The sequence below is a fragment of the Paenibacillus sp. J22P165 genome, from assembly GCF_059692015.1.
In genome coordinates this window covers 519,043-576,713 of record NZ_JCAUAP010000003.1, presented here as the reverse complement: position 1 = coordinate 576,713, position 57,671 = coordinate 519,043, and the positions used below count along the sequence as shown (strand labels likewise).

The 57,671-nt window shown below is 45.1% G+C and carries 33 protein-coding genes (1 of these 33 running past the window's edge); 24 read left to right on the top strand and 9 right to left on the bottom strand.

Features of this window, described 5'->3' with window-relative positions:
• Nucleotides 1-62 precede the first annotated feature (62 nt).
• Nucleotides 63-191 carry a hypothetical protein gene (locus tag AC58QM_RS10150; protein WP_497283536.1) on the top strand — a complete coding sequence of 43 codons (129 nt, stop codon included), beginning with the start codon at nucleotides 63-65 and terminating at the stop codon, nucleotides 189-191.
• A gap of 87 nt (nucleotides 192-278) precedes the next feature.
• On the opposite strand, the gene AC58QM_RS10145 is transcribed toward AC58QM_RS10150, so the two are convergent.
• Nucleotides 279-1,181, bottom strand: coding sequence for a helix-turn-helix domain-containing protein (locus tag AC58QM_RS10145; RefSeq protein ID WP_497283534.1), 903 nt, complete (start codon nucleotides 1,179-1,181; stop codon nucleotides 279-281).
• A gap of 168 nt (nucleotides 1,182-1,349) precedes the next feature.
• On the opposite strand from AC58QM_RS10145, the gene AC58QM_RS10140 reads away from it, so the two are divergent.
• Together AC58QM_RS10140 and AC58QM_RS10135 are read left to right on the top strand one after the other, a co-directional pair.
• On the top strand, nucleotides 1,350-4,052 hold the full coding sequence (locus AC58QM_RS10140) for a UxaA family hydrolase (protein ID WP_497283532.1): 2,703 nt from the start codon (nucleotides 1,350-1,352) through the stop codon (nucleotides 4,050-4,052).
• A 32-nt stretch (nucleotides 4,053-4,084) separates the two neighbouring features.
• On the top strand, nucleotides 4,085-5,041 hold the full coding sequence (locus tag AC58QM_RS10135; RefSeq protein WP_497283531.1) for an aldo/keto reductase: 957 nt from the start codon (nucleotides 4,085-4,087) through the stop codon (nucleotides 5,039-5,041).
• A gap of 220 nt (nucleotides 5,042-5,261) precedes the next feature.
• On the opposite strand, the gene AC58QM_RS10130 is transcribed toward AC58QM_RS10135, so the two are convergent.
• The gene (locus tag AC58QM_RS10130; protein ID WP_497283529.1) at nucleotides 5,262-6,152 is read right to left on the bottom strand and encodes a helix-turn-helix domain-containing protein; all 891 of its coding nucleotides are present in this window, start codon (nucleotides 6,150-6,152) and stop codon (nucleotides 5,262-5,264) included.
• A 113-nt stretch (nucleotides 6,153-6,265) separates the two neighbouring features.
• Here AC58QM_RS10130 and AC58QM_RS10125 point away from each other — a divergent pair, with 113 nt between their 5' ends.
• Nucleotides 6,266-9,601: a DUF5107 domain-containing protein gene (locus AC58QM_RS10125; RefSeq protein ID WP_497283638.1), complete on the top strand. Its 3,336-nt coding sequence runs from the start codon at nucleotides 6,266-6,268 to the stop codon at nucleotides 9,599-9,601.
• Nucleotides 9,601-10,533, top strand: coding sequence for a DUF5107 domain-containing protein (locus AC58QM_RS10120; protein WP_497283527.1), 933 nt, complete (start codon nucleotides 9,601-9,603; stop codon nucleotides 10,531-10,533). Before AC58QM_RS10125 ends, AC58QM_RS10120 begins: the two co-directional genes overlap by 1 nt.
• A gap of 83 nt (nucleotides 10,534-10,616) precedes the next feature.
• On the opposite strand, the gene AC58QM_RS10115 is transcribed toward AC58QM_RS10120, so the two are convergent.
• The 3 genes from AC58QM_RS10115 to AC58QM_RS10105 form a co-directional block, all read right to left on the bottom strand.
• On the bottom strand, nucleotides 10,617-11,066 hold the full coding sequence (locus AC58QM_RS10115; protein WP_497283526.1) for a tellurite resistance TerB family protein: 450 nt from the start codon (nucleotides 11,064-11,066) through the stop codon (nucleotides 10,617-10,619).
• A gap of 119 nt (nucleotides 11,067-11,185) precedes the next feature.
• Nucleotides 11,186-11,821 (bottom strand): peptide-methionine (S)-S-oxide reductase MsrA, encoded by a 636-nt coding sequence (gene msrA / locus AC58QM_RS10110; protein ID WP_497283525.1) that lies wholly within the window; start codon nucleotides 11,819-11,821, stop codon nucleotides 11,186-11,188.
• Between the two features lie 154 nt (nucleotides 11,822-11,975).
• Nucleotides 11,976-12,275 carry a MazG nucleotide pyrophosphohydrolase domain-containing protein gene (locus AC58QM_RS10105; protein ID WP_497283524.1) on the bottom strand — a complete coding sequence of 100 codons (300 nt, stop codon included), beginning with the start codon at nucleotides 12,273-12,275 and terminating at the stop codon, nucleotides 11,976-11,978.
• Nucleotides 12,276-12,443: 168 nt separating this feature from the next.
• Here AC58QM_RS10105 and AC58QM_RS10100 point away from each other — a divergent pair, with 168 nt between their 5' ends.
• Nucleotides 12,444-12,935, top strand: a complete 492-nt coding sequence (locus AC58QM_RS10100; RefSeq protein ID WP_497283522.1) for a hypothetical protein — start codon at nucleotides 12,444-12,446, stop codon at nucleotides 12,933-12,935.
• 603 nt (nucleotides 12,936-13,538) lie between these two features.
• Complete coding sequence (locus AC58QM_RS10095) at nucleotides 13,539-17,669, top strand: carbohydrate-binding protein (protein WP_497283520.1); 4,131 nt, start codon at nucleotides 13,539-13,541, stop codon at nucleotides 17,667-17,669.
• Between the two features lie 65 nt (nucleotides 17,670-17,734).
• On the opposite strand, the gene AC58QM_RS10090 is transcribed toward AC58QM_RS10095, so the two are convergent.
• Together AC58QM_RS10090 and AC58QM_RS10085 are read right to left on the bottom strand one after the other, a co-directional pair.
• Nucleotides 17,735-19,510, bottom strand: a complete 1,776-nt coding sequence (locus AC58QM_RS10090; protein WP_497283518.1) for a cache domain-containing sensor histidine kinase — start codon at nucleotides 19,508-19,510, stop codon at nucleotides 17,735-17,737.
• Nucleotides 19,507-21,045, bottom strand: a complete 1,539-nt coding sequence (locus AC58QM_RS10085; RefSeq protein ID WP_497283517.1) for a response regulator transcription factor — start codon at nucleotides 21,043-21,045, stop codon at nucleotides 19,507-19,509. The genes AC58QM_RS10090 and AC58QM_RS10085 overlap by 4 nt, the downstream gene beginning before the upstream one ends.
• A gap of 229 nt (nucleotides 21,046-21,274) precedes the next feature.
• On the opposite strand from AC58QM_RS10085, the gene AC58QM_RS10080 reads away from it, so the two are divergent.
• The 12 genes from AC58QM_RS10080 (at nucleotide 21,275) to lacZ (ending at nucleotide 43,135) form a co-directional block, all read left to right on the top strand.
• Complete coding sequence (locus AC58QM_RS10080) at nucleotides 21,275-22,198, top strand: ABC transporter permease (protein WP_497283515.1); 924 nt, start codon at nucleotides 21,275-21,277, stop codon at nucleotides 22,196-22,198.
• A gap of 30 nt (nucleotides 22,199-22,228) precedes the next feature.
• Entirely contained in the window at nucleotides 22,229-23,119 is an 891-nt protein-coding gene (locus tag AC58QM_RS10075) for a carbohydrate ABC transporter permease (protein WP_497283513.1), read from the top strand.
• A 123-nt stretch (nucleotides 23,120-23,242) separates the two neighbouring features.
• Nucleotides 23,243-24,859, top strand: coding sequence for an extracellular solute-binding protein (locus AC58QM_RS10070; RefSeq protein WP_497283511.1), 1,617 nt, complete (start codon nucleotides 23,243-23,245; stop codon nucleotides 24,857-24,859).
• 74 nt (nucleotides 24,860-24,933) lie between these two features.
• Entirely contained in the window at nucleotides 24,934-26,961 is a 2,028-nt protein-coding gene (locus AC58QM_RS10065; protein ID WP_497283510.1) for an alpha-galactosidase, read from the top strand.
• Nucleotides 26,962-28,354: 1,393 nt separating this feature from the next.
• Nucleotides 28,355-30,463: an RICIN domain-containing protein gene (locus tag AC58QM_RS10060; RefSeq protein WP_497283509.1), complete on the top strand. Its 2,109-nt coding sequence runs from the start codon at nucleotides 28,355-28,357 to the stop codon at nucleotides 30,461-30,463.
• 173 nt (nucleotides 30,464-30,636) lie between these two features.
• The gene (locus AC58QM_RS10055) at nucleotides 30,637-32,403 is read left to right on the top strand and encodes a sensor histidine kinase (protein WP_497283507.1); all 1,767 of its coding nucleotides are present in this window, start codon (nucleotides 30,637-30,639) and stop codon (nucleotides 32,401-32,403) included.
• Nucleotides 32,400-33,971: a response regulator gene (locus tag AC58QM_RS10050; protein ID WP_497283506.1), complete on the top strand. Its 1,572-nt coding sequence runs from the start codon at nucleotides 32,400-32,402 to the stop codon at nucleotides 33,969-33,971. Before AC58QM_RS10055 ends, AC58QM_RS10050 begins: the two co-directional genes overlap by 4 nt.
• Before the next feature lie 108 nt (nucleotides 33,972-34,079).
• Nucleotides 34,080-36,200 carry a hypothetical protein gene (locus AC58QM_RS10045; protein ID WP_497283504.1) on the top strand — a complete coding sequence of 707 codons (2,121 nt, stop codon included), beginning with the start codon at nucleotides 34,080-34,082 and terminating at the stop codon, nucleotides 36,198-36,200.
• A 187-nt stretch (nucleotides 36,201-36,387) separates the two neighbouring features.
• Nucleotides 36,388-37,314 (top strand): ABC transporter permease, encoded by a 927-nt coding sequence (locus AC58QM_RS10040; protein WP_497283502.1) that lies wholly within the window; start codon nucleotides 36,388-36,390, stop codon nucleotides 37,312-37,314.
• Between the two features lie 20 nt (nucleotides 37,315-37,334).
• Nucleotides 37,335-38,240 carry a carbohydrate ABC transporter permease gene (locus tag AC58QM_RS10035; RefSeq protein WP_497283501.1) on the top strand — a complete coding sequence of 302 codons (906 nt, stop codon included), beginning with the start codon at nucleotides 37,335-37,337 and terminating at the stop codon, nucleotides 38,238-38,240.
• Between the two features lie 64 nt (nucleotides 38,241-38,304).
• On the top strand, nucleotides 38,305-39,858 hold the full coding sequence (locus AC58QM_RS10030; RefSeq protein ID WP_497283499.1) for an extracellular solute-binding protein: 1,554 nt from the start codon (nucleotides 38,305-38,307) through the stop codon (nucleotides 39,856-39,858).
• 154 nt (nucleotides 39,859-40,012) lie between these two features.
• The gene (gene lacZ / locus AC58QM_RS10025) at nucleotides 40,013-43,135 is read left to right on the top strand and encodes a beta-galactosidase, LacZ type (protein WP_497283637.1); all 3,123 of its coding nucleotides are present in this window, start codon (nucleotides 40,013-40,015) and stop codon (nucleotides 43,133-43,135) included.
• Nucleotides 43,136-43,260: 125 nt separating this feature from the next.
• Here lacZ and AC58QM_RS10020 read toward each other — a convergent pair whose 3' ends face one another.
• The gene (locus tag AC58QM_RS10020) at nucleotides 43,261-45,081 is read right to left on the bottom strand and encodes a PAS domain S-box protein (RefSeq protein WP_497283497.1); all 1,821 of its coding nucleotides are present in this window, start codon (nucleotides 45,079-45,081) and stop codon (nucleotides 43,261-43,263) included.
• A 127-nt stretch (nucleotides 45,082-45,208) separates the two neighbouring features.
• Nucleotides 45,209-46,108: an AraC family transcriptional regulator gene (locus tag AC58QM_RS10015; protein WP_497283496.1), complete on the bottom strand. Its 900-nt coding sequence runs from the start codon at nucleotides 46,106-46,108 to the stop codon at nucleotides 45,209-45,211.
• 99 nt (nucleotides 46,109-46,207) lie between these two features.
• On the opposite strand from AC58QM_RS10015, the gene AC58QM_RS10010 reads away from it, so the two are divergent.
• The 5 genes from AC58QM_RS10010 to AC58QM_RS09990 form a co-directional block, all read left to right on the top strand.
• Complete coding sequence (locus AC58QM_RS10010; protein ID WP_497283494.1) at nucleotides 46,208-48,409, top strand: glycoside hydrolase family 88/105 protein; 2,202 nt, start codon at nucleotides 46,208-46,210, stop codon at nucleotides 48,407-48,409.
• An 8-nt stretch (nucleotides 48,410-48,417) separates the two neighbouring features.
• A complete protein-coding gene (locus AC58QM_RS10005) occupies nucleotides 48,418-49,245 on the top strand; it encodes a creatininase family protein (RefSeq protein WP_497283492.1) in 828 nt (275 codons plus the stop codon).
• Nucleotides 49,246-49,258: 13 nt separating this feature from the next.
• Entirely contained in the window at nucleotides 49,259-50,608 is a 1,350-nt protein-coding gene (locus tag AC58QM_RS10000; protein WP_497283490.1) for a hypothetical protein, read from the top strand.
• 190 nt (nucleotides 50,609-50,798) lie between these two features.
• Nucleotides 50,799-56,474 (top strand): InlB B-repeat-containing protein, encoded by a 5,676-nt coding sequence (locus AC58QM_RS09995; protein ID WP_497283488.1) that lies wholly within the window; start codon nucleotides 50,799-50,801, stop codon nucleotides 56,472-56,474.
• A gap of 226 nt (nucleotides 56,475-56,700) precedes the next feature.
• On the top strand, nucleotides 56,701-57,671 hold the 5' portion of the coding sequence (locus AC58QM_RS09990) for an ABC transporter substrate-binding protein (protein ID WP_497283486.1). The gene runs 361 nt beyond the window's last position; the window shows 971 of its 1,332 coding nt (coding positions 1-971); its start codon is at nucleotides 56,701-56,703; its stop codon lies beyond the right edge, outside the window.

Genomic DNA, 57,671 nt, shown 5'->3' with positions numbered 1-57,671 from the left:
GCACTTTTCTTTTGTTTGTATTCCAGTTTATGTTGGATGTGTGTAGGAAAGGGGAGAAGGAATTGCAACGATTAAATCAGTTTCAATTTAATCAGTTTTCTTTGCGGATCGCGGGACTGGCTTCAACCATCGATGATGATGCCAAATTCGCCAACATGCTTATGGGGCAAAGTAGTTTAGATGGCATTTAAATTCTAAAGCCTAGAACCGTCCAGTAGCTTACATCGGCAGCCTTGAACACAGATCAGCTAAATAATTTATGAAATTACGGAATATTGTTAATTCATCTTCTCTATTTGAAGGCTAATTTCTTTCATTACTTTTCTACGATATTGGCCTGGGGTAACGCCAGTAAACTTCTTAAATAACTTATGAAAGTAAGGTAAGCTCTCATATCCGCAATTGTAGGCGATGGTATCAATGCCTAAGTCTGTAGTTAACAGCTGCTCCTTGGCAGTTGAAATTCGCTTGGCATTCACATAGTCGGTGATGTTCATCCCGGTTAATTGTTTAAACACCCTAGATAAATGAGGGGCTGAGACGGAAGTCTGCTTAGCCAAATACGAAAGTCCAACGATATGGTCAGTGTGGAACTGATCTAAGTGTTGAAGGATGTTTAGTAACCAGGAGGGTCCGACATCGGATTCGGCCAATTGATGATGGGATTCTTTTAATATCAAACGATTAATGCTGATCAGAAAGCTATTTAAAAGTAGTTGAACTGCGTATCTAAAACCAGCTTCATGTCGTTCCATTTCCTCATGCATTTGTTGGAGCTTTTCTTCTAGATGAGGGCGCATGGCTACTGGGACAACAAGCTTATAACTCTTATATTTTCGTGCTCGCTCAAAAACTTGCCTATTCGTAAACGAATCACCTGTTGAATAATGTCCAATTAGTTGCGGATCAAAAAAGACAGCAGTGGCAGTAACAGGAGATTCAGAATCTGGCAATGCCTGATGAATGGTATTGCCAGGAATGATGAAAAGGTCTCCTTCATTCATTTCGTAGAGCATTTGATTTAAGAAAAACGTACCTTTCCCACTATAAACATAAACCAATTCGTAGCGATCATGAAGATGTTCTGGAAGTTCTCGAATTGGTGTCTTTTGGTCCTTAAAAACAATGTCAAATGGCAGGAGATCATCGTTTGTAAAGTTTTTTACAAGCGGTTTTTGCATTTTGTGAGCCTCCACCTGATCAATTTACTTTATTATTTGTCTTTGTTTTAGAATATCAAAATAGAGTATGTTTCTGCAAAGGTAAAGAATTAACAAATGCCATAATCTTGGTACAATATTAGTAAACTTGAAATGTTCAGAATATCTCATCAAAGGAGCTAGTCATCGATGGACGTCGTTTACCAATTTGAAGAAGTAGCGAGACTTCCCTTACCTGGGGATAACTGCGCCGTTGCGATCCGCCAATTGAACTCTGGTACCGCCATTCAGTATGAAGACCAGATCCTCACCTTAGATTACACGGTTATGGAAGGCCATCGATTTGCGGTGAAAGCGATTTCTCCTGGCGAAGATCTGCTTTCGTGGCATTTGCCTTTCGGCGTGGCGCGTAAGCCGATTCAGCCCGGCCACTATGTGATTAACGAAACAGTGCGGGAAGCGCTCAGTGTGCGTCAATTGACATTCGCGGTGCCGACGGAATCAAATTTCGCGGATCAAATTTCTCCTTATATCTTTGACGAGGAGAACTTCCTGCCGGCTCAGGCATCGCCAGCTTTTACAGATACGCGCACTTTCATGGGATATCGACGCCATAAAGATCGCGGGGTAGGCACCCGGAACTACATCGTACTGCTCGGAACTACCTCGCACACGGGGAGCTACGTGAATGAGCTTGCCACCCGTCTGCAAGGTATATGGAAGAATGACTCGAATATAGACGGAATTGTTCCCGTCGCTCACACAGAGGGCGGCACAGAGAAGCCGAATAATGTGGACTTGCTGCTGCGAACGCTCGCAGGTTTCATGGTCAACCCGAACGTTGGAGCGGTTTTGGTTGTCGATTATGGCAACGAATCGGTCACGAACAAGATGGTGGAGGCTTATGCACGTGAGCATAGCTATCCAATCGATGAGGTTCTGCATAAGTTCGTGTCGCTCACAGGCAGCTTTGAAGAGGAGCTGGTTAAAGGTGAAGCTTTAGTAACCGGATGGCTATCAACGGTGAATACGATGCAGCGAACGCCTGAATCCGTCAGCCACTTGCGAATCGGCTTGCAATGCGGCGGTTCGGACGCATTTTCTGGCGTATCCGCGAATCCACTGCTGGGTTGGGTTTCGGAACATCTGGTGCGTTACGGTGGTGCGGCTAGTCTAGCTGAAACGGATGAGTTGATTGGCGCGGAGCCCTATGTCCTCTCGAAAGTACGCAACGTAGAAACCGCGCGCAAATTTCTGGAACTTGTGAACCGATTTAAAGAGCGTACGTCCTGGCACGGCACCAGTGCGGAAGGTAACCCGTCAGGTGGCAACATGTATCGCGGTTTGTACAACATTTATCTTAAATCTATAGGCGCTGCTATGAAGAAAGACCCGATAACACGAATCGATTATGCAACTGAGTATGGGGAGCTCATGAAGGATGGCGGTTACTATTTCATGGATAGCCCTGGCAATGACCTGGAGAGTATCGCCGGACAGGTAGCCGCAGGCTGCAACATGATCTTCTTTACAACAGGAAATGGTTCGATTACCAATTTTCCATATGTGCCTACGGTTAAGGTGGTCACGACAACTCGCCGCTTCCAATTGCTTTCGAACGATATGGATGTGAACGCGGGGCAGTATCTGGAAGGCAAGTCGATGGATGAGTTAGGCAAAGAGGTATTCGAGTTGGCGATCCAAATTGCCACTGGTCAGCGAAGTGTCGGCGAGAAGGCGGGCCATGCACAAGTTCAAATTTGGCGCAACTGGCAGCAGAACGATGCGAGTCAGCTAGAGACGCTGTTTCACGCTCCTGTACCGACAGGAGATCCGATAGCCATTGAAGATAATACTACAACCTTGGTTAACCCGATCCAATTTTCCTTTACTCGGCATCGCAATCGGCAGTCTAGTGACCATATCGGCTTGATCGTGCCAACCAGTCTTTGTGCGGGACAGGTAGCGGGCATGATTACTAAGCGTCTGAACGAGCAAGGCGCAGGGCAGCCAGAGCTCTCGCGCTTCGTAACATTGGCGCATACGGAAGGCTGCGGCACCTCGGGAGGGCCAGCCGAATCGCTGTTTGCACGCACGATGATTGGCTATATTACGCATCCGATGGTGGAGCATTGTTTGCTGCTGGAGCATGGCTGCGAGAAAACGCATAACGACTATATGCGTCATCAAATGGATGTGATGGGCGTCGATGCGAGCCGCCTTGGTTATGCCAGCATCCAGCTCGACGGCGGAATTGCTAAGGTGAGCGAGAAGGTTGAGGCTTGGTTCGCCGATCGATTAATTGCGGCAGATCCTGTGGAAAAAGTGACGGTCGGTTTGGAAGGGCTGCGCATCGGAATCGTAAGTGTTGGTGCCATTAACAAAGATGCCAGCGAGCAGTTGGGACGACTAACCAAGATGATTGTCGGGGCTGGAGGCTTGGTAGTCGTTCCCGAGAATAGCGGATTGCTTGCCGAGGATTCGTTTAACCAGCAACTATTTAGCTCGACTCAAGTGGGGCCGTCTATCGCATATGGGGAACATGTTCGTCAAAATGGATTCCATATTATGGATACCCCGACAAAGCATGGGGTAGAGACGATTACAGGACTCGCGGCCACAGGTGTGGAATTAATAATCGCGCTGATTGGTGACCGTCCAATGCAAACGCATCCTTTCGTCCCGATGCTGCAAATGACGTCAGATCAGGTTGTGCTGGATAAACATAAGCAAGATGTCGATTTGGTCCTCGAGGGTAACCCGAGCTTTTGGGTGGATCATATTCTCGAGCGCAGTAAAGAAATTTTGGAACATACGTATGTACCACATCTCTACCAGCAAGGTAATATTGATTTTCAAATGACACGGGGCTTATTTGGAGTGTCGTTATAAGTGAGACATAAATAGAAAGCGAGGTAAATTCCATGACGAACGCATTATTATCCCTACGGCCGCTTGGCCGTACTGGTCTACTTATATCACCGCTATGTATTGGAGCCGCTCCACTCGGGGATATGCCGGAGACCTTTCAATATAGCACATCTGAAGAACAGGCATTGGTGACGTTGCGTACCGCCTTCGAAAGTCCGATTAACTTTATAGATACGGCTGCAGCATACGGCGAGGGTGAGAGCGAACGGCGGATTGGCATGGCTATTCGAGCGAATGGTGGACTTCCGGCTGGTTACGTGTTGGCTACCAAAGCCGACCGCGACTTCAAGACCGGCGACTTCAGCGGCGAACAGATCAAACGGTCCATCGAGGAAAGTCTCGAACGATTAGGACTCCATCGTCTGCAATATGTTTACATCCACGATCCTGAACATACAACCTTCGAAAATGTGATGGGACCTGGCGGGCCTTTAGAAGTACTTCAAAAGTTTCAAGAGCAAGGAATCATCGATCACATCGGCATATCCGGCGGACCGATCGGTATGCTCATCGATTATGTGGAAACGGGAGCGTTCAGCGCTGTAGAAACCCACAATCGATATACGCTGCTCAATCGAGCTGCCGAACCATTGCTTGATGTCGCTAATCGCTTGGGCGTCGCTGTTATTAACGCTGCTCCTTATGGCAGCGGCATATTAGCGAAAGGTCCAGAAGCATACGCTCGGTATGCCTATAGCGATGCTTCGCCAATCGTAGTAGAACGAGCACGTAATTTCGCCAAAGTGTGCCAAGCATACAATGTACCACTAGCCGCAGCAGCGCTTCAATTTTCGCTTCGCGACCCGCGGATCGCCAGCACGGTCGTCGGCATGAGTAAACCGGAACGGGTAGCCCAGACATTGGAGCTTGCTAATTACCCGATTGCCCCTGAGCTATGGCCGGCGCTTGATGAATTTGGCTATGATACGGAAGATCCCGAAGGGAATTGATTTGCTTAGTGGGTCACTTTAAACCACTCTGTAAGTCAGATGACCTATGTTTCTAAACTTATTTTTAAAAAGATTACTCGTTCTATTGCTCGCTTTGTTTCAGGTGTGCGGAAATCCTACAGAAATAAGAACAATGAACAACAAAGAAGACAAGAGATGGATGCTCTTGTCTTCTTTTGTTTGCTCACCAAACAACGCTCATGATCATTTCCTCCAATCCCTATCCCTTAGGAACGTTTCGATAAGCACTAGGGGAGGAACCGGTTATTTTCTTAAATAATCTTGAAAAATAGTAGGGATCCGTAATACCCATGTTGAAGGCAACCTCTTTGATGGACAGAGGCGTTAGACTGAGCATTTGAGCGGCTTTTTGAATTTTCATTCTTAGAAAGTATTCAATGGGTGGCATGCCTGTTACTTCGTTGAATAATAAAATTAAATGCTGTCTAGACAAGCCTGTGTGTTGGGCTAATTCAGGGAGATTAATGGCTTTTTCTAAATGGTCATTCATGTATCGGATGGCAACCTCTAGGTATTGCTCTCTCTTTTTGTCCTTGGCTGTACCTCCTACCCGCATACCAATACTGCTAATCAGCTGTCGGATAGACTGGGAAACGTGCGTGTGGATGGGTAATGAGTAGGTTTTATCAGAAAGCAGATAGTAACATTGGTCAAAAACATCCTTGTATTCGGTCATTGCCCCGATAGGTAAATGTAGTGGCCCCGTATCCATCCCGTACATTTGTATAAAAGCTGCTGTATGGTTGCCCTGAAGATGAAACCAGTAAATACTCCATGGTGCATGGCTAGATGCGCCATATCGATGAGGTGTGTGGGCAGGAATGACGGCTAGATGATTCCGAGTCAAGGTGAATGCAGCTTGTTGTCCTAATTCTATCCAGCCTTCTCCTTCCGAGCAAAAGATGAAGATATGGGAGTTACTACCCTCAGGACGTTCCCGATAATGATGACGGGCAGACGGGAAGAAGCCAATGTCACTTACAAATAAATCTCGCGTCAGCTCGGAGCGGGATAATTCCGTCTGCATATATTCAGGAAGGATGAACAATTTCTCTTCTTCAAACCCTTCAGGCTTTCTAGTCGTATCCATTTGTAAGGCCTCCCTACAATAATAAGAATATAATCCATTACATTAAGCATTTTGTCAATTGGCTGCCGCCAGCATCCGAGGTAAAGTAGAGATAATCAGATAAGGGAGTGATGATGTTGAGTCAGAAGGTTCGCATTTGGGAAGAAGTAACGTCGATTCCGACATATGGCATTGGTGAGCCAGATCGCAATCCAATGTTTCTAGAGAAACGTGTTTATCAAGGAAGCTCTGGTAAAGTATATCCGCATCCGGTTATTGATAAAATTGAAGATGAGAAGAAGCCTCAGTCATATCGTATGGTGATCTTGGAAAACGAATATGTTCGCATCGAGATTATGCCTGAACTTGGCGGACGTATCTATCGTGCGTTGGACAAAACGAATGACTATGACTTCGTTTATTATAATCGCGTTATTAAACCAGCTCTGGTTGGTCTTGCAGGACCCTGGATTTCCGGTGGCATCGAATTCAACTGGCCGCAGCATCACCGTCCGAATACGTACGGTCCGGTTGAATATAAACTCACCGAGCAAGAAGACGGAAGCGCTACCGTATGGGTGAGTGAGATTGACCGCATGTACGGCACGAAAGTGACGGCAGGTTTCACTTTGTATCCGGGCAAAGCCTATCTAGAAATTTCTGCGCAGTTATATAACCGGACGTCGGAACCACAAACGTTCTTGTGGTGGGCAAACCCCGCGGTCGCGGTTAATGATCATACGCAATCTGTATTTCCGCCAGATGTAACGGCTGTTTTTGACCATGGTAAACGTGATGTCTCGAGATTCCCTATTGCAACAGGAACGTACTACAAAATGGATTATTCAGCCGGCGTAGATATCTCACGCTACAAGAACATTCCCGTTCCCACCTCGTATATGGCCTACAAATCTGATTACAATTTCGTCGGTGGTTATGATCATGGTGTTGGAGCAGGTTTGTTGCACGTAGCCAATCATCATGTTTCACCAGGTAAGAAGCAATGGACATGGGGGAACGGCGAATTCGGGCAAGCGTGGGATCGCAACCTGACAGATGAAGATGGTCCATATATTGAGCTCATGACGGGTGTTTACACAGATAACCAACCTGACTTCACGTGGCTGCAGCCCTATGAGGAAAAATCGTTCAAGCAATATTTCATGCCTTATAAAAATATTGGCGTCGTTAAAAATGCTTCCATCGATGCTGCGGTCAACCTAGAAGTGGATGAGAAGACGCGTGAAGCTGTCGTATTTGCCTATGCAACGTCCGTATTTGATGGTGCTATTGTGGAGTTGAAAGGCCGCAACCGAACGTATTTGAAGGAGAGTGTGAAGCTTTCTCCAACCGACACGTTCAAATCAGTTCTTACATTGGATGCAAACGATCAAGCACACGACTTGAAACTGACTGTCAGGGATGCCAATGGTACCTTACTCATTTCTTATCAGCCTACGAAGCCTTCCATTGAGCAAGTGCCGGATGCAGCTAAGCCACTGGTAGAGCCTGCAGAGTTGAAGACGAATGAACAGTTGTATTTAGCCGGTCTGCATCTGGAGCAATATCGCCACGCCACCTTCGAGCCAGAAGATTACTACTTAGAAGGTTTAAAACGTGACCCAAGTGATAGCCGTATTAACGTCGCCTACGGTACACTCTTGCTGCGTCGTGGGTTATTCTCCCGAGCAGAAGAACACTTCCGGACCGCGATCAAGTCGCTTACTTGGCGCAATCCAAATCCGTATGATAGTGAAGCACTCTATCAATTAGGCGTAGCACTTAAAGAGCAGGGACGGAAGGAAGAAGCATTCGCTGCCCTTTACAAAGCGACATGGTCGGCGAATTGGCAAGATGCAGGGTTCTTCACATTGGCACAAATTGCTTGTGAGAAGGGTTCTTACAGTGAAGCGTTGGAATTGGTTGAGCGTTCACAGGTACGCAATTCTCGCAATTACAAAGCACGTCACCTGAAAGCTGCACTTCTTCGAAAGTTGGGACTATTGCAGGAAGCAGTTGTCTTCTCACAGGAGACACTTGCGCTTGATATCGCTGATTTTGGAGCAGCTAACGAACGATACCTTACACTTGCAAGCCAAGGTGAGCAAGATCTTGCTAATGAAGCATTATTGGAGCTAACACGCCTCATGCGTGGAGATGCACATAATTATTTGAACCTGGCATCGGATTATGCGAATTGCGGCTTATTCGAGGAAGCTACCCGATTGCTTGGGCGAATTGTCCAAGGTCACGATTCCTCTAAAGTAAACCCGATGGTTCATTACACACTTAGCTATCTCTATGAGAAAACAGGGCATTTCGAACTGGCTAGCCATCACAGGCATGAGGGGAATACAGCAACTTCGGATTACTGTTTCCCGAATAACTTATTCGATTTGCAAGTGCTGACAAGTGTTATTGCGGCCTCTGAGGACAATGATAAGGCGCATTATTACCTTGGCAATTGGTGCTACGACAAAAAAAGGCACGAAGATGCCATCCTACACTGGGAAGCCTCACGTTCGATCCGAGAAGATTTCGCGACGGTACATCGTAATTTATCTCTCGCATATTTCAACAAAAGAGGGGATTCAGCATCGGCGCTTATCGCCATGGAGAAAGCTTTTGCTTGTAACCAGGATGATGCACGCGTCTTTTATGAACTGGATCAACTGTATAAGAAACTGGGTTACACCGCTGCGATTCGTTGCAGTAAGTTAGAAGAACACCAAGATTTAGTGAACAAACGCGACGATCTTTACGTGGAGTATGTGACACTCCTGAATGCGCAAGGTTTTCACGAAAAGGCCGTTCAAGCTATTCAAGCACGCAACTTCCATCCTTGGGAAGGTGGCGAGGGCAAAATAACCGGTCAGCATGTATGTGCTCATGTCGAGCTTGCGAAAGCAGCATTAGCTGACAATCGCTTTGAAGCAGCAGTATCCTACTTACATGAAGCACTGATCTACCCGGAGAATCTAGGGGAAGGTAAGCTGTCTGGTGCGCAAGAAAATAATGTGTATTATTATCTTGGACTCGCTCATAACGGTTTACAGCAAACGAAGCAAGCACAGGAATGTTTTGAAATAGCTTCACAGGGGCTGGAGGAGCCAGCTAGTGCCATGTATTACAACGATCAGCCGCCAGATATGATCTTCTATCAAGGAATGGCTTGGCTTGCTCTGGGTAATCAAAGGGAAGCGAAGCGCCGTTTCAATAAGCTGATTGATTACGCTGAGAAACACGTCTTCGACGATGTGAAATTTGACTACTTCGCGGTTTCTTTGCCAGACTTCTTAGTATTTGAAGACAATTTGAATGTACGCAATGAAGTTCACTGTCTATATATGATGGGACTCGGGCACCTCGGATTGGGTAACATAGCAATGGCTAAGGAGCAGTTCGATAAAGCTCTGGAGCTAGAAGCTAATCATGCAGGGGTACGAATTCATCAGGGGTTGTGCCATTAATGGAAGAGACTCAGACTAGCATAACAACGGGAACGTATAAAGGATTTTTATCCATCACCATTGAAAATGAGCAAATCCGTATGGAGATCGTACCGGATCTCGGCGGAAAGCTGGTTTCACTGATTTATAAGCCTAGTGGTAAGGAGTGGCTGATTGATTCGGGTGAAAGACCATTAAGGCAGCCTCGCTATGGCTCCGGCTTTGGCGAGTGGGATATGAGTGGTTGGGATGAATGTTTTCCAACAATTAATGAATGTCCATGGGAATTAGATAAGCGTGTGATTCTGCCCGATCATGGCGAAATTTGGTCGCTTCCTTGGAGTTATAGCGTCGAAGAGAACGAGGTTGTGTGTTGGGTAGAAAGTTCATTGCTCTCGTATCAGTTTACAAGAAGCATCACCCTGCATTCGGGGAATAAGGTAAGGATGAAATACCGTGTTAATAATAAGAACGATCAGCCGATGTCATTCCTGTGGGTGCCTCACCCGCAGTTTGCCATTACGGAACCAACACGTATTCTGCTCCCCAAACCCATGGTGGAAATGCTTTGCGTGTACGCAGGTCATAAGCTAAAGAATGGGGAAACGTATGCTTGGAAGGATGTCTCTCTAGTTTCCCCCGCGGTTACTGGAGACGGACGAAAGTTTTATTATGAGGGGCAAGTACCCATAAGTTGGTCTGGCCTGTACGGTCAGGAAAGTGAAAACTTCCTGATCGTATCAGTTCCCAAAGAGAAGGTTCCTTATCTAGGCATTTGGATCGATGAAGGCATGTTCAATGATCGAGTTACTTGTGCTTTGGAACCTAGTATTGGTTATTATGATTCCCTTGATAAAGCCGTACATAATGGGTCTGCACAAACCACTCCAGCCCAAGCATCTTTTGAATGGTATTTAGATCTAACCATCGGTATTGGAGAGTGGCATTCGTAAGGGCTGGTACCAGTGGGAAGTAAAAAAGATGATCCCTGTACAATACACATACAGGAATCATCTTTTTTTATAATGAATTGCTCTTACAAACCAAATTCACCAGGAGTTAATGCAAGTGAATGACAGATATCACGAACAACGGCTTTCTCTTTGTCATCGAAATCCCCATCTGCTGCACCGATTGCACTACAAACTCCAACGATTACTCGTCCAACCTCTGGTTTACTACGGAATTTCGCAATCGCTTTTAGTGCTTCTTGTTTACCGATCATGGAATCAAATTCAAGGTTTCCAACAAAATGGTTAAAGCGATTGATGACGTCACTCATGTCAAATACTTTTAGTTCTTCACTACGGCTCATGTAGCCAGCCATTTTTTGTTTTTCATTTGAATCAACGGATCCATCCGCTGCAGCTACAAGTGCACAACCGGCAACCACGGCATCCATAAAGTCCTTGTTCTTAAATTTCTTTACTTGATCAGTCAGACCTTGCTTAGAATTTTGTAACCATGATTTGAATCCAACACTCATGTATGATTCCTCCATAATTTTAGTTTTTATTAACTTGTTATTTTACATTTTAAATTTAATATTTACTTTTAGCAAATTTTGTAGAAATTCGCCTTCAGTTTACAAAGAAAAATCGATGCCTACCATTTTATCAACCGGATCAAGTGGATCATTTCTTCTTGTTGCTGGGGGCTAATCTGCCAAGTAAGAATGTCACTTACAATTTTATCCATATTGGTGTATCCCTTAGCCAGTCCATTTAATCGTGCAGCCAAGGTCGCGTTGTTCAGATCTTCTTCGGTTGAAAAAAGGGTTCTCAACTTATCGATCGCGTCTGGGTACCGTTTCAAATAATATTTCTGATGTCGATCTTCAGCAGGGTAAAAAGTTTTATTAGCATCAACTTCAGTGTCAATTTTGCTATTTCCTTGTTGCTCTCGGTTAGTGAGAACATTGTGAATTACACTTTGCTGGTTGGAGTCACGATACAATACCATAGATTTGTACTGTCGGCCCTTGTAATCATTGATATTGAATGGGTTATGGTTGCTCCAGAACACATGTAGGAGGGTCTCTAAACTTATGTTGTCAGAGTCGAAAACGATTTCAACGGTCTCTGTGTGGTCGCCCATTTCCCTGTAGGTTGGATGATCTGTCGTACCTCCGGCGAAACCAACACGTGTTCGAACGACACCCGGTAGTTGTCCGAACAAAGCCTCAGGGCTCCAGAAGCAACCCATTCCAAGCGTAATCGTGTGATTGTTGCTGCTATTCATTACAGGCACCTCCAAATAAGTTAATCATAGCATGAATGGTTCAGATTGCTTTTATTCATGTAAGTGGTTCGCATACATGTCTAACACAAAAACGCTCATCCTTGCTCAACTGAGCAAGTGGATGTGCGTTCTTTGTCGTGTGAATAGGATCACCCTACCATGTGCGATCCTTATTAATTTCCATTTTCATCGCAAAGGATTTCTCAAGGTCGATTTCTAATTTATTGGCGAGATCACAAATGTTCCACACAATATCGTACATCTCGAGGCCGAGATTCTTTTTAATTTCTTCTTTGTTTGCGTGGTCCGGATGATAAGAAATATGCAGCAGCTCCTTGACCATCTCACCTACTTCGGTCACAAGATAAAGTGCTCTTTGTTCCACGGTAGACGACTCGAAGCCCTTCTCGATACTGAATTGTTTAATATGCTTTTGCATGTCAGATATCTGCATAGATGTGTTCCCCTTATTTTATAATGAGTGAAATGAAGTTGTAAGAATAAGTATAGAGATAAACGAGGAATTTTACAAAATGTAATTGTTTAATTATGGAACTATTGTAAATGATGGACGTCTAAGTGTAATAGAGCGGTTGTTAAATGCGAGACAGAGGGAGAGCCAATGTTGAAGATGAATCCATTATCCCAAAAGCAAGTGGTACTATTTCTTTTTGTACTCCTCATAGTTGGATGTACGAAGACGCAAATCATTAATAAGAATGAATATTTGGATATATACAAAGTAGCCTTCAAGACGATTTATGATCAAGAAACTAATTTTTATAATAATTCCAGGATGACTTATGTTGTAGTTAAAACAGATAATTTAGAACTCAACACGGATGAAAAATTGAATTTATTAAATTACGTAAAGCAAATCAGTAAAGTTGATGTGGAGGAAGGGGAGTATTCTGATATAGAGACCAATTTAGCGAAAAATAAATTTGGTGGTATGGCAATTGAATTAGCGAATATCATTTTCAAAACAGATGGAAAAGTAATCCTAACTAGCAGGAAGACGTTCCTAGGATCAATTCAACTAAGACAAACAATTGAGAAAAAAGATGACATTTGGCTTACAAGTATCACAGATAAAATAGTGAAATCAAAATGAGGGAGTTGGTGCTGGAATTTAGGGCACATTTCTAATGAGACGAGGAGACTGCATCGCGGCAGCTCCTCCTTTTTGCAAAAATACAGATTCACTCCAAAGGAAGGGGACGCGCGATGCATTTTCGTCAGTATGTATTCAGGTTAGTTTTTGTTACTGTAATGACAACTTTACTCGGATGCTCGAATCATGCCAGTCAGTCATATAATGTTACTGAAAGTCCAAGACTTACAAATGAAATACGAGCAATAACATTGTCTCAATTAAGGCAAATCAAAAAGGACATGTCATACAGAGAATTAATAAATACGCTAGGCAACACCAAAGATTTGGGATCTGGCATATTGATCTTTAGATATGAATACGAAAAGGGGAAATTCCTTGATATTAACATGTTTGAACATGATCTTGATGCAACAATTAATGAAGATATCTACCAGCACATTCAAGACGTCTTAAAGTCATAAAAATACATCGCTAGAGATCTGCTAAGACACAAAGTCTGATAGATAACGTTATGTTTCTGAAAATAATCGCGTAGAGATCTCTCTGATTTCATTCCTATAATAGACATGAATGAAATTTCATTGTACAAGGAGAGATGTTATGAGAGATAGGATGGCGAAATGGCTGGTTGTGTTCATGGTTTTGTTATTGGGGCTCCAGTCCAATTTGGGTATTGGCGTTCAAACCGCGTATGCAGAAGGTCAGACCTACGAAGCAGAAGCAGCTGTTAATATTTTAGGTGGAAACGCTTCAATAACCGAGTGTACCGGATGCTCCAGAGGTAAGAAGGTAGGCGGGCTCTATCAAGGAAGCTCGTTGCAATTTAACGGTATTACCGTAAACGAAGCTGGAAGCTACAAGATGTCGGTTTCTTATATATCCGGCGATCCTCGTTCGGTGAATATCCGTGTAAATGGAGGTAGCGCGGAAAATTACGATTTTCCCAAAACGATAGATTGGAGCACGGTTGGTACTTTCGATATCACGCTTCAACTGAATGCCGGTACGAATGCGATCGTATTTGACGATGGCAACTGGTATGCACCGGATATTGACAAAATCGTAATCAATCCTGCAGGTACGCATAATCCTGGAGATGGTGGTGGAGGTGACCCGCCCCCGGTATTCGCTCAAAATTACGAGGCGGAGTCTGCTGTCAATTTGCTAACAGGCAAAGCTTCCGTATCTAATTGCGGCTCATGTTCAGGAGGCAAGAAAGTCGGTAACATCTATCAAGGAAGCGCGTTACAATTCAATCAAATCCAAGTGAATGCTCCCGGTATCTACACGGTGAAGCTTTCTTATATTTCCGGAGATCCTAGGTCTGTACAAATCAGTGCGAACGGTGGGGCATCCGAGCTGTATGATCTGCCGAAAACGGCGGATTGGAATACAGTCGGCACATTCGATGTCGATCTTTCTTTACAGGCGGGAAGCAATACAATCATTTTGTCCGATGGCAATTCGTACTCCCCTGATATCGATAAGATCTCTATTTCTCCCAAAAGCTTAACTTATGAAGCAGAAGCTTCTACGAACACACTCGGTGGCAAAGCAAGTATTTCCAATTGCAGCAACTGTTCGGAAGGCAAGAAAGTCGGCAACTTATATCAAGGCAGCTCCCTGCAATTTAATGGGGTTGAAGTGGCTTCAACAGGGAATTATCAAGTAACCGTTTCTTATATATCTGGCGATCCTCGCTCTGTACAAGTCAGTGCAAATGGTGGATCTGCGGAGACGTATGATTTTCCCAAAACACCTGACTGGAACACAGTGAATACGTACGTGATTCCTTTGGCTTTAGTGGCTGGCAGCAATACAATCCAGTTCGCTGACGGTAACGGCTACTCCCCTGATCTGGATAAAATAGTCGTTGGCCCGAAGATTGTACAGAATCCTGGTGATGACGATAACGTCGACAGCAGTCTTGGCGTACCTGGCGAGTCGAAACAATACGGTGCCATCACCGTAACGCGTTATACGTATGGTGCGACTTTTTCGAACGGTGATACGACCATTACGTACCATACAGACAGCGGTATGGCAGATTATGCATGGAAGAATGCCAAAATTGTAAAGGGCGTTTACGGCAGCCTGCAATTGGATGAACTCATCACTAACAAAAGTTATCCACAGCATACCTTATCCGAAGCTGCGATCGTCCCTATTCATGACGGTTTTGGTACAGGTCTTCGTTTCACCGTCATTAACGAAGCACCTGGTAAACCTACGCTTCATCAAATCTATACCTTGTATGAAGGGAAGAACTTCTTCCTGACTCAGTTAAAAGCGGTAAATGCCGCATCCATGACGACGAATACCATAGCTCCTATCGTTGTGAACAATACGGGCGGTGTGGACATTGGCAGCTATGCGGATAACCGAGCCCTATTTGTTCCTTTTGATAATGATAATTGGATTCGATATAAGGCTCAATCGATCAACACATCGAACACAGGATATGAAGTAACGGCTATTTACAATAACGCGAATCGAAACGGACTTGTGATCGGTTCCGCTACGCATGATACGTGGAAGACGGGGATTTCCTGGAACGGCTCTAACAATAAATTGAATAACCTCACGGTGTATGGCGGAGCATCATCCAACATTACACACGACACCGTGCCCCACGGAAGCATTTCAGGTACGGAAGTAACATCACCAACGATGTTTGTAGGCTACTTTGCCGATTACCGTGACGGTCTTGAGGAATATGGACGTGCAAACGCCGTGTTTGCTCCGCCATTAAGCTTCCAGGGCTCTGTTGCCCAAGAAGTTCCGGTAGGCTGGAACAGTTGGGGAGCTTACGGCAGCGATCTCACTTACCAAGATGTGATCGATACGTCGAACTACTTCAAGGAGCACTTGCAAAATAAATCTTTTAACAACAAGGGATCACTCTACATTAACTTAGACTCCTATTGGGACAATTTAACGGATACTCAGCTGCACAATGCGGTGACAACCATTCATCAAAATGGTCAGCAAGCCGGTATATACTGGGGACCCTTCGTCTACTGGGGCACGAATATGAGTCAGACAGTTGAGGGGACGAACAATCAATATACATACGGCGATATCGTATTGAGGGATAGTACGGGGGAGATTTTACCTACGCTGGATGGCGCTTTTGCACTTGATCCAACTCATCCGGGCACGAAGGCACGAATGGATTACTTTTTGGGTAAATTTAAAGCGTTAGGCTTCACGTATATTAAATTGGATTTCTTGACGCACGGATCTTTGGAAGGAAAGCATGCCGATCCGACGGTGACCACCGGTATTCAAGCGTATAATCAAGGGATGGCGTATGTGAATCATGTCATTAATGGCAGCATGTTTATTAGCGAATCGATTGCACCGTTATTCCCGAGTCAATATGCGCACAGCCGTCGAATATCTTGTGATGTGTATGGCAAAATCAGTGAAACTGAGTACGAGCTGAACTCGCTCACTTATGGGTGGTGGCAGAATGGAACGATTTACCCTTACACTGACCCAGATCATATGTCATTGTCGAGGGCAAGTTCCATGGACGAGGCGCGCAGCAGAGTTAATTCTGCCGTTATTTCGGGCACTGTTTTCTTGAACTCGGATGATGTTCATAATGAGACGGCTCAAGCCTACATGAACGAATTATTGACCAACAAGGCAGTCAACCAAGTCGCTTTACTAGGTAAGGCTTTCCAAGCAGTGGAAGGGAATACGGGAGCGAATGCAGCCGAGACTTTCGTGCTGAACCACAATGGCACATACTACGTAGCTGTCTTCAATTACAGCGGAGCTTCCGCTTCGACGAAGTCCATCGATTTGGCGCGTGCTGGCTTGAATGGCGTCAGTAACTATCTGCGAACGGATCTATGGACAGGGGCCGAGGATAAGGTGAGCGGTATGCTGAACGTAACCCTGAAGCCCGCTGAGTCTAAACTATTTAAGCTTCAGATAGATACCGTGCCTCCTACGACAAACGTTATCTTGGACGGGATCAGCGGTTCCAACACGTTTACCAATAAAGATATCAAGATGACTTTCAGCGCAGTAGATCAACCGGGAGGCTCTGGCATACTGTTGACTGAATACCAGCTAAATGGCGGAAATTGGGTAACAGTTAATGGACCTGTGAGGCTTTCTACAGAAGGTGCTTACAGCATTCATTATCGTTCGAAGGATCGATACGGCAATGTCGAGGCAGCTAAGCAAGTGACAGCTGGCATCGATCGCACAGCACCCACTGTTCGAATCAACGGTCCATTAACCATATGGCAGACAGATCCTTTGAACCTGCCAGTTCAGATTACGGATTCGTTAAGCGGTACAGGTCATAGCACGATTCAACTGGATAAGAGAACCACGGGCAATCCAATTCAAGCTGCCCCTGCAACTCTAGCCGTTGGAAACCATCTCATCGAGATCATCGGAACGGATCTGGCCGGCAATGTAACGGCGAGTACGTATACGCTTCAGGTTCAGATCGATACCAATCATTTCTTGGATCTCATTAACATCGGTGTTGCGAATGGTGCTATCACCATTTCAGACAAAGGCAAGGAGTTGCTTGCCAAAGTGGATGCGATTATTCGCAGTCATAATAAAGAAGCGACTGTTCTGCAATTAAAGGCGCTGCGAATCTTTGTGCAAGTGGTAACCGTCGGTAAGAAGATCACCAAGGAATTCTCTGAGATCCTTATTGCTGACATCGATTACCTCATCCAAAAGGCAAGTAAATAGCGATGAGAAAAAGGGGCTCTCACAAGAGCCCCTTTTGTTTTACTATTCGCATTTTTCAATGATGCTTATGAATGAATACCGTGCAGAGGGATACGAATTTGCGCCTTCGTTCCGATTCCAAACTTACTGTACAGCATCACACCGTATTCATCGCCAAAGGCTAGTTTGATCCGCTGGTCAACATTCGTAATCCCATACCCCGAGATGTTATCGGTTTTATTGAGAGCACGTTCCAGTGTTTCGGCACGCATACCCATTCCGTCATCGATCACTTCCAGATAAATATCGCAATCATCTCTGTATACTTTAATGATAATATTAAGGCCGACTTCATCGTCCCACACAGCATGATTGATGGCATTTTCGACAAATGGCTGTAAGGCTAGCTTGACTGTCTGATAAACCAGTACAGAATCATCAATATCATAATGGAGTCTTAGCAGTCCCTCAAACCTATGCTGTTGGATGGCGATGTAATATTTGGTGAGTTTGATTTCTTCACTAATGGGCAAAATCATTTTTCCTTTATTTAATGAAATTCGGTAAAACTTAGCGAGGTGTGAGACCATTTCGTTAATTCTGTTATCCCCATGCTTAATAGCTAATGAGGAGATAGAAGCTAACGTGTTATATAAAAAATGCGGATTGATTTGTGCTTGCAGCATGTTCATTTCCGCTTCTTTCTTGGCAATTTCCTTCTTGTAGACCTCATTGATTAATACTTTGAGGCGTCCTGTCATCTTGTGGAAGGCAAAGGATAGCTGTCCAATTTCGTCATGCCCCATAAATGTCATATTGACATTAAAATCTTCCCGTTCAACCCGCCGGATGACTTGAAGCAGGGATTCAATACGTTTGGTGAAGAACCGTGAGGTGATATAAATTAAAACCACGGAGATCGCTATACTGCTCAAAGCCATGAGTAAAACGCGTTTGGATGCTTTTTGAGTATTCGTCATAAAGCTCTTGTAGGGGATAACGGAAATCGTTTTCCAGCCATTTTTAATCGTGTTGTACACGACGAGCGACTTCTCACCATTGTACATGCTGTCGAAGCTTCCGGATTGCTTCTCACCGAAGTTACCGGGGATTAAGGTGTTGATATTTTGATTCAGAAGTGCTTTATTACGGTTGGATAAAATATTGCCTTTCTCATTGACGATATAAATATCTTTTTGTTTATCTTCTTTCTCCATGAGCCGATAAATGTCCGCTTCGGCAATTTCGAACGTAAGAATACCGTAAGGAAAGTTAAGGCTGTTGTTATTGAGCAATCGCGCCAACGTGAAGACAGGCTCAGTGGCATCTGTATTTGCGGAAACGCTGTAAGTCACATTACCATGAGAATTGGCGATAGATGCGTACCAATTGGTTGCTTTGGCTGCAGCATCGATTCGTTTAATATATACGCTATCCGCAGGAAATGTGGTATTGCTTATGTAGATGGATGCCGCCCGAATATCGGGATTCGTTGCTAATACATTTTTCATTACATTATTAAAGTACATGTAGGAATCCAAGTACTCTGTTTCATCATCAGAGTAATCTTTGATTAATAGCAGACGCAACGTATTATCCAAATAAATGGAAGCCGATATTTTCGAATAGGAATCCAGCTTCGTTTCTAAGTTTGTGTTAATTTGATCGGTCGTTGCAATCATATTGGCGTAGATTTGTGTTGTTAACTCCTGTTTGGTCGTGTCATAGGAATATTTGACGAAAAACAATAAAGGTAAGATTGAAACGATACAAAAGACGGCGAATAACTTACGATTCAAATTGAGATTAAGAAACGTTTTAGCTGCAAATCCGAGTGGCCATGGCAATCGTCGCTGCTTCATAACAGTTTTTTCCTGTATTCATTTGGGGTCGTTCCTTTAAACTTTTGAAACACAGCGCAGAAATAAGAGACGTTCTCGTATCCCACGGATGCGGCAATCTCATGGATTTTTTTGGATTTATCTTTGAGCAGCTCTCCTGCATGATGTATGCGTATACGCGTCAAATATTCCAGTATCGTTTCTCCCGTTTTTTCCTTAAATAAAGTTCGCACATAATTGGGTGACAGATACACTTGTTTCGCGAGATCCTCGATGGTCAACTGTCTGCTGAAGCTGTTGTCGATAAGACTAGTGATTTGATGAATAATATGAAGATTCTTATCTTTGTCCTTTTCTTTCATAAGGGAGAGGATGGCATGACAGACACCCAAAATGTGATTTTCAATTTCATTAATGGTTGAATAATTCGCGATGCCTTTCCAATCGTCGACATACATGGCATTCACAGAGTCGCCCCCGATAATATTGGTAAAATGCTGTTCAATGGCGGTAATAAGGCGCAGTGAGCTTGAGCAGACCAGGTCCCGATCGACTTTGGAGGAGCGCATTTCGTTAAAGAAATCATGAATCACGGTACTGGCAGCAGCTTCTTGTAAGTGGGAAATGGCATGACAAAGTGAAGCAATTGCCTGTTCGGGGTTCACTTCTTTGTACACCGGCTCGACAGCTTGATCAGCCCTTGTACACGTCCCCAAGCCGTAATAAAATTTGCTTTCATTCGCTCGTCTGGCGCCGACATATAGTTCGTATAGGCTATCTAAGCCCATCTGAACGTCGGAAATGCCGATTGAAATAATTGCGTTATTGCTGTCGTTGATATAGCGAATCAATTGTTCCGCCGCATGGTATAGCTCGAGTGGTGCTGTATCTTGCTTGTGGCAGAGAAGGAGAAAGGTTCCTTCTTTCATTTGACAGAGAAAGGAACGAGGGATCTCCGCCTGTGTGAATTTACGGATCTGTGTTACGAGCTCTAAGCCGTAATGGCTAACAGGGTCAACAGTTAGGTAGATCATTTGAAAAAGTCCGCTTGAAGGGATTGAAGATGGCAGCAAGACTAGCTTCTCAATCCATTGGGATCTAACCAGAGGACTACTTTCCTGCACGAGCTCCCTCAGATAGGATTCTTTGAGTACTTCTGAAGTCTGTGAGGATATTCGGAACTCCTCGCACTTCTGTTTCACTCTCTCCATTAGGAGTTGAAGCTCTCCCATATCAAGTGGCTTTAACAAATAGCCGATCGCTTCAACGGAAAGCGCTGCTTTAATATAGTGAAATTCATCGTGACCACTTAGAAATATGATTTGGACGTTACGATTGATCTGCTTGGCTCGTCTGCTGAATTCCAGTCCGTCCATAATAGGCATACGGACATCCGTTAATATGATATCAGGACGAAGTTCTTCCATGCGCTGAAGCGCTTCTCTACCGTTCTTGGCTGTGCCAGCGACACGAATACCCATATCACCCCAACGAACGTAATCAGCGAGCATTTCGAGCTCCATTTTTTCATCGTCTACCAGCAGTATGCTGTACATTGAGAGCGCTACCACCTTTCTAAACGCCAGTTATAACCCCATTTATTGTAAAACGTATAGCTCAAATAAACAATGACCTAACCCAAGGATCGTTCATTTGGAATACGTTTCGGAGGATGTTTGTATAGAATTGTGTATGGCCCGTTCCTATAATGAGAATATACAAAATGATTATGGTTGTGATCGAGCGGCATTAGCCGTCGCAGCCTGGAAAAGGCGGGTTAACCACATGGAAGCGCGACTCAGAAGGATGAAGAGCCAAAAATACTTATACTTAATGATCCTGCCGGCTTTCATCTCTACCCTATTCTTCTCGTATGGTCCGATGTTCGGCTTATACATGGCGTTTATCAATTACTCGCCCGGTGGAGGTTCATTTTTTCATCAGTTTTTTACAAGTAAGTTTGTCGGTTTCGAGTGGTTTCGGTACTTCTTTAGCAGCGGTGACTTCTATATCATTATGCGAAATACGATTGCGCAAAGCTTCTTATCCCTGTTAATCGGATTTCCGGCTCCTATTCTACTGGCGTTAATGATTAATGAAGTGAAGACGGGTTTATTCAAAAAAGTGATGCAAACGGTATCCTACTTACCTCACTTTATTTCTTGGGTCATAGCAGCAAACATCATCATAACACTGCTATCTTCACAAGGGCTAATTAATAAATTATTGATGCTTCTGCACTTTACAGAGCAACCCGTGCAATTTTTCCAAAATGGTCATTATTTCTGGGGAATCATTGCTGTCTCGAATATGTGGAAGGACATGGGATTTAATGCAATCATGTATTTGGCCGCAATAGCCGCTATTAATCCCGAACTATATGAAGCAGCCAGAGTGGATGGGGCTAGTCGCATGCGCCAAATGTTCCACGTAACACTTCCATCTTTGCGCCCTACGATTGTCATTCTAGCTATATTGTCAATTGGGGGGATTTTGAACGCAGGGTTCGACCAGCAGTATTTATTACAAAATAACACGATCTTGAAATATTCGGATGTTATTGATACGTATACGTACCGTTACGGATTGCAGAATGGCATGTTTTCTTATGGAGCTGCTGTAGGGTTGTTTAAATCAGTCATTGCCTTTATCCTCGTCGTTAGCGTCAATTCGTTCTCCAAGCGAATGAATCAGCAATCTTTGTTCTAACTAAGAAAAGATAGGAATGGGTGGGTTTAAATGAGAACAAAATCGAGAGGCGATTTTTTCTTCGCTTGGTTCGTATATGGGTTCCTCTTACTGATGTTTATCGCAACGTTCTACCCCTTCTGGAACATTCTTGTACTCTCTCTAAACAGTGCGGAGGATACAATCCGGGGCGGTGTGTATTTCTGGCCAAGAGATTTTTCACTAACAAGCTATGCACAGATTTTGGGCGATCAGGAAATTATTAATGGGCTCAAAGTGACGATTGCACGCACGTTGATCGGCACGCCTCTCGCGGTTCTGGTCATCTGTCTGCTTTCTTATCCGCTCAGTAAACGTGATCTAGTTGGTGGGAGACCCATCACGTTGTTCTTCATATTCACGATGTACTTCGGCGGGGGCTTAATTCCTTACTATATGATTTTGAAAAGTTTGCACCTTATTGATACCTTCTGGGTGTACATTGCACCAGGGCTTATGAACGTATTCTATATGATATTGGTACGTACATTTATTCAACAACTTCCTGGGGAGTTAGATGAATCAGCGAAAATAGACGGTGCAAACGATCTGCAGATCTTCGTGATGATCATTTTGCCGTTAACAACACCAGTGCTTGCAACAATAGGTTTGTTTACAGCGATTGGTCACTGGAATTCTTGGTTCGACTCCTATGTATTTACGTATAAGCCCGAATTAAAGACCTTACAGGCGGTGCTGGTCAAAATATTGAATCAGTATCAGACATCTTCTATGGTGTCCGATGCACAGCAAATGGCAGATTCTGCCAAACGCCTCGCTGTATCATCGGATTCAATCCGCATGGCGGCAACGATCGTCGCAACACTCCCGATTGTTATCGTGTATCCCTTCCTGCAAAAGTATTTTGTCAAAGGGATGACGGTTGGCGCTGTTAAAGCCTAAATCCCATTCTCATTTCTGAAAGGTGGTGGTTGGGAACGCATTCGTATTAATGAGGACGATATTCTAGTAAGTTATGTATGCAGATATGTTTTAAATACATTCAGTCAAGGGGGATTTAATTTCATGTTCAATACGAAAAAAACGTTCAACGTGCTGATTTCAGCGGTTCTTATGGGTTCCGTCATCGCTGGTTGTACGACCAAAGAAAATACGGCTTCAACAAGTGTTAAACCAGCAGCTACAACCGATAACAAAGCAAACGATACGACACCGATAAAGATGACTTTTTTCGATAAAAATACAGGCGATGCGTTTACCAATGAAGTTGCTAAGGAAATTACGAAACGGACGGGCGTTACGATTGAAATTCAGCAGCCAACGGGCAATCCTTCCGAAAAGCTGAATCTGATGCTCGCCAGCAGTGATTTGCCGGATCTAGTCCTCATGGACCGTGGAGATATTGTTAGTAAGTACATCGCCGCAGGGGCGATTATTCCACTGGATGATCTCATTGCGAAATATGGTCCTAACGTGCAGAAAATGTATGGGGACACTTTAAAGAAGACGCGGTTTACGGACGGAAAAAACTACTATCTTTCTAACTGGTACGGTCCAGAAAATGAGCCTGTATTCGGCATCAATATGCGGAAGGATTGGCTGAAACAGATTGCGCCAGACAAAGCAGAAGGCGGCAAGCCGTTTACGACCGATGAATTCGAGACTCTGCTGAAAGATTTTAAAACAAAGCTTGGTAAGGTGGATGGCAAAGACGTGTTCCCGATGAGCTTCAACGGTGAAAACATGGGCGCTGTACTCGGAACGTTTAAAGGCATGTGGGGAATGAGAGTATACTACGAAGATAATGGAACACTGAAATACGATGTGAAGGACCCGAAATATAAGGACATGCTGATGTATATTAACAAGTTGTACCGTGAAGGTTTAATCGATCCGGAATGGCCTGTTAACAAGAAACAAACGTGGGAGCAAAAAATTTCCAAAGGTCTCGTATTTGCATCACCTGGCGCTTATTGGGATTTCGGTACGCCTAACGGTGTGCTGAAAAAAGAAGGCGGCATTGAGAAGCAGGTTTACCCGTATAAAATTGTGGGACCAGGCGTTGACCCTGCAAAAACAACCTTAGGGCCAAAAAGCTCGCTTGGTTGGGATGCAATTGCAATTACAAAGACGAATAAAAACCCTGAAAGAACGATGAAACTCATTGACTTCCTAGCTAGCGAAGAAGGCCAATACCTTCTCATGTGGGGAATTGAGGGTGTGCACTGGGATCAGAAGGATGGCAAGCATACACCGCGTCCGGAAGTACTTCAAGGTTTCAAAGATGATTGGGATAACTACGCGAAGAAAACAGGTATCCGCAAATGGACTTGGTTCGTGAAGAACGGTAAAGGCTCCGATGGTACGCCGTATGATTTGCCGGGACGTTATTCACGTAACGAGATCGACCAGATGGCACTGAAGAATTTGTCCGATACGGTATGGGAAACAGCGGCTTATGATAATCTTGGCCCTGCAGGCGGTACCCCGGATGCGCTCGTCAGCCAGAAAATTTCAGATATTATGAGTCAGACCATTACGAAAGTAATCATTTCCAAGACGGAAGCGGATGCAGCTTCTCTGTTCGATAAAATGCTTGCCGATATGAAGGCAGCCGGAGATGAGAAAGTGGAGAAAATCATAAACGATAATTACAAGAAACGCATGGATCTTTGGAAATAAGAGAGGGATTAGGAAGCCGTGGGATTGCTCCGGCTTCCTTCTTCATATACAAAAGCGTGAAGGAGCGGGCAAAGATGAGATCTAGTACGGTATTGTTTCAAGAGTTGGACGGGCAAGTCGTTGGCGGAAATGGGTTGTGCCGAATAATCGTCGATCTGTCCAGCGGATTAGTCAATTATGAATGGGTCTCAGGCAGCAGCTTGAGTGGGGCTTATAGTGTTGTGAGGATCGATGGCACCGATGTGGCTTCGACCGATTACTCGGAGCACAAATTAGCGGCTAGCGGAATTCAAGCAATCCATGACGAGTTTGGCACAGGCTGCCGCTTCTCTGTCATTCATACTGCTCCGTTAAAGCCGGTTATGAAGCAGACGTTCTGGCTTTATGAAAAAGCGCCATACTTTTTCGTTCAGGTCGAGCTGAAAGGCGAAGCTTTGGAGACGAATTATATGTCACCATTGACGGTGGATGCTGCGAAGGGATCTTCGGTTGTTTCGTTGGCGGCTGAGGAACTGCGCGCGTTGTTGGTACCTTTTGATAACGATAAGTGGGTACGTTATGAATCCATCGCCATGCCGAATCAGCTGGAAAGCTATGAGGTGACGGCTATTTTTGACCCGACATCAAGAAATGGTTTAGTCGTCGGTTCGGTGACACATGATACGTGGAAAACGGGTCTGAAAGTAGTCGGTTATGAGGGAGCTGCCATTCACCGTCTGGAGGTATTCGGAGGCGCAGCTGGCGAGTATACTCGCGATTCCATGCCTCACGGTACGTTAGTTGGCAGAACGATTACTTCACCGCGTATCTTTGTGGGCATGTATGAGGATTATAGAACAGGACTAGAGGAATATGGAAAGACTAATGCGCTGATAGCCCCACCTCTACAATGGGAACACGGTACTCCTTTTGGATGGAATAGCTGGTCGGCGGCCGGGGATAAGCTCGATTATGAGTTGTACACCCATACGTCGGATTTTTTAAAAAGCTTGTCGGATTGCGGGTTTCATCATCAGGGGACGGTCTATATCAACTTCGATTCCTTCTGGACGAACTTATCGCAAGAGCAGCTCGAAGCGTCCGTGCTTCACGTTCGTGACAATGGACAGAAGGCTGGCATTTATTGGACACCTTTTGCCTTCTGGGGGAAGGATTATGATCGGTTTGTGGAAGGGACCGATGGCAAATATACCTACAGAGATCTACTGTTGCGCGATGAACAGGGACAAATTCTACCCGAGCTGGATGGCGGGCTTGCCATTGATCCTACCCACCCTGGCAATCTGTTGCGGACGGAGTGGTATCTGGAACGTTTTGTCAGGTGGGGATTCGAATACATTAAACTCGACTTTCTTGGACACGGTGCTTTGGAAGGTGTGCATTTTGATAAAGCGGTGCGTACTGGAATTCAAGCGTATAACCTTGGCATGGGGTTGATTAAAGATAGACTTGACCCTAAGGTAATTGGTCGTCCGTTCTTTATCAACTTGTCCATCGCGCCGATGTTTCCCCATCAATACGCGCATAGCAGGCGCATTTCCTGCGACGCTTTCGGTACACTGAAAGATACGGAGTATATGTTGAATTCACTCACCTATGGCTGGTGGATGAATGGAAATTTATTTCCATTTAATGATCCGGACCATACGGTTCTATATAAAAGCTTTAACCAAGAACCTACGATGGTACAAGAAAGTAGGAGCCGTCTGAACGCGACGCTCATTGCCGGGACAGTTCTTCTCATGGGGGATGATTTCCGACATGAGGAAGCAAGAATTAGGGCAGAGGATTGTTTGACTCGTCCTGAGTTACTGGAAATTGCGAAAACAGGGGAAAGTTTTATACCGCTTGAGGGGAATACGGATGCGGCTTCTGACACTGTTTTTTTCAAAATGTCAGGAGACAACTGTTTCATAGCCGTATTCAACTTTAATAAAGAAGAAACCGTTGAGACAGTCATACACATTGATCGATTAGGCCTGCCTCGTGACGTGACTTATTCGCTGCATGATTTATGGGAGGAAAGTGTTATACCGTCAACTGGTGATATCCGAGTTCGTTTGGAACCGGCGGAGTCGAAAATATTGAAGCTGGTATTTTAGTGTGGGGATCCAAGGCTAAGGTTGAGAAGCGTAACTCGATATTATCGAGTTACGCTTTTTTTTATTGCCTTGGATGTTATGCGTAACTCGAAAAAATCGAGTTAGCGTGCTGGAAAAGGAGTGATAGGCAGGCGTAACTCGAAAAAATCGAGTTACAGTGCTGCAAAAGCTGAGGTTGTTACGCGTAACTCGAAAAAATCGAGTTACAGTACTGCAAAAGCTGAAGTTGCCACACGTAACTCGAAAAAATCGAGTTACAGCACTCCAAAAGCGAAAGCTGCCACCCGTAACTCGAAAAAATCGAGTTACAGCATTGCAAAAGCCAAGACCGCCACCTGTAACTCGAAATAATCGAGTTACAGCACTGCAAAAGCTGAGGTTGCTACGCGTAACTCGAAAAAATCGAGTTAGAGTGCTGGAAAAGGAGTGATAGGCAGGCGTAACTCGAAAAAATCAAGTTACAGCACTGCCAAAGCTGAGATTGCTACGCGTAACTCGAAATAATCGAGTTACAGTGCTGCAAAAGCTGAGGTTGCCACACGTAACTCGAAATAATCGAGTTACAGCACTGCAAAAGCTGAGGTTGCCACCCGTAACTCGAAAAAATCGAGTTACAGAACTGCAAAAGCCGAGGTTGCTACACGTAACTCGAAATAATCGAGTAACAGAACTGCAAAAGCTGAGGTTGCAACGCGTAACTCGAAATAATCGAGTAACAGCACTGCAAAAGCCTAGTCTGAATGATGAGCCTGCCACTCTCGACGTCTCAGAGTGAAATCGGTGCTGATAGACAGCTGAGCCAGCAATAATCGACGTCTCAAGAAGGGAATCGCGCGATGTCAAACTAGTATGTTATCTGAGCCTGCCACTTTCGACCTCTCGGAGTGCAGTCGGTGCTGATGGGTAGCTGAGCCAGCAAAAATCGACCTCTCAAGAAGGGAATCGCGCGATGTCAAACTAGCACGTTATCTGAGCGTGCCACTTTCGACGTCTCAAAGTGCAGTCACTGCTGATGGGCAGCTGAGGGTGCAATAATCGACGTCTCAAGCAGGGAATCGCGCGATGTCTAACTAGTTTGTTGCCTGAGCCAGCTACTTTCGACGTCTCAGGTTGCAGTCACTGCTAGTGGACAGCTGAGCCTGCAAAAATCGACGTCTCGAGAAGAGGATCGTGCCATGTCAGACTAGTTAGTTATCCCTTCGCCACATTTTAAGAAAAGTTTAGAAATCGTTGTTTTGCTATCTATTGGTTTTTTCAAAACTTAACTAAAATGTACTATATGTAAGCGCTTAATTTACACTATTTATAAAGGGGGACATAACCAAAACGCAGGCACAAGTTTAGCTACATTTGATGAAATCGATCCCATGTAATTCACTAGGAGAGGATGTCCATGATGATGACACGCATGCAAAATGTTAATTGGCTATATGAACAGAAAAAAGTAGTGTCGATAGTAGTAGCGATGTTCATTGCGATTATGATGCTTATGTTTGCACAGCCAGTGAAAGCCGCATCGGCGGGAATTGTGAACAATACGCTCAAGTATGCGACGAACGGTGAGGAGATCTGGGCACAAGGCGGTTGGACGATGAAGGAAGGAGATACCTACTATTGGTACGGTCTGGACGCATCGGAACCCATGACTTTGCCAAATGGTACACTCAATCCGAACTGGAAAAAGAAAATTAGTGCCTACACGTCGACAGATCTTATGACTTGGACAGCGCATAGGGAAATTGTCGACTTTGATTCCATTGCTGAGTATCGCACAGCGAACCCGGGTACGACTGTCCCTGCTTTTGATACGAGTAATTGGTTCGGTAGGCCACTCGTCCAGTATAACAGTGAGATTGGTAAATATGTGATGTACCTGGAATGGGGCTGTTGCGGGTACCGCGCGTCTATTTCAATTTGGTATAGTGATTCGCCAGTGGGGCCATTTGATTTCCAACAAGTCATTCCTAATCCAGGCGGTTACTACGGTAATGGAGATCTAGGTTCGATTTTCACCGACGATGACGGCACTACGTACATTACGCAAACCGTGGATTGGAAACTACAATCAGACGGCATCACACCTGACTATAACTCCGGCATTTATATCGGCAGAGTGGACACAACACTCAATAATAATAAATACGAGATCAATGTCACACCTGTGGTACTTTTTAAGTCGACTGGCCCTAATAAAGAAGCGACATCATTGTTCAAAGTAGGCTCCACGTATTACATGCTGGCTTCGGAGACCAACGGTTGGAAATCGAGCCCGACGTATTACTATACCGCATCAAGTGTAACCGGCACTTGGAGTTCTGCCACCAAGGTAGGGACAACCGCTTGGAATGGAACAACTTACGCTGGAACGAGTCCTACGGGTGCAAATTCTTTTGATACACAAATTGATCAAATCCTACCGATTCAAGGAACAGCGGGAACGACATATATGTATATGGGCGATCGTTGGAGCAACATGAAAGAGAAGGGTGCTATTGCAAGCACGGGACCTGGTCGTAACCAATGGTATCCATTGACCTTTGATAGTACAGGCAAGCCTATTATTAACGGATATCAAAATTGGAACATCGACTTAGCAGCTGGAACATGGAGCCCTGCAACTCCTACTTCTTCTATTAATACGCAATTAACTTACGCAATTGTGAATGGTAACTCGGGTAAGGCGCTTGGCATTTCAAGTAATCTTACGAGTGCTGATGCAACGCTTCAACAGAGTCCATATACCGGAGCAGTCAGCCAATCCTGGAAGTTCGTTAATATTGGGGGTGGCTATTACAAAATTCAAAACACGAACAGCGGATTGTACTTGGATGTTAGAAGCGAGTCGACAGCAGATGGCGGGCAGAGCATCCAATGGACAGCTAACGGCAACAATAGTCAGCAATGGCAACTAGTTGACGCAGGCGGCGGCTACTATAATATCAAGAACCGCAACAGCGGTAAGATGTTATGTATAAGCGGGGGTTCGACGGATGACAGTGCTGCTGTGATTCAGTGGTCGGGATCAGGCTCGGCAAACCAAAAGTGGCGCTTCGACGCAGTTGCTCCCATTGATTTGACCAAGACGTATGCGATTGTCAATCGCAATAGTGGTAAGTCCCTAGGCACAGTAGGCAACGCTACGACAGCTGGTACGAATATCGAACAGCGCACTTTTGCAAGTGCGGCAAGCCAGTCCTGGCAGTTCGAATATACGAACGGTTATTATAAAATCAAAAATGTAAGCAGCGGTACTTACATGGATATTACCAGCGCCTCTACAGCTAGTGGAGCGAACAATATCATTAACACAGCCAGCAGTTCCACCAGCCAGCTTTGGCAGCTAGTTGATGTAGGCAGTGGCTTCTACAAACTTAAAAATGTAAAAAGCAACTTCATGCTTGGCCTAGACGGCGGCAGCTTGAATGATGGTGCATTAAATAAACAGTGGACCGAATCCACTTCTTTGAACCAAAATTGGAGCTTTACCGTTCTTAATCCGTAATATGTATGTTGACCGGAGACACGTTACATGTCTTCGGTTTTTAATTATTTTCTAATAAAAAGTTGATTTTATACTCCTTTCCGTTGATTTTTTGTATATTCTAGACATGCACGTATACCCTAAACTGAGAATGCAGGCGTTCTGTAGTTAAATCGTAGAAGGGTTGGCCAGGTATGACACGATTATTCTTCAGAAGCAGATATATGCCATTTACGTATAAAATGATGATTTCTTATCTCTTACTTGTGCTGGTCACGGACATTGCAATCGGGTATGCCTCCTATACGATGCTTGTTAAATCTCGAACGGAAGTCGCACAGACGGGGATTCGTGCAGCACTGGAGCAGACGCGCAATAACGCTGATTACCGAATGGCGGAAGTTCAGCGGATTTCGGACCAGTTGTTTGGCAACCTGCCCTTTCAACGCGCACTGACCAAACACGGCGATCGGGCAACGATGTACTTAACTGTCATCGACGAAGTGATTCCGCTGCTGCAAGCACCGCTTGATCTGTTTGGCAGTCCAATTCGGCTGACACTTTACGCGGTTAACCCAGATATCGGTGAATCAGCAAGCTCTTCCGACACGAATCCAATTACCAGAAGTGATTATTATATACATGCCTTTTCTGCTGTGCAGAACAGTCCCTGGTTTCAAAAGCTGAAGGCCGAAGGAGTGGATAATCTCTGGTTTCAGGCTGATGAGGATCGGGAGCTTGGCAACGTCTCGCTATTCCGCAAACTCGTCTTATTTACTGACTATAGTACGGTCATTGGTTATATCAAAATTACGGTTAATCTCGATAGTTTGCTAGGCAACATCGTCAAATATCCAGAGCAAGGACTTGGCTTGCGTTTCTATGACCAGCGAACAGGTTCTACTTTGTTTGAGCGGTTTCCCACTAACATTGGCACTAATTATTTGAATCTGCGTGAAGAAATTGTAGGAACTTCGTTCGCCATTGAAGTTCGCGTGCCGCACGATTATTTGAACAAAGATGCCAAACGGCTCCAAGTGACGATTGGGCTGATTTGTGCGGCAAGCTTTATCGTGATGGGGATTATCGGGTTTGTCGTAGCGACGTTGTCTGGACGAAGAATGAAACGAATTGTCTCATTCATCAATACCTTGCAAGAGGGAAAACTGGATCGCCGGCTTTCCGTGAGTGGTAACGACGAGTTTGAACTTATCGCCCGTTCATTCAATAACATGGCGAGCAGTATACAGCAGCTCATTCAAGATGTGTATAGTCAAGGGGTTCAAAAAAAACAAGCGGAACTTGAGGCACTGCAAGCGCAAATCAATCCGCATTTTTTATACAATACCTTATCGGCTATCAGCTCTCTGAGCAATTTGGGCAAGACACGCGAGGTGACGGAGATGGTTAAGCTGCTCTCGCGATTTTATCGATTGACGTTGAACGAAGGGCAAGTTCTTATTCCGCTCAAAAAGGAACTAGATCAAGTGGGAGCGTATCTCGACATTCAGAAGGTCAAATATGCGGATGCTTTTCAAGTTTATATTGAGATGGACCCTGTAGTGAAAGATGTTCAGATTATTAAATTGCTGCTGCAACCCTTTGTTGAAAATGTGTTTAAGCATGCTTGGTTTGAGGAAACGATCGCGATTCGTATTACGGCGAAGCGGATTGGAGAGAGCTTAGAGCTAAAAGTTATTGATAACGGTATCGGCATGAGACCAGAAACCGTTGAGAAGGCACTTCGAGGTGGAGCACAATCGAACGCTTATGGACTTAAGAATGTGAATGAAAGAATTAAACTTCGCTATGGCGCTGATTACGGCGTGCAAATAGCTAGCGTTTACGGTGGCGGGACAACCGTTCAGATTCTGTTGCCGTTTCATATGAATGATTTTCCAGAACTCGACGTGACAAGTTACGCTCGCAATCACACAGGAAAGGGTGGTGAGATATCATGAACATTAACATCTTGCTTGTCGATGACGAAGCGATTGATTTGGAATGGCTGCGAGTAAGGGTAGAGGCAACGGATTGCCAAGGACTGCGAGTTGCGGGAACGGCGAAAAGTGGTTTCGCCGCTCTTAGCTTTATGAAACAGGAAAGAATTGATATCGTGCTATCGGATATCCGTATGCCGATTATGTCGGGTTTTGAATTCGCCCGAAAAGCGAGAGAAATTAATCCAGAAGTTCGGATTGCTTTTATAAGCGGACATGAAGATTTCGGCTATGCGAAGGAAGCCATACAACTAGAGGCATATGACTATTTGTTAAAGCCTGTCGATGACGATGAGCTGGCCAAGATGATTGCGGGTCTTTGCGCCAAGGTAGAGGAAGATCGTCGTCTTCACTCCTCTCTATCGGAGGCACTGCCTTTTGTACAGCGGGAATTGCTGCTTCGATGGTTCCAAGAAGCGTCTCCGGGTATTGCCGAAGAGCGTGTGGCTGAGTTTGTGTCGCCTTTTATCGAGATGGGTACAGCGGTGGCATTAATTGAAGTAGATGACTTTGAAAGACATTCGAAAGATAAGACAGTCGAAGAGCGGCGTGCATTATGGACAAGCATCGAGCAGCACCTTATAGATAGTGTTCAGAATAAAAGACTGGGGAGCCTGATGAATGGATATGCGAATAGGTTCGTTCTTTTGGCAACAGGCGGCGCCGATATAGGAAATGAACTTGAAGAACTGATTCGAACGTTCGGTAAGTCCTTCCCATTCACCCTAACAGTTGGGCTTGGCGTTCGTGCATATAGCGAGGATGAGCTTCATCAGTCCTATCGTCAAGCGGAGATGGCGCTTAGCATCAAGTGGGTTCTGGGCAAGAACAGAGTGATTCGCGATGTAACCTTCCAGCAACCTGTTAAGGTGGGAACAGTGAATAGTGAACAAATCTTCGAAGAAGTTTTGCAAGCGATACTCGATTATGACCTGGTGAAGATTGATGATGGATTAACGGCCATCTTTCGCCCTGACTTAGCACCGCATCGCAAGAGTGAGGCTTATGATCTGATCATCCGTATGACGTCGAAATTACATGGCGATTTGCAAAAATTAAACGAGAATTTGTATGAACTTCTGAACTGGGAATCCCATCAGCCGGATGTTCTATTCGAATTCGAGACGATGAATGATATTGTATCCTGGCTGCGCAGAAGATTCTTCGAATTGTCTGAACTGTTATATGTGAAAAGACGGAAGCAGGACCGTAAATTGATCGCAGAAATTAGGAGTTATGTAGAAGAGCGGTTGGAGAACAAAGTTACTTTGAAGGAAGTTGCCGCGCGATTCGACTTTACACCTAACTATCTGGGCCATTTGTTTAAAACGGAAACGGGGATGGGGTTTAGCGAATTTATGAATGACATCACCATGAAGCGAGCTTGTGAGCTGCTGGACAACCCTCGGTTAAAGGTGTATGAAATCGCCGACAAAATTGGTTATCGAAACGTCATTTATTTTAATCGCTCCTTCAAACAAGCTACAGGCATGTCGCCGAGGGAATATCGTAAAAAGAATAAAATATAAAGTTCGTAGATTTCGTATTAACTTTTGTTGTTCTGCTGAATGATGTGCAGGTGGTTTCTCTCTTTATAATGGGAAGAAGAATAAATAAAGAGAGGGACTATTGCTATCATGGTGATGTTTTCTGAAAATGGAGGGAGCTTTGGTGCTCCCGCAGTTACGACTTCCGTTGTTATTGACGGTAACGGAACGGGAAGAATTTTTGAAGGAGAAGGTGTGGTTAGCGGTGGAGGTGGAAATACTCGTCTATTGATCGATTACCCAGAACCTTATCGCAGTGACATTCTGGATTATCTCTTTAAGCCTAATTTTGGAGCGGGTTATACCCATTTAAAAGTCGAGGTTGGTGGAGATGTCTTTTCCACGACGGGAACAGAGCCAACTCACGCGAGAACGAGGGAGGAGCTTGCCCATCCGAATATGCGCCGCGGTTATGAGCTTTGGTTAATGAGCGAAGCGAAGAAGCGGAATCCGACTATCAAGCTGGATCTTTTGCAGTGGGGGGCCCCTGGATGGATGAACGACTTCGACATGAATGTCGGGAGAGATAACGGCAACTACTACGCTAACAGCAAAAGCAAATACGCCATGTATTCGCAGGATAATGCGGATTATTTGGTGAGTTATATAAAGGGAGCCAAAAGAGAGTGGGACTTGGACATAGACTATGTAGGGGGCAATCAGAATGAAAGCTTTGTTGGGCTTGATCTAGTTGACCCTAGTGACCCAAACAGTCCTTCGTATTTAAAGAACTACATCGTCAATATTTTGAGACCCACCCTTGATCGAAATGGCTTACAACAAGTGAAGATTGTTGCTCCTGACATAGGCGGCAGGGAACATGAGCCCTATAACCCAAGATCACCTTGGGCTTTCATTGATGAGGTCCTAGCTGATCCAGCGTTGAAGAAGTCCGTATCCGTCATTGGTTACCACTATGTTAAAAGTACATCGTCGGAAACGGCTCAAAACGCTGGGTTGACGCTTTGGGAGAGCGAGGGGTGGACAGGAAGTGGCGAGTGGGAGTGCGCTAACGGTCAAAAAGGTGCGCTTGATTTGGCTAAAATCATGAATAACAACTATATCAAGGCCAAGGTCACCAAAACCAATGTGTGGCATATGATCTCCTCAACGTATCACAATTTGTCATTTCCGAAGACAGGTGTAATGGTTGCCGATGAACCTTGGTCAGGTTATTACACCGTGATGCCAGCGATCTGGGCTGCTGCACATACGAATCAATTTGCTCAGCCTGGTTGGAAATATCTAGACAGCGGGTGTGGAATCACGACAGGAGAGACCTCGTATGTCACATTCAAGCAGCCAGATGACAGCGGCAATTATAGTATCATTGTGGCAACCGGCAGCTCGGAGGAGACCCTGACAGTCAAGCTGACAGGGTGCTTGTCGACTGACACGGTTCACGTGTGGAAATCAAATGCCGTGCAACAATTTATGCAACAGACTGACATCACACCATCTGATCAGTCTTTTTCGATTAACCTTGAGCCTAATTCGATCTACTCGTTGACAACAACAACAGGGCAGCAAAAAGGTCTCGCGGCCCACTCAATCCCAGTATCTAAATCTTTTCCTACTCATGATCAGGTTGATATTGAGAGCTGCAAAGTGGGGGAAACCCCGAGATATACATCGGATGTTGAAGGTGTATTTGAAGTTGCCGACAAGTTTGGCGGCGGTGGCAAAGCTTTGCGTCAGGTTGTTGTGGGTCCTATGAAGCAGTGGGATGCTTGGATGACCCCTCGAATTAGATATGGTACACATACACAATGGGGAAACCTCAATTGGACGGACTATGAGTTCAGTTCGGATGTACTCATTGAAGGTCCCGAAAAAGATAGTTACGGAAATGAAAAGCCTGGAACAGTAGCCATAATTGGACGAGCAGGCACAAAGCCGCGTCAATGGATTAATGATACATTGATCAGTGGCTATAAACTGCAGGTTGATCAGACGGGCAATTGGAGCTTGCGAATCACTGACCCGCTTAAGGATTCCGACACCATACTCTCTTCGGGAAATGAGTCATTCTCAGCAAAGACATGGCATCATTTAAAACTAAACTTCAACGGCAGCCTTATTAAGGGCTATATAAACGGTAAGCTTGTTGTATCGGTGAATGACAGCACGTTTGCTTCAGGCCTAGTAGGTCTGGGAAGCGGCTATAACTATGCACAATATGATCATATTTCTATAACAAATATGCCTTAGGCGGCGTATTTAGATGAGCAGCAGTGGAGCGATCCTCTACTGCTTTTTTTTATGCACCTGCTATTTCCATAGCGTTGCAAAATATAAAAGATGTTCGTTGATTTTGTATACATTTTTGTTGTTCTGCTGAATGATATCAAATTCTCTATCCCTTTATAATAAGAAACAGAGAGAGAGGAGTAGAGACATGATAAAAAGACAACAAAGATTTTGGCATGAGCTAGTAAAGAGTAAAACTCTACTGCTCATGATAATGCCAACAACACTGTTATGTTTTTTGTTTTCCTACATCCCGATGGCTGGGATCGTAATTGCTTTCAAGCAGTACAACTATACAGGCGGTATTTTTGGGAGTCCATGGGTAGGGTTTGATAATTTTAAATTTTTCTTTCAATCCGGTAACGCTTGGCTGGTAACGCGAAATACAGGATTGTATAACATTGCTTTTATTATTCTGGGGAATATCCTACAAATTGGTGCAGCGATTCTACTCTTTGAAGTCGGAGGCAAATGGTTCCGTAAAATCATTCAATCGGCCATGTTCCTGCCCTACTTTATCTCTTGGGTAGTCGTTGGCTCGATCGCTTACAGTTTCTTTAGTTACGACATTGGTGCACTGAACAACTTGATGACTTCGCTCGGCATGGAGAAGATCGATATCTACAATACGCCGGCATACTGGCCTTACATTCTGGTATTCTTCAACATTTGGAAGTCCCTCGGCTACGGTATGGTGATGTACTTGGCTGCGATTACGAGTATTGATACCGAAATGTACGAAGCAGCCGAAATTGATGGAGCGAACGTGTTCCAACGTATCTTCCATGTGACCCTTCCCAATTTGATCCCGACGATGACGATTCTCGTGCTGTTATCCGTTGGTCATATCTTCCGCGGCGACTTTGGGATGTTCTACAATTTGGTTGGCAACAACGGGATGTTGTTCTCATCAACAGATGTTATTGATACGTTTGTCTTCCGGTTACTGATGACCACCAATGAAATTGGTATGTCAGCCGCAGCGGGTGTGTATCAATCGGTACTCGGCTTCGTGACTATTCTCATGGTCAATTACGCAGTACGCAAATACGACAAGGATCGCGCTTTATTCTAAGTTGGAGGAGGACAATTCATATGCAAGCAGCAGCCGTTAAACGCGGCCTACAGAAGGATAGGCTCCTTCTCTCCGCCATCGGGTACGTCATACTGATTTTCATGGCATTAGTATGCATCATCCCATTCTGGATCGTTCTAGCATCCTCTTTCAGTGATGAAAATACGATTCGATTAAGCGGATATAGTCTCTTTCCACAATTATTTTCGACCGAAGCTTATCGGATCATATTCGAATTTCCCGAAGCTATTCTAAGGGCATACGGCGTAACCATCACGGTTACGGTTGTCAGCACGGTGCTCGGCTTGTTCCTAACGGCAATGACCGCTTACGTGCTATGCCGCAAAGACTTCAAGTGGCGCAACCATTTCGCCTTCTACTTCTTTTTTACCACGCTGTTTAGTGGAGGGCTTGTCCCGTGGTACTTGTTGATTGTCAATTATTTGGATCTGAAAAATAATTTGATCGTCCTTATTCTTCCGACCTTAGTGAATGTCTTCAACATTCTCGTGATGAGGTCGTTCATGAGTGGGATACCGGATGCGATTTCAGAGTCAGCCAAAATTGATGGCGCCGACGATTTCCGGATCTTTCTTAGTCTGATTCTTCCGCTTTCCAAGCCTGCGATGGCGACAATTGGTCTGTTTATCGCGCTGAGCCATTGGAATGATTGGTATATGGCCTTGCTCTTTATTTCCGACGAGAAGCTAATGCCACTGCAGTATTACTTGTATAAAATGCTCGGCAATCTGGAGGGCATGCGTGATGCCATGCTTGGATCTGGAGGCGGCATGACGGTGACGATCCCTGGTGAAAGTTTGAAAATGGCTATGACCGTCGTCGCGACAGGCCCAATCATCCTGGCTTATCCATTCATCCAAAAGTACTTCGTAAAGGGATTAACGATTGGTGCAGTAAAAGGGTAATCTCAGGGAAACCTGATTATCAATAGGAAAAACAACTAACAGAATGAAAAGGGGTAGCATCAGAATGAAGAGATTAAAATCCATGAGTCTTGTGTTGACAAGTCTTTTAACAGCGTCAATCATGCTTAGTGCCTGTGGTAACAATGAGAAACCGAACAACGCTTCGAACAATGCCCAAAGTACCGCCTCTACAAATCCGAAAGACGCTGGCATCGATACATCGAAAGCCGTTGACTTGAAGATGATCATGCTCGGACCGAAACCGGCCGATTACGACCTCGTATTCGGAGAAATTAACAAGATCTTGAAACAAAAAGTAAACGCTACACTCCAAACGGAGTTCTTAGATTGGTCTGATTATAAACAGAAATATCCGCTTAAATTTGCAGCAAACGAAGACTTTGACCTTGTCTTCACTGCGAACTGGTCAGCATACGCAGATCAAGCCAATAAAGGCGGCTTCCTTGAGTTGAAAGACGATATGCTAGCCAAATACGCGCCACTAACTTGGAAAACGATTGATAAAGTCAAGTGGGATCAAGCGAAAGTGAAAGGTAAGCTTTACATGATCCCGTACAACATTCCGAATGAATACAAAGAAAAGACCATTATTTATCGTGAAGACTTACGTGAGAAGTACAGCTTGCCGCCAATTACGGACGGGGCTTCGTTTGCGAAATACTCGGATACGATTGCGAAAAACGAAAAAGGTGTTACGCCATTTGGTGCGACATTAGGGACCGTTCACACGTTGGATATTTTGTTGTTACTACAAAAGAACAACTGGAAACAAGTTGATGGCACGCCGTTTGCTTACAATGCAAATGATGCAACGGGCAAAGTGTTTAACATTTACGACACGCCGGAATTCAAAGAACTTCTAACTTACTACAAAACGCTTGCAGAGAACGGCTCTTGGATGAGAGATGTGCTGACTTACAAAGGCAGCCAAACAGAAGATTTCAAAGCGGGTAAAATTGCCTCATACTCACATACTTTGTCTGCCGCTGCTTCTGCTGTAAATGCTGTGAAAAGCTTGCATCCAGATTGGAAAGTCGGTATTGCGGATATCGCTCCAGATAGCAAGAAATCAAACCCTATTTCAACACAAAATGGTATGTCCATCCATGCAACGTCGAAATTCCCTGAGCGTTCATTGATGGTACTCGACTTGTTGCAAAATGATAAACAGCTTCACGATCTGATCATGTATGGTATCGAAGGCACGCACTATTCGGCTGTTGGTAACGATCAATACACGAAATTGGATAAATTCGCTAGCTTCAACACGTTCACGAACTGGGGCTTCCAGTCCACATTGAATCGTACAGAGACGACTTACCCGCAATCAGCGAAAGACATCGAGGCTAAATGGAAACCACAAGTCATGCATTACAAACTTGAAACGTTCGTGTTTGATACCTCGAAAGTTGTTAACGAAGTTTCGAATGTGAGCAACGTGATGACGCGCTACGGACTGCCGCTGGAATACGGTCTTGTGAAAGAGACTGACAAAGGATTGGCAGAGCTGCAATCACAGCTCAAGGCTGCAAATGCTGAAAAAATTCAAACGGAAATTCAAAATCAAATTAACACGTTCCTGGCTGAAAATAAATAAGACAGGCGCGGGTGACAGGCTGAATTAGAAGTCTTGATCCTATGTAATAAACAGTAACCCGGAAGAAGGCGCCTTGTTTGGAGGTGTCTATCTTTCGGGTTACTGTTTGGTTACACACTTCTTGCTTACTAAAAGACGAAAGAGGTCATCGATGATGAAACAAAAATTGAAGTATACCCCGCCGGCAAACGGCTATCCAGAATGGAATAACAATCCCGAAACGTTTCAACTTAATCGAATGAGGGCACACGCAACTTTAATGCCTTTCGATTCCGTGGAAGAAGCGTTAAAGAATGACCGTTCAGCTTCCCGTAGTTATTTTTCGCTAAACGGTACATGGAAGTTTGCTTTCGCGGAGTCTCCATCCAAGCGCATTAAGAATTTCTATGAGGACAGTTTTGATCATACCGAATGGGATGACATTCAGGTGCCTGCACACTGGCAGTTGCAGGGTTATGATTACCCGCAATATGCGAATGTTCGCTACCCGTGGGAGGCGTCAGAGCCCGAACTAGTTGCCCCGTTTGCGCCAACCTTGTACAATCCTGTAGGCTCATATTTCCGCACGTTTACGGTGCCCGAACAATGGCAGGGTGAACCCATTTTTATTAGTTTTCAAGGTGTGGAGTCCGCATTCTATGTATGGGTCAATGGCGAGCTTGTGGGCTACAGTGAGGATACGTTCACACCGGCTGAATTCGACCTTACGCCCTATCTGAAATCTGGTGAGAATAAGCTTGCACTTGAAGTGTATCGCTGGTGCGATGCAAGCTGGTTGGAAGATCAGGATTTCTGGCGGATGAGCGGTATTTTCCGCGATGTCTACTTATATACAGTGCCAAAGGCGCATGTGTACGATTTCTTCGTAACAACAGAGCTAGACGAAGCGTACAAAGATGCAGAGATTAAAGTGAATGCGACGTTGATGAACTATTGGGAAGACAACTTGGGTGTAGTGACGCTTGAGGCACAATTGTATGATGCTGGGCAGAACGCTGTATTTGCACAGCCCATCAGTTCAACTACAACGATTGACAGCCACCATGCAGAAGCTCAAGTAGTAGTTGCAACCACTGTTGCTAATCCATTGAAATGGAGCGCGGAAGAGCCGAACCTCTACATGCTCGTTATCATCTTGAAGGATAACAAAGGAGAATTGCTTGAAACAATCAGCACACAGATTGGCTTCCGCAAATTCGAGATTAAAGATGGCCTTATGCTGATTAACGGGCAGCGAATCGTCTTCAAAGGCGTCAACCGCCATGAGTTTGGCGTCAATGCCGGCCGCGTGATGAATATGGAAGATATGTTGACAGACATTACACTTATGAAGGCATACAATATCAATGCTGTGCGGACTTCGCACTATCCGAACAATCCACTCTGGTATGAGCTGTGTAACGAATATGGCTTATATGTGATTGACGAGACTAACCTGGAGACACATGGCACGTGGAGTGGCGGTCAGACTGAGCTGCTTCCAACGACGGTGCCTGGCAGCATTCCAGAATGGACGGCGAACGTGATTGACCGTGCGAATTCTATGATGCAGAGGGATAAGAATCATCCTTCCATCGTTATGTGGTCGCTAGGCAATGAAGCTTTCGGCGGCGACAATTTCATCAAGATGCATGATTTTCTGCGCGAAGCAGACCCGACACGCCTTGTTCACTATGAAGGTGTTGTGAATTGGAAGGAATCAGCAGCAGCAACGGATGTTGAAAGCTACATGTATACGAGACCGGATGGCTTGGTTCATTATGCGAAAAAGGCAGGACCGAAAAAACCGTATATTCTCTGTGAGTACAGTCATGCAATGGGGAACTCCCTTGGCGGTTTACATCTATACACCGAGTTGTTCGATCTCTACCCGGTGCTGCAGGGTGGTTTTATTTGGGACTGGATAGATCAAAGTCTCTGGAAAACGGAAGCGGACGGAACGCGATATATGGCTTACGGCGGAGATTTCAACGAACCGGTACACTCTGGTAATTTTTGTGGTAACGGTCTTTTACTTGCTGATCGGTCCATTACACCGAAGTTAATTGAAGCCAAGAAATGCTATGAAAATATAGGCATTACTGAAGTGGATGTTGCACAGAGCATCTATCGTTTTATAAATAAATTTCTATTTACTAATTTGGATGCTTATTTGCTACAGTGGACGATTGCTGTAGACGGGACTGTCTGTGCGGAAGGCAATTTGACTGTATCCGTTGCACCTCTCGACAGCAAGGAGATTCAGCTTGCCCTACCGAAGCTTGAACACAATGGAGAAGCTGTGCTTACGATCAGCTTTGTAACGAAGAAAGGGGAGAAGTGGGCAGAAGCGGGTCATGAAGTGGCGTTCGAGCAATTTGTACTTCCTATCGGGAAGCCCGTTCACGCTGTTGTTGAGGCAGTGAAGAGCTATCGTCCAGTTCATGTATCTATCCAATCCAGCGCGTTGGCTATAAGCGGCGAGGGCTTCACAACTAAATTTGATACGACAAACGGCAGCTTGGTTTCCTATAACGTTGGAGGCAGTGAACTCCTCAAGGGTGCACTTGTACCGAACTTCTGGCGTGCCTACACGGATAACGATCGCGGTAATAAACAGCATGAACGTTGCGCAACATGGCGACGTGCAGGTGAAGAACGCAATCTCCGCTCATTGCGTTGGGAGTTGCTTACCGACCGTGTCATCGTACATGCTGCGTATGTGCTGCCTACAACATCGGAATCGTCTTGCACGATCACGTATACCGTACTTGGTAATGGAACGATCCGAGTAGAGCAGCAGCTTGTGCCCGGCAATAATCTGCCAGAAATACCCGAAATCGGCATGATGTTTCAGATGGACAGTTCATTTACAGACCTGTCGTGGTACGGTAAAGGGCCGCATGAATCCTACTGGGATCGCCAGTTGAGCGCAAAAATTGGATTGCATCAAGGCAAAGTTGCTGATCAGTTCGTGCCTTATCTAAGACCGCAGGAGTGTGGCAACAAGATGGATGTCCGCCATGCCGCAATCTCGAATTCGAGCGGTGTTGTCCTGCACATGACAGGTGAACCTACCTTTGAGTTAAACGCATTGCCTTTTACGCCATTGGAGCTTGAGGCCAATGACCATGTCTATAAGTTGCCGGCAAGCGACAAAACGGTAGTACGGATCAATTATCGTCAAATGGGTGTTGGCGGCGATGATAGTTGGGGTTCAAAGCCACATCAGCAATTTTTACTGCTTGCTGATAAGAGCTATTCCTACAGCTTTACGCTGCAGGGGAAGGTGAATTAAACTTAGTACGACGGGGTTGAAAAGTTTACGATGAGTTGTTGGCATGAATTCGGTATTGTACCGGGCTCATGCCTTTTGCGTTTCAGTTATAAATGAGCAATAAGATGTCATCGAAGCTAAATCTGTCAATTATAAAAAGGAAGTGTTATTTCAATCGTCGTGCCTTTGTCTACTTCACTTTCAACCTTGATGTGACCAGAGTGATTCTCAATAATCTTCTTACTTACCATAAAACCTAGTCCGGTACCTTTCTCTTTCGTTGTATAAAAAGGTTGGCCTAATTTGGAGATCACATCTTTAGGAATTCCGCAGCCTTGGTCAATTAGACGGATCAGCATCTCTTGATCATGGTCGCTGTGGATTTCGATCGTTATTTTCCCTCCGTTTGGCATGGATTCGATGGCATTTTTGATGAAATTGATAAACACTTGCTTCAGTTGATTTTCGTCACAGTATAGATGGGTAACACCCGGCTTGAATTCTGCAATGAATTCAACATTGTTGAGGATCGCTTGTGAATCGATCAGCGTCATCACTTGACTCAATAGCACCCGTATATCTTTTCGCTCGTATTTAATCAATTGCGGTTTTGCCAATATTAAAAGCTCACTAAGAATCATTTCAATTCGTTCGATTTCGGAAGTCATGATATCAAAGTATTTTTGTTTCTCACCAAATCCGGATTGCATCAACTGAATAAATCCTTTAATGGAGGTAATGGGATTCCTAATCTCATGAGCAATTCCCGCAGCTAATTGGCCTGCAACAGATAATTTCTCGGAATTTTGCAGGTGATGTTGCGCAATTTTCCACTCTGTAATATCCCTAAATGTAACAGACCATCCTATCTGTGTTCCTTTACCATCAAGAATAGGTGAAGCGGTTAATACCACATTCAATAAATTCCCATTTTTGTGTAATCGCATGGTTTCGATACCAATGACAGAGAGTCCCATTTTCACTCGTTCACGACTATGCTTGAACTCATCTATACATGCAGTAGGAATAAAAGGAAGCAGATGTAATTCAGTGCCAATGACCTCTTCCTTCGACCACCCGAAAATATGTTCAAATGCTTCATTTACTCTTAGTACAAAACCTTCGTTGTTGAAAATTAATATGGCATCCGCATTATTTTCAATAAACGACTCTAGCTGCTCTGTTTTTGCTTTGAGATCCTCTTCGGCAAGTTTTTTAGCTGTAACATCACGGCAAATACCTGTGATCCCGATAATCGTTCCCTTTTGATCGCGAAGGGGAGATAAGGTTGCTTCCACATGGATTAGAGTACCATCTTTGCGCATGCGAGTGGTTTCCAATCCCACAATGGTTTCTCCCGCTCTAATTCCTTGATGAATGTTATTGATGAAATCTATAAGAAAGTCAGGAATGATAGGTAATTTACTGCCTTTAACCTCTTCGGAAGACCATCCAAACAGCTTTTCGAAAGCAGGATTTACTTCTAAAAGCGTATCCTCAGCATCGATCATCCAAATGGCATCCGCATTATTTTCGATAAACGACTCCAGCTGCTCTGTTTTCGCTTTGAGATCCTCTTCGGCTAACTTTCTTTCCGTAATGTCCTTGATTTGGCTTATAAAAAAAAGGGGCTGCTTCCCAACGTCCCTTATGCAATTGATAACTACTAATACCCATACCGTGAAACCATTTTTGTGTATAAAACGTTTCTCCAGTTCGCAATTTTCCATATTACCTTCTAAGAATTGATTCTTAATATGCAGAGATCTCGCTAAATCATCGGTATGCGTGATGTCCTGAAATGTCATATCAAGGAATTCGGATTCTGAGTATCCAAGCATTTGACATAAAGATGAATTGACTCGCAGCCACTTGCCTTCCTTAGATAGGAAGGACATGCCAATCGGAGAATATTCAAAGATTTGAGAGAACAGTTCGGGCTGTGAAAAAGTGAGATCCTTTGCCATATATCCTCCAAAATTCTCGTAAGTTTTATATTAAAATAATTGGACAATTGTAGCGGAATTCCTTTATTGCACGCAGGCTATTTAAGGTAAGTTAGGTGTGTAAATACGTAAAGCGCACATTCCTTCATCAGGTATGTGCGCTGTTTTTGCGATATTGGTGCGGAGAGGTTCCAATATGAGTTTTGAATAATTGGCAGAAATATGACACATTGCTTAGCCCGACAGCCGAGGAGATGATGTGAACAGGCTCTGATGTCGTTCTGAGCAGCCAACAAGCTTCTCGTAATCGTTTGGCCGTTAAGTATTCCGTAATACTGCTGCCGGAAAATTTGCGGAAGAGATGCGAGACATGAGTGGTATTGAGATGTAAGGACTCTGCTAGATCTTCCAACTTAAAAGGATTCTGGTAATGCTCATCAATCCATTTCATGATGTGTTCGACATGATGCATGGGGCGTTGGTTGGCCGAAGCAGAATCCTGTTTATCTGGCCAATGTGCCCGTAGACCCTGTAGGAAGCCGATTAAAAAGATCGTGAACACTTCCATATGCTCTTCTTTGGGAGTCGAACGTAAAGCAGTGTCTAATTGTTTCAACTGAACATCCCAAGTAGGCGCTAATTCGGGCAAGTACAAGACTTGGCAGGTAAGGGTATCTTTCCATAAGGCTCGGAAAAAGTTCTGCATGTTGGGCAATGTACTCAGTATGTTGTCTACAATAGAAGGTTCAAATAAAAATTTTGAACGCTCGTAGGTATTGTACGTACTCGAATTGAGATCCATTTTTATTCTATGTAGTTGATAAGGTTGGAAAAACATTAATGTGTTTGGTTTGATCTCGTACATAAAAGGATCAATGATGACGGAACCTTCCCCTTGATGCACATAGATAAATTCCATACCTTGGTGAGCATGGTAAATGTCCCAGTAGGCAGTTGTTTGACTGTGAAACGTCATTTGGACCGGTTCATGATTCAGTTGAAAATCTTTTATGAGATTCAGTAGGACAACCTCCTCTAAATAAATCACAATACAACAACATTTTAACACAATGCAGGGCAAAGACAATCTGATAGTATGTGACTACAATGAAGTCAATAACAAGATTTCATTAAGGAGCAAACTCAAATGATGATAACAAGGCATTTTGACAAGCAGCAAAGTATACAAGCAAGATGTGGCTCTAACACCCAACACATCCTAGAGAATATTGCCAACCACTATATGGGGACACATCCCGCGAATACGTTCACTTGGCGGTTGTTTAGCAGAGATGGTTTTAAGCAAATGGCCGATGGCAGATATGATCTCAACTTAGGCGAGAAGTTCCCTGATGCAAAGAATGGACAGTTTGGCTATGTCTTTACCCAAATATGGAGCGAAACAAATCGACTCTTCGAGACAGCACTAAGCTGCTATGGTCCAGCAACTGTGTATATAGATGGACAACTGCTCTATAAGTCAGAAACGCTTGATGAGTTGAACCCAACGAATAAACGTCATCTAAAAATACCGTTGAGTTCGGGTTGGACGACGATTCTAATAAAATTGCGTAAAACGCCATCTGGGTTTGGCTGTATCTTGGGTTCGATTCGCAGCAAATGGACGACACCACCTGCGCTATCACCATTCAAGGAGCGAGAAGGTCAAGCTGGATGGATATATTCGGTTCCCGTAGATGAGGATGTTTTCAATGATCGTGCATGGCCAGGATTAGATCAAAGTGAGAAGGAAACAGGCATTAAATGGCGACCAATGCTGACGTGGGAAGCAGACAAGTTGAAGCAACCTGTTTTCACGAGAATGTTCGGGAAACATATTGAAACAGGCCAATATGCCTATGGTTGGACGCGTCTGCGATGCCAATCTCCAGGGAAGCAACGTTATTCTTTTAGGGGAACGAACCAGGGGGCAGGACTGACCGTTTGGATAGATGGTATAGAAGTCTACCATACTCAGGCTTCAGAACCTATCCATTTTGATATCGAATTAGTCTATGGGCAGCATGACCTCTTAATAAGATCTGAAAGCGGTGGGACTGATTGGGGGTTCCATGTAGATATAAATCAAGAGGGTAAGTTATGTGAGAGCGAGCTTCCGCATCCCATCCAAGGCACAGATGAACACTGGTTGTATGCGGGACCTTTCCAGAATGAGAAGTCGTATAAACCTGAAGAATTACAAACGATGTTTACCGTCTGGGAACCAGAGAATGGGGGCATTTATTGGCAGCTGGATCAACCGAATGCCTGGGTTCGTCCTTATTTAGAGAATACGAATTATGCACGTTGGAACTATCCGCTTGGTGTGACGCTGTATGGCTTATTGCAGGCAGGTAAAATGCTTGGGCGTGAAGACATCGTACGTTATGTGACGGGTCATATATCAGCATGTACCCGACTTTACAATTATGCGCTCTGGGACCGCGAACAGTACGGTTTCCCATGGGTCAATCATCAGTTGGCAGAATTGGATATGTTGGATGACTGCGGCTCTTTCGGATCTGCCATGCTAGAGGCATACCCAGATGCTCAGGATAGCAGCTATTTGGAAGTAGCTGAAGTAATAGGCGACTTTATATGTAACCGTCATGAACGTAGAGAGGACGGGGCATTTTACAGGGAAAGTCCAGGATATTATATGGAAAAGACACTATGGGCAGATGACTTGTATATGAGCACACCGTTTATGAAACGTTATTATTTACTCACGGGGAATACGGCCGTTTTGGACGATGCAGCAGAGCAATTTGTGGCTTATAAAAAGTATTTATACATGCCTGAGCTGAAAATCATGTCGCATGTGTATGATTTCAAATTCGATACAGCCACCTATGTGCCATGGGGGCGGGGGAATGGTTGGCCGATTTTCTCCTTGTCGGAGTTATTAGAAGTATTACCGTCAACGCATGCTCGCAGAGGGGATTTAGTTTCATTTTTCCAGGAGTTCTGTGAGGGACTAATTTCGCTTCAGGGAGAAAATGGATTGTGGCATCAAGTTCTGACTCATCCAGATTCCTATGAAGAAACCTCCTGCACGGCCATGTTCATATATGCTTTCTGTAGAGGTATACGTCTGGGTATCCTGAAGGATAACCGTTCAGCATTTGAAGCCTCCATTCATCTTGCATGGAAAGGACTAACAAGTAGGGCGATCGACCAATTTGGTAACGTGCATGGGGTGTGTACGGGATCTAAATATGCTTTCACCGCTGATTACTATAAGGATGACTTGAAATGGAAGACGAACGATACACACGGTATAGGCATTGTAATGCTAGCAGGCATTGAAGTGGAACAATTGAACCACTATTTGGCGAGTGGAGAGTGAGGCACACCATGACCATGAGCGAAGAAGTCAGATACCACATGCTTCGCCCTGAGCAGATTGTGGCGAGAAGAACGGCGTGTCCCGTCGTTTACATCCCGATAGGCACGCTAGAATGGCATGGCTTGCATAATCCCGTCGGAGCCGACTCCTTGCAAGCCGAGGGCATTGCCATGCGATGCGCACAAAAGGGTGGCGGCCTTGTTTTTCCGCCATTGTACTACGGCGAGAGCCGAGTTGAAGGTCTAATGGAAGCGAATGCGACGGATAGACAACAAATTGCAGAGTTGATGCAGCTGAATCCAGACAACTTTTTGCCAGAACGCATGCCTTTCTCCGCGATGGAGCAAGTGATTAATTATGAGAAACTGCTCTTGCATATCCTTGCAGAGGCGGAATCACTCGGCTTTCGAGTTGGCGTACTAGTTGCTGGACATTATCCGCTAATCGATCATGCCAGAGCGGCTGCGATGTTGTTCAACAAGCGGTTGTATAGCCGCAGCAGTAGTGGGATGCAAGCGTGGGCGTTTGTTGATTATATGTTGGTGGAGAACCGGTACGATTGTGCCGGGGATCACGCTGCGGGGTGGGAGACTTCGCATATGATGGCGCTTCATCCCGAGACGGTTAGACTCGATTTGCTTCCTCCGAAAGGGGAGCCGATTGTTGGTGTCGGAGGTGTGATGGATCCGCGGGATTCAAGCGAGGCTTTCGGTAACGAGACGATCGACCTGGCTGTTGATATTGCGGTCAAGGAGACGCTGCATCGCTTGGAGCACAGACAGATGTATTTCCGACATGGGCATTCGTTTCGAGAAGGACTATGGAAACAGGAATAGGAGGCGTGCTGATATGAGAGATGAAAAAGATTTTGAAGGTTTGCAGCAGGACTTGGTCACTGGGCAAAGCTATCTAAAAAATCGATTCTTGCGGCCTGTGGATACAAGTAATGAACTCAAGCATTTGCTGTGGCAGGAGTTGGCGCTATCTAAGTTAATTGGCGGATGGATTCCGGCAATTCCGGTTTATGAGCAAAAGATCGAACTTGGTCGCCTATGCTACGTGCACAATCGGAACGTGAAATGCTTGTATGAACGTATTGAAGAGCTGCCTGGCGGGATGCATGACAAGGATTGGATGCCGGATATCACCAGGGAGGCATTCGAAAGAGTGTTTGGAGCGCCTGATGAGCACGCGTTTCTAATCAGTTACTTATATATCCATAAGCAACTATATGCCCAGTATGATGCTTTAGTAGCCAAGCTGGATCCGGTTTTAAATGCGCCTACGTTAGATCAGATCAAGATCATCTTTATAGAAAGGGAAGCGACGCAGCGCTGGCTGCATGAGCAGTTGCAGTTTGTCCATTGTGGCAGTGAGGAAGGCTCGCGGAAGCTGGTGGAATGGGAGCACTATATCGATACCGTCTGGGCTGCCTTCCAAGCTAATGCTTCCTTAGATGATGGGAATGCTGTGATCTGGCCTGCAAACCTAGTGAAGAATCCAGCAGGTCCACTGCCGGAGAAGGCGAAGCTGGAAAGTAAATATCCGCGATATACGAATCCGAAACCACAACAATCGTATACGGATACAAGAATGTCGGTGCTGCATGACAGTGTGAAGCAAATGATCTACATCTATGCCACGGAGATTTTTGCTGGAGAGACGTTGTCCTGCATTTATTATTACGTGGATCGGATGCCGTTGCCCTTTTATTTTGATTTGGCCCGTCACATGTGGGATGAGTTTCGTCACAGTCAAATGGGGATGCGCCGGTTGCTGCAAATGGGTCACTCCGTTGACCAATTCCAGTGGTTGGGCGGTCCTGGGAAGCAGGATGTCAAAGAACACTTTACCGAATTGTATGCCAACTTAACCATGCTAGGTGAAGCTTGCGGCTTCAAGAAGAAGCGCAAGTCCGCGGAAGCGTTTTGGAAATTTGGCGATGTGTTATCTGCGATTACGTGTGAGTTCGATTTGATTGATGAACGCCGGCATATTGATTTTTCGGTGAGATGGGGACCCGAGTTGTTCAAGAAAGCCGATATGATTATCACCTATCAGGAAATGGCGGAAATGACGAGAATCCGGCGATTAACGGAACTTGATTCTGTGCCTGCTGAGGAGATCGCCAAGTTGGCAAAGAACTTCCCTATTTTCTGCAGCTTCCACACATCAGAACTGGCTTATGATCATTATTGAAATTGATTGATAATTCATATTTGTAAAAATATTTCATTGACATGAATATTGAGGCGTTCTATAGTTAAGTTGAGATTGAAAACGTTTCCAGTATGTGAAAAAAGGGTAGGACATGAACATACGAGGGGGGATATAGGGGATTCTCTACGACTTATCAATAGCAAATCCAAAATAGGAGGATTTTATTAGCATGGCAAACAAAATGAAACCCATTATGAGATTTCTAGTACTTGTTGCAGTCATCATGTCACTTGTTCTTCCTAACTCAGCATTTGCTGCCTATGCGCATCAACCTGTCCAGATTCAAGATCCAGCTTCGCCAATACAGATTACGGTAAACGGCAAGAACGTAAAATCGGACGTAACACCTAAGTTTATGGACGGTAAAATCTGGGTGTCTGCCGAGGAGATCGCTCACTACTTATATGCGGTGTTTTATGAGTCGATCGACGGCAAATCCTTCACGTTAAAAAATGATTATTACGATATGAAAGCTACATACGGAAGCAACGAAGTTGCTTTAAAGAACGGCTCTACGGTTACGACGGAGATGCCTTTTAAAGAGGGAATTCGCAGTTTTATCCCACTGGATACACTGATGTATGCATTTGAAGCTACATATACGTGGGATGCCTCCAGCAATACGGCCAAAGTGCTATACGATGAGAATCGACATCTTACTGCTGAAGCTGCTCTGCCAGTAGCTGTACCGGGCGTTGATATCACAGCTGTAGGCAAGTCCAGAGACGGCTACTACAGTATTCCGAGCGACGATCCGAACGCCGAAGTAACGGTATGGCGGAAGTCAGCGGACCCGGCCAACTATGTAATCGCTCAACCGAGAAATACCGGCAACGCTTGGTTGATCGCGCCTAAGCCCGGTTACAATGCGGCAACGGGAGCTTTTGAAGGAGGCCTCAGTTATTTATCCGGCGGAGGCAGTAACGACATTATCAGAGTGAGAATTCATTACTCCGATGGCAGGCCCGATAAGGAATTCAAAACGACGATTTCCACAAGCGCAGCGCAAAGTGGTTCCAGCATCCCCAATACAGGGAACGATTTGCTTTTAAGAACGACATTCAACAATGTAAGTGTGTATCTGAACTATGACGGTTATACGTCACCTGGAGATACGATTGCTTATAAGCTTCCGACATCGCCTGTTACCACCATACAGGTTGCCTCGGATCCAGCTAATGAGGTGCAATTCCGGAAAGTAGGAGAGGCAACTTGGAAAGATGGCCTTTCACTGGCATGGGATTCGGTCAACAAGCAGTTCAGGGGTTCTATCGTCGGTCTTGAACCTAATACGGATTATGAAGTGAAAGTTAAGGTGCTTAAAGATAATTCTACCTACACCGAGCAAATCAGAACATGGAGAGAAGATGTGCCGATTGCTAGGGATATCCCGATTGCATCCATTTATGAGCCCGGCAAACCGCTGTCTGTTCAAGGGTTAAGAGGGACAGAAAATGGCTATATCCGAATCATTGGAGATGGAAGTACGGTTATCGAAGTAACGGATGAGTTCTGGGAAGCGGTATCGATCGCGCAGTCCGAATATGTGATCTTGGAAAACTTAATCATTCGTGGCGGTAAGCGAAGTGCGATATCCGTTCTCAGTTCAAGTCACCACATTCGCATTGTGAATAGCGATATTTCCCATTTTGGAAGAGAAGCAGCACAATACTTAGCGAAGCAAACGATCGTCGCTAATGCTGATCCCAACTTGGCTGTTGATTTGCGTACGGGTCAAAGTTACTCGGCTAATGCTACGCCGATTAACAATGATTCTGGTATTTTTATCAGCGACGCAAGTCATCTTGTCATTGAAAAGAACTATATTCATGATGCAAGAACCAAAACCAATGCATGGAACGGTGGCGGCGGTAGATCGTGGTACCCTGAGTGGGACGAAAAACATCCGCAAGGTGTAAGTGGCATGTATGCCAGAGGCGGACAAGGTGTTGTTATTCGTTACAACGACATTGTCGGAAGCGATGATCACCGTTTTAACGATGGCATTGAAACTTGGGGGAATGGTGAAGTAGACGGCGGCGTTGGGAAAGATTCCGACGTGTATGGCAATTATTTTGCCTATACCCAAGATGATAGCGTCGAACTAGAAGGTTCGGATATGAACGTAAGATTTTACAACAATAAAATAGAAGGGGTTGCCTTTGGCGTAGGTCTGGATACGAATTATGTAGGTCCCATTTATTTATATAGAAACGTTCTATTAAACTTGGGCGACGAATTTGGATTGATTCAAGGGGCACTCAAGCACGGAGCAGCTGCAAAAGAATCGAGTATGGGAATGGGCGTTAACTATCTGTTTAACAATACCATTCTTAGTGCGGCTAATCATATAACCCGGAAAGACAGTCAAATTTACAGACCGTACTATCGGAATAATATTATCGAATCCTTAGATAGTCCTTTGGCGAATGGCCAAGTCATTATAACGATTAAGCACATGTACAATTATCCCGGTGCTAGCTACGATTACGATTTGTTTAATGGATCTGGGGTAACCACGAATGCTTTAAGTACGACCGGTGGACCTCCGCCGATTGTAGAGCCTAATGGGGTAACGGGTAGCAAAATCGGAACACCTGTAACGGCGATCAATCCGGATTCTAGCAAAAAGGCGACTTTCACCAATAGAGCGGAAGGTGACTTGAGTCAAACCAGTGGAAGCCTTGGTTTTGATAAGGGGACAACGATCAATAACTTTGTTACCGCAGCCGATTACGCTGGTGCAGCACCTGATATCGGAGCTATTGAAAGCGGCAAGGATGTCATCGTTCCGATTAGACCGACAGCTTTAAGATCAGCGGACAGTAAGTATCAGCTTAACTTGACGGGGAATACCACGCAGCAGGTTGTTATTAAAACCGCCGGTATTCCGACTGGAACGAAGTATGATTTGCGCAAAAACAGTGACTATGATTGGTTTACAGTGACCAATGCCCAAGGGAATACGCAAGGCACGATTACGCAAGGTGTGGATTTGGTACTTACAGTAACAGGTTACCCGAAGAAAATCGGCAAAAACTTCTTAGGCGAGCAATTCGGAACAACGATTACAAAAGGTCTTGTTGATCTTGGGAATACCAAGGCGAATGTATTGACGGGGCAGCCGGCAAAAGGTAAAGGCGCTTTCCTCGTGAAGTTGGACGGTGGGCTTTCACTTCCGATTTCGGTTTATGTCACAGAAGGTAACTATGATACGAATTATAGTCTTACTTATAAATACAACGACGGTGTAACATCGGATGCAACGATGACTGTTCATGCAAACGGTACGTCGCTGGGTGAAACCGTGACGCCTCCGACGCCGACGAGAGCTAATTATACGTTTGTCGGTTGGTACGACGAAACGTATGCGAACAAGTTTGATTTTAGCAAAGCTGTTGAGGCGGATACCGTTCTTTACGCGAAATGGCAGCCGATCATTCAAAACTTTACCGTCGCGTTTAATACCAATGGCGGATCAGCTGTTGCGGCCATTTCCAATGTGGCTAGCGGGGCTACGATTGCCAAACCGGCAGATCCGACTAGAAACGGTTATGCGTTTGAAGGTTGGTATACGGATGGAGCGTTGCAGAACGCGTTTAACTTTGCGACGGATGTGATTACACAGAGCATCACACTCTACGCCAAATGGACGGCGCTAGATACAGCGATACCTCAAACATGGGATCAAGCTGGCGTCGATGCGGTTCTGAACAATCCGGCATTTGCAGGTATGCTCGACTTATCGAGTTTTACGACTGCACCAACGGGCAATGTAACTATACACATACCGTTGAACAAGTCGCTTACGATTAAAGGTAATCCGAATGTGGAATTTGTTGGCGTGGCTGTAGTTGGCGAAGGCAATAACGCATTGGCGATTAATAATGTAAAAATGAAATCAGCAGACGCGCAAGCGAAATCAGCTCTGTACTTTGCGTCAGGCAGCAATACGCTTACGCTTGCGGGCACAAACGCCATCACGACGGTACACTCGACACTCATCGTCGGTAATGGCGCAGGAATAGGCGTGCCCGTTGGCAGCGCCTTGACGATCCAGGCAGCGGATGCAAGCCAGACGCTTGCTGTTACTGGCGCCATCGAGGGTGCCGGCATCGGCGGAGGCAAAGGCAGCGCCGCCGGCTCCATCACCATCGCCGGCGGCAAGATTACGGCGACAGCCGGCGGGCACGCCGCAGGCATCGGCGGCGGCCGAGGCGGCGCAGGCGGTGACATTGCGGTCACCGGCGGAACGATTGCACTTGCCAAGGGCGGCAGCAGCTCCGCAGGCATTGGCGGTGGTAATGGCGGCGCAAGCGGCAACATTACCATTAGCGGTGGCACCGTGACGGCCACAGGTGCGAACGCAGCCGCAGGCATCGGCGACGGTGCCCTCGGCACGGGCGGCAACATCACCATCACCGGCGGGACGATTACGGCCAGCGGTGGTTCCTCTGGTGCCGGCATCGGTGGCGCAAGCGGCAATATCACCATTGGCGGTGGCGCGATTACGGCCACGGGCGGTGGCTCTGCGGGCGCCGGTATTGGCGGCAGCACAGGAAACGCAGGCGGTAACATCACCATTACCGGCGGAACGATCAATGCTGTAGGCGGCGGCAATTCCGCCAATGCAGCAGCAGGTATCGGCGGCGGTAAGAATGGCGCAGGCGGCAATATCATGATCAGTGGCGGAACGATTACCGCTACAGGTGGCGGCGTGACGACCGCTATTGGTGCAGGTATTGGCGGTGGTGAAAACGGCGCAAGCGGCAACATTCTGATTTACGGCGAAAATACGCAAGTCACAGCGATTGCGAAAGCTGCCTCCGCTGCCAACATCGGTGCAGGCTCAGGTGCAGCTCTGACGGGTAATGTCTTTGTGGCATTGCCAAAAGGTAAGCTGAGAAACGTAAGTGCCGACCTAGGGAATACAGTTGCATTCTCGTCTACGACGGGGGCGCAAGGTGCGGTAACAGCGGAATTACCTTCACCGCTGAACGTTGCTCCATTCCCGGCATCCGTAGGCGTGGTATCCAACCTAACTACAACCCCGACGAACATGTCTGTGATTACAACGCTTACGGATGGTGGAGTTGTGTTTGGCTATCCGAACGCCACGCCTATCACGAAGACGGGGGTTGACCTCGTGGCGCCAGGTGCGGCTGTATCCTTTGAGAAGCCTATTTCAACGAGTCTTGTCGTCAACTTCCCAGGCATTGAGAATGTCATGGTTGAGTACTACAAGACCTCATGGATGAATGCGGGTACCTATAGTGACGGCGCTGTCATTCCTTTTGAAAATGGCAGCCTGACGACAGGCAAGTATACGGTGCGCGTTCGCAAGGGTGGTATGTCGTATACGTTCCCGGGTGTGACCTTGTATGAAAATCAGGCGAATGTATTCAATGTGCCTGTTGAAACGATTACGGTTAACGGCATTAACGGAGAAAGCAAACTCTCGATTGTGCAGTCAGATTGGGTATATCAGACGTTGGCGTATCATAACGGAGACACGGCGACTTTTAACGTATTTGCGAATCAAAGTGCTTATGAATTGCAGATCATTCATACTGGTTTTCATAAAATCATCCTAGGCGGTGTTTCAGCGGGCAGCAAGGTTGATATTAGCAGCTACTTCTACACGGTTACCGTTCCTCAAGGTGTATCAACCGTTAGATTGCAGTCCAACAACTGGATTATTAACCCCGCTCAAGCAGGCACTGTGATTCCGTTGCTGAAAACCAATCAGCTGGCGAAGATGAGCTATGTGTACAACGGTCAGACAATCAATGTGGAGTTTCTACTCGATGGGACAGATCCGTTTGCAGCTGTGTCAACTCAATAGAAAGTCGTAGCTCTCAATTGCAAGAAGTCAGATCTTTACGCTGTAAAAATGTGGCTTCTGATTTTGTCAGGAGCCCTATTTTTTTAACTAACTCTTGTTGAAATTCACAAACGTGAAAAGATTTCATTGACGTGAATATCTAGTCGGGATATAATTAAATCACAGAGAAAGCGATTCCAACTAAGTGTTCTACATATCAAGTACACATAAATGGGAGGGTTTTATTTTGAAAAAGACGAGTCTGGTTGTATTAAGCAGTATGATGGTAGTAACGCTTGCAGCTTGTGGTAACGGTCAAACAGAATCAACGGCAACGACGAGCAGTGCACCTGCACCTGCAGCGGCTACAGCTGCTGCGCCACCGAAAGAAGTAACACTGAAGTTAGGTTTGCCGGGAAGTTACGACGTTACTAAGAAAGAGATTATCGAAGGTTTTCAAAAGAAATTCCCTTATATTAAGTTGGAGATTCAAGATGCGCCATGGGCTGAATTTGCTACGAAAATTACAGCACAAATTGCCGGCAACAATGCGCCAGATATCTGGTTCCAAGAAAATGCGATCGTCCTTGGTTACGGGAAGCGGGGGGTAGCAGAGGATCTTGCGCCCTATGTGAAACGCGATATCAAAGAAAGCGATTATGTTAGCATGCTGAATGCAGCCAAAGGATCGGATGGAAAGATGTGGGGCATACCGCACGGCATTAATCCAGTCGCGCTAGCGTATAACAAGAAGATTTTCAAAGAGGCAGGCGTTGCTGAGCCAACAGAAAATTGGACTTACCAGGATATGTTGGATACAGCTAAGAAGTTGACAAAAGACACGAATGGCGACGGTAAAACAGATATTTACGGCATGTCCGTCGAAAATAATATGACACAAGGTTTCTTCCTATGGTCGAAGATTTATGGAGGCGGCTGGTTGGATGAGACCAAAACGAAGTCCATGCTCTTAGATCCGAAAACCGTGCAAGGGATAACGGCATGGCAAAATGCAATGAAGAGCGGGATTGCACCAACGTTCGACGTTTTGGAAAAGAACGGAAAAATCGCTCAAATGTTCGGTGAGAACAAAATCGGTATGATGATTATGCAATATAGCGGACAGCTTACATACAAGAAAGATTATCCGAATCTCGACTACGACACAGTGATGGTCCCTAAAGGTTTAGACGGCAAACGAGTGGTTCCGTTGGTTGC

Bases quoted from the DNA above. Each gene is read 5' to 3' on its own strand.
- AC58QM_RS10010 (WP_497283494.1), top strand. From the start codon at position 46,208: ATGATGATAACAAGGCATTTTGACAAGCAGCAAAGTATACAAGCAAGA.
- AC58QM_RS10090 (WP_497283518.1), bottom strand. From the start codon at position 19,510: ATGAAGCAGCGACGATTGCCATGGCCACTCGGATTTGCAGCTAAAACG.
- msrA (WP_497283525.1), bottom strand. From the start codon at position 11,821: ATGAATAGCAGCAACAATCACACGATTACGCTTGGAATGGGTTGCTTC.
- AC58QM_RS10005 (WP_497283492.1), top strand. From the start codon at position 48,418: ATGACCATGAGCGAAGAAGTCAGATACCACATGCTTCGCCCTGAGCAG.
- AC58QM_RS10140 (WP_497283532.1), top strand. From the start codon at position 1,350: ATGGACGTCGTTTACCAATTTGAAGAAGTAGCGAGACTTCCCTTACCT.
- AC58QM_RS10130 (WP_497283529.1), bottom strand. From the start codon at position 6,152: ATGGATACGACTAGAAAGCCTGAAGGGTTTGAAGAAGAGAAATTGTTC.
- AC58QM_RS10120 (WP_497283527.1), top strand. From the start codon at position 9,601: ATGGAAGAGACTCAGACTAGCATAACAACGGGAACGTATAAAGGATTT.
- AC58QM_RS10100 (WP_497283522.1), top strand. From the start codon at position 12,444: ATGTTGAAGATGAATCCATTATCCCAAAAGCAAGTGGTACTATTTCTT.
- AC58QM_RS09995 (WP_497283488.1), top strand. From the start codon at position 50,799: ATGGCAAACAAAATGAAACCCATTATGAGATTTCTAGTACTTGTTGCA.
- AC58QM_RS10050 (WP_497283506.1), top strand. From the start codon at position 32,400: ATGAACATTAACATCTTGCTTGTCGATGACGAAGCGATTGATTTGGAA.
- lacZ (WP_497283637.1), top strand. From the start codon at position 40,013: ATGAAACAAAAATTGAAGTATACCCCGCCGGCAAACGGCTATCCAGAA.
- AC58QM_RS10105 (WP_497283524.1), bottom strand. From the start codon at position 12,275: ATGCAGATATCTGACATGCAAAAGCATATTAAACAATTCAGTATCGAG.
- AC58QM_RS10085 (WP_497283517.1), bottom strand. From the start codon at position 21,045: ATGTACAGCATACTGCTGGTAGACGATGAAAAAATGGAGCTCGAAATG.
- AC58QM_RS10080 (WP_497283515.1), top strand. From the start codon at position 21,275: ATGGAAGCGCGACTCAGAAGGATGAAGAGCCAAAAATACTTATACTTA.
- AC58QM_RS10020 (WP_497283497.1), bottom strand. From the start codon at position 45,081: ATGGCAAAGGATCTCACTTTTTCACAGCCCGAACTGTTCTCTCAAATC.
- AC58QM_RS10060 (WP_497283509.1), top strand. From the start codon at position 28,355: ATGATGATGACACGCATGCAAAATGTTAATTGGCTATATGAACAGAAA.
- AC58QM_RS10125 (WP_497283638.1), top strand. From the start codon at position 6,266: ATGTTGAGTCAGAAGGTTCGCATTTGGGAAGAAGTAACGTCGATTCCG.
- AC58QM_RS10030 (WP_497283499.1), top strand. From the start codon at position 38,305: ATGAAGAGATTAAAATCCATGAGTCTTGTGTTGACAAGTCTTTTAACA.
- AC58QM_RS10065 (WP_497283510.1), top strand. From the start codon at position 24,934: ATGAGATCTAGTACGGTATTGTTTCAAGAGTTGGACGGGCAAGTCGTT.
- AC58QM_RS10040 (WP_497283502.1), top strand. From the start codon at position 36,388: ATGATAAAAAGACAACAAAGATTTTGGCATGAGCTAGTAAAGAGTAAA.
- AC58QM_RS10095 (WP_497283520.1), top strand. From the start codon at position 13,539: ATGAGAGATAGGATGGCGAAATGGCTGGTTGTGTTCATGGTTTTGTTA.
- AC58QM_RS10055 (WP_497283507.1), top strand. From the start codon at position 30,637: ATGACACGATTATTCTTCAGAAGCAGATATATGCCATTTACGTATAAA.
- AC58QM_RS10070 (WP_497283511.1), top strand. From the start codon at position 23,243: ATGTTCAATACGAAAAAAACGTTCAACGTGCTGATTTCAGCGGTTCTT.
- AC58QM_RS10075 (WP_497283513.1), top strand. From the start codon at position 22,229: ATGAGAACAAAATCGAGAGGCGATTTTTTCTTCGCTTGGTTCGTATAT.
- AC58QM_RS10135 (WP_497283531.1), top strand. From the start codon at position 4,085: ATGACGAACGCATTATTATCCCTACGGCCGCTTGGCCGTACTGGTCTA.
- AC58QM_RS10045 (WP_497283504.1), top strand. From the start codon at position 34,080: ATGGTGATGTTTTCTGAAAATGGAGGGAGCTTTGGTGCTCCCGCAGTT.
- AC58QM_RS10035 (WP_497283501.1), top strand. From the start codon at position 37,335: ATGCAAGCAGCAGCCGTTAAACGCGGCCTACAGAAGGATAGGCTCCTT.
- AC58QM_RS10145 (WP_497283534.1), bottom strand. From the start codon at position 1,181: ATGCAAAAACCGCTTGTAAAAAACTTTACAAACGATGATCTCCTGCCA.
- AC58QM_RS10115 (WP_497283526.1), bottom strand. From the start codon at position 11,066: ATGAGTGTTGGATTCAAATCATGGTTACAAAATTCTAAGCAAGGTCTG.
- AC58QM_RS10000 (WP_497283490.1), top strand. From the start codon at position 49,259: ATGAGAGATGAAAAAGATTTTGAAGGTTTGCAGCAGGACTTGGTCACT.